This window comes from Murinocardiopsis flavida, from assembly GCF_003014485.1.
Taxonomy (GTDB): Bacteria; Actinomycetota; Actinomycetes; order Streptosporangiales; family Streptosporangiaceae; genus Murinocardiopsis; species Murinocardiopsis flavida.
Window position 1 is genome coordinate 111,585 of record NZ_PYGA01000014.1, and the last position, 57,671, is coordinate 169,255.

At 70.3% G+C, this 57,671-nt stretch carries 43 protein-coding genes and 1 pseudogene (1 of these 44 only partly in view); 23 read left to right on the top strand and 21 right to left on the bottom strand.

What is annotated here, in order from left to right; genetic code table 11:
* Positions 1-3,110, top strand: the 3' portion of a protein-coding gene (locus tag CLV63_RS19620) for a GH92 family glycosyl hydrolase (protein ID WP_106584612.1). The gene continues 298 nt to the left of window position 1, outside the view; 3,110 of the gene's 3,408 nt are visible here — the last part of the coding sequence; its start codon lies beyond the left edge, outside the window; it ends in the stop codon at positions 3,108-3,110.
* 86 nt (positions 3,111-3,196) lie between these two features.
* On the opposite strand, the gene CLV63_RS19625 is transcribed toward CLV63_RS19620, so the two are convergent.
* From CLV63_RS19625 to CLV63_RS19635, 3 genes are all read right to left on the bottom strand, one after another.
* A complete protein-coding gene (locus CLV63_RS19625) occupies positions 3,197-3,739 on the bottom strand; it encodes a phospholipase (protein ID WP_106584613.1) in 543 nt (180 codons plus the stop codon).
* A gap of 330 nt (positions 3,740-4,069) precedes the next feature.
* On the bottom strand, positions 4,070-4,678 hold the full coding sequence (locus tag CLV63_RS19630) for a hypothetical protein (protein WP_106584614.1): 609 nt from the start codon (positions 4,676-4,678) through the stop codon (positions 4,070-4,072).
* A 100-nt stretch (positions 4,679-4,778) separates the two neighbouring features.
* Positions 4,779-5,711: a hypothetical protein gene (locus CLV63_RS19635; protein WP_106584615.1), complete on the bottom strand. Its 933-nt coding sequence runs from the start codon at positions 5,709-5,711 to the stop codon at positions 4,779-4,781.
* Between the two features lie 366 nt (positions 5,712-6,077).
* Here CLV63_RS19635 and CLV63_RS19640 point away from each other — a divergent pair, with 366 nt between their 5' ends.
* The 4 genes from CLV63_RS19640 to CLV63_RS19655 all read left to right on the top strand — a co-directional run bounded on the left by CLV63_RS19640 (position 6,078) and on the right by CLV63_RS19655 (position 9,349).
* On the top strand, positions 6,078-6,503 hold the full coding sequence (locus tag CLV63_RS19640; RefSeq protein WP_106584616.1) for an OsmC family peroxiredoxin: 426 nt from the start codon (positions 6,078-6,080) through the stop codon (positions 6,501-6,503).
* Between the two features lie 84 nt (positions 6,504-6,587).
* Positions 6,588-7,409: a hypothetical protein gene (locus CLV63_RS19645; RefSeq protein ID WP_106584617.1), complete on the top strand. Its 822-nt coding sequence runs from the start codon at positions 6,588-6,590 to the stop codon at positions 7,407-7,409.
* A gap of 101 nt (positions 7,410-7,510) precedes the next feature.
* Entirely contained in the window at positions 7,511-8,260 is a 750-nt protein-coding gene (locus CLV63_RS19650; RefSeq protein ID WP_106584618.1) for an SDR family NAD(P)-dependent oxidoreductase, read from the top strand.
* Positions 8,261-8,524: 264 nt separating this feature from the next.
* Positions 8,525-9,349, top strand: coding sequence for a MetQ/NlpA family ABC transporter substrate-binding protein (locus tag CLV63_RS19655; RefSeq protein WP_106584619.1), 825 nt, complete (start codon positions 8,525-8,527; stop codon positions 9,347-9,349).
* A gap of 58 nt (positions 9,350-9,407) precedes the next feature.
* Here CLV63_RS19655 and fmdA read toward each other — a convergent pair whose 3' ends face one another.
* The 4 genes from fmdA to CLV63_RS19675 form a co-directional block, all read right to left on the bottom strand.
* Positions 9,408-10,655, bottom strand: coding sequence for a formamidase (fmdA, locus tag CLV63_RS19660; protein ID WP_106584620.1), 1,248 nt, complete (start codon positions 10,653-10,655; stop codon positions 9,408-9,410).
* Positions 10,656-10,736: 81 nt separating this feature from the next.
* The gene (locus tag CLV63_RS19665; RefSeq protein ID WP_106584621.1) at positions 10,737-11,369 is read right to left on the bottom strand and encodes an AmiS/UreI family transporter; all 633 of its coding nucleotides are present in this window, start codon (positions 11,367-11,369) and stop codon (positions 10,737-10,739) included.
* A gap of 8 nt (positions 11,370-11,377) precedes the next feature.
* Positions 11,378-11,656: a transcriptional regulator gene (locus tag CLV63_RS19670; RefSeq protein ID WP_106584622.1), complete on the bottom strand. Its 279-nt coding sequence runs from the start codon at positions 11,654-11,656 to the stop codon at positions 11,378-11,380.
* Positions 11,657-11,752: 96 nt separating this feature from the next.
* Complete coding sequence (locus CLV63_RS19675) at positions 11,753-12,838, bottom strand: substrate-binding domain-containing protein (protein ID WP_245928916.1); 1,086 nt, start codon at positions 12,836-12,838, stop codon at positions 11,753-11,755.
* 140 nt (positions 12,839-12,978) lie between these two features.
* On the opposite strand from CLV63_RS19675, the gene CLV63_RS19680 reads away from it, so the two are divergent.
* Together CLV63_RS19680 and CLV63_RS19685 are read left to right on the top strand one after the other, a co-directional pair.
* Entirely contained in the window at positions 12,979-13,443 is a 465-nt protein-coding gene (locus CLV63_RS19680) for a MarR family winged helix-turn-helix transcriptional regulator (protein WP_106584623.1), read from the top strand.
* 81 nt (positions 13,444-13,524) lie between these two features.
* Entirely contained in the window at positions 13,525-14,520 is a 996-nt protein-coding gene (locus tag CLV63_RS19685) for a glutathione S-transferase family protein (protein ID WP_106584624.1), read from the top strand.
* Positions 14,521-14,530: 10 nt separating this feature from the next.
* Here the strand turns inward: CLV63_RS19685 and CLV63_RS19690 are convergent, their stop codons facing one another.
* The gene (locus CLV63_RS19690; protein ID WP_106584625.1) at positions 14,531-15,586 is read right to left on the bottom strand and encodes an iron-siderophore ABC transporter substrate-binding protein; all 1,056 of its coding nucleotides are present in this window, start codon (positions 15,584-15,586) and stop codon (positions 14,531-14,533) included.
* 150 nt (positions 15,587-15,736) lie between these two features.
* Here CLV63_RS19690 and CLV63_RS19695 point away from each other — a divergent pair.
* Positions 15,737-16,042: pseudogene (locus tag CLV63_RS19695) on the top strand (nucleotide pyrophosphohydrolase); the annotation flags it as partial.
* Between the two features lie 6 nt (positions 16,043-16,048).
* On the opposite strand, the gene CLV63_RS34645 reads toward CLV63_RS19695, so the two are convergent.
* From CLV63_RS34645 to CLV63_RS19710, 3 genes are read right to left on the bottom strand one after another with little or no spacing between them, the layout of a single operon-like run.
* The gene (locus CLV63_RS34645; protein WP_106584626.1) at positions 16,049-17,497 is read right to left on the bottom strand and encodes a short-chain fatty acid transporter; all 1,449 of its coding nucleotides are present in this window, start codon (positions 17,495-17,497) and stop codon (positions 16,049-16,051) included.
* A 17-nt stretch (positions 17,498-17,514) separates the two neighbouring features.
* A complete protein-coding gene (locus tag CLV63_RS19705) occupies positions 17,515-18,441 on the bottom strand; it encodes an ornithine cyclodeaminase family protein (RefSeq protein WP_106584627.1) in 927 nt (308 codons plus the stop codon).
* Positions 18,442-18,492: 51 nt separating this feature from the next.
* Positions 18,493-21,897, bottom strand: a complete 3,405-nt coding sequence (locus tag CLV63_RS19710; RefSeq protein ID WP_106584628.1) for a molybdopterin-dependent oxidoreductase — start codon at positions 21,895-21,897, stop codon at positions 18,493-18,495.
* A gap of 156 nt (positions 21,898-22,053) precedes the next feature.
* Between CLV63_RS19710 and CLV63_RS19715 the strand changes: the two genes are divergently transcribed.
* From CLV63_RS19715 to CLV63_RS19725, 3 genes are all read left to right on the top strand, one after another.
* The gene (locus CLV63_RS19715; RefSeq protein WP_211301383.1) at positions 22,054-22,728 is read left to right on the top strand and encodes a GntR family transcriptional regulator; all 675 of its coding nucleotides are present in this window, start codon (positions 22,054-22,056) and stop codon (positions 22,726-22,728) included.
* 133 nt (positions 22,729-22,861) lie between these two features.
* Positions 22,862-24,430 carry a hypothetical protein gene (locus tag CLV63_RS19720; RefSeq protein ID WP_146165610.1) on the top strand — a complete coding sequence of 523 codons (1,569 nt, stop codon included), beginning with the start codon at positions 22,862-22,864 and terminating at the stop codon, positions 24,428-24,430.
* A 264-nt stretch (positions 24,431-24,694) separates the two neighbouring features.
* Positions 24,695-26,866 carry a tetratricopeptide repeat protein gene (locus CLV63_RS19725; RefSeq protein ID WP_106584630.1) on the top strand — a complete coding sequence of 724 codons (2,172 nt, stop codon included), beginning with the start codon at positions 24,695-24,697 and terminating at the stop codon, positions 26,864-26,866.
* A 173-nt stretch (positions 26,867-27,039) separates the two neighbouring features.
* On the opposite strand, the gene CLV63_RS19730 is transcribed toward CLV63_RS19725, so the two are convergent.
* Positions 27,040-27,381 (bottom strand): winged helix-turn-helix domain-containing protein, encoded by a 342-nt coding sequence (locus CLV63_RS19730; protein WP_106584631.1) that lies wholly within the window; start codon positions 27,379-27,381, stop codon positions 27,040-27,042.
* Complete coding sequence (locus CLV63_RS19735; protein WP_106584632.1) at positions 27,378-27,845, bottom strand: hypothetical protein; 468 nt, start codon at positions 27,843-27,845, stop codon at positions 27,378-27,380. Before CLV63_RS19735 ends, CLV63_RS19730 begins: the two co-directional genes overlap by 4 nt.
* Positions 27,846-28,060: 215 nt before the next feature.
* On the opposite strand from CLV63_RS19735, the gene CLV63_RS19740 reads away from it, so the two are divergent.
* Positions 28,061-28,501, top strand: coding sequence for a DUF3592 domain-containing protein (locus CLV63_RS19740; protein WP_106584633.1), 441 nt, complete (start codon positions 28,061-28,063; stop codon positions 28,499-28,501).
* 131 nt (positions 28,502-28,632) lie between these two features.
* Positions 28,633-29,046 (top strand): DUF3592 domain-containing protein, encoded by a 414-nt coding sequence (locus CLV63_RS19745; protein WP_106584634.1) that lies wholly within the window; start codon positions 28,633-28,635, stop codon positions 29,044-29,046.
* Here the strand turns inward: CLV63_RS19745 and CLV63_RS19750 are convergent.
* Positions 28,993-30,897, bottom strand: coding sequence for a hypothetical protein (locus CLV63_RS19750; RefSeq protein ID WP_106584635.1), 1,905 nt, complete (start codon positions 30,895-30,897; stop codon positions 28,993-28,995). The genes CLV63_RS19745 and CLV63_RS19750 overlap by 54 nt on opposite strands.
* A 732-nt stretch (positions 30,898-31,629) precedes the next feature.
* Here CLV63_RS19750 and CLV63_RS19755 point away from each other — a divergent pair.
* The 3 genes from CLV63_RS19755 (at position 31,630) to CLV63_RS19765 (ending at position 34,925) form a co-directional block, all read left to right on the top strand.
* Positions 31,630-33,006 carry a DUF2786 domain-containing protein gene (locus CLV63_RS19755; protein WP_106584636.1) on the top strand — a complete coding sequence of 459 codons (1,377 nt, stop codon included), beginning with the start codon at positions 31,630-31,632 and terminating at the stop codon, positions 33,004-33,006.
* A 151-nt stretch (positions 33,007-33,157) separates the two neighbouring features.
* Positions 33,158-33,724 (top strand): hypothetical protein, encoded by a 567-nt coding sequence (locus CLV63_RS19760; protein ID WP_146165611.1) that lies wholly within the window; start codon positions 33,158-33,160, stop codon positions 33,722-33,724.
* A 211-nt stretch (positions 33,725-33,935) separates the two neighbouring features.
* Positions 33,936-34,925: an LLM class flavin-dependent oxidoreductase gene (locus CLV63_RS19765; protein WP_106584638.1), complete on the top strand. Its 990-nt coding sequence runs from the start codon at positions 33,936-33,938 to the stop codon at positions 34,923-34,925.
* 373 nt (positions 34,926-35,298) lie between these two features.
* On the opposite strand, the gene CLV63_RS19770 is transcribed toward CLV63_RS19765, so the two are convergent.
* The 4 genes from CLV63_RS19770 to CLV63_RS19785 form a co-directional block, all read right to left on the bottom strand.
* The gene (locus tag CLV63_RS19770) at positions 35,299-35,787 is read right to left on the bottom strand and encodes a spore germination protein GerW family protein (RefSeq protein ID WP_146165612.1); all 489 of its coding nucleotides are present in this window, start codon (positions 35,785-35,787) and stop codon (positions 35,299-35,301) included.
* Positions 35,788-35,872: 85 nt separating this feature from the next.
* Positions 35,873-36,667, bottom strand: coding sequence for a hypothetical protein (locus CLV63_RS19775; protein ID WP_245928917.1), 795 nt, complete (start codon positions 36,665-36,667; stop codon positions 35,873-35,875).
* Positions 36,668-36,857: 190 nt separating this feature from the next.
* Positions 36,858-37,796: an HNH endonuclease gene (locus tag CLV63_RS19780; protein WP_106584684.1), complete on the bottom strand. Its 939-nt coding sequence runs from the start codon at positions 37,794-37,796 to the stop codon at positions 36,858-36,860.
* A gap of 143 nt (positions 37,797-37,939) precedes the next feature.
* Complete coding sequence (locus CLV63_RS19785) at positions 37,940-40,993, bottom strand: AAA domain-containing protein (RefSeq protein ID WP_211301384.1); 3,054 nt, start codon at positions 40,991-40,993, stop codon at positions 37,940-37,942.
* A gap of 223 nt (positions 40,994-41,216) precedes the next feature.
* Here CLV63_RS19785 and CLV63_RS19790 point away from each other — a divergent pair, with 223 nt between their 5' ends.
* From CLV63_RS19790 to CLV63_RS19800, 3 genes are all read left to right on the top strand, one after another.
* On the top strand, positions 41,217-42,464 hold the full coding sequence (locus CLV63_RS19790; RefSeq protein WP_146165613.1) for a serine/threonine-protein kinase: 1,248 nt from the start codon (positions 41,217-41,219) through the stop codon (positions 42,462-42,464).
* 114 nt (positions 42,465-42,578) lie between these two features.
* Positions 42,579-45,416, top strand: coding sequence for a helicase-related protein (locus CLV63_RS19795; protein WP_245928918.1), 2,838 nt, complete (start codon positions 42,579-42,581; stop codon positions 45,414-45,416).
* 71 nt (positions 45,417-45,487) lie between these two features.
* Complete coding sequence (locus CLV63_RS19800; protein ID WP_106584642.1) at positions 45,488-50,593, top strand: restriction endonuclease; 5,106 nt, start codon at positions 45,488-45,490, stop codon at positions 50,591-50,593.
* Between the two features lie 171 nt (positions 50,594-50,764).
* On the opposite strand, the gene CLV63_RS33665 is transcribed toward CLV63_RS19800, so the two are convergent.
* From CLV63_RS33665 to CLV63_RS19815, 3 genes are all read right to left on the bottom strand, one after another.
* Positions 50,765-51,724, bottom strand: coding sequence for an ATP-binding protein (locus CLV63_RS33665; RefSeq protein ID WP_170134277.1), 960 nt, complete (start codon positions 51,722-51,724; stop codon positions 50,765-50,767).
* Positions 51,725-52,448: 724 nt separating this feature from the next.
* Positions 52,449-53,264: an RNA polymerase sigma factor gene (locus CLV63_RS19810; RefSeq protein ID WP_170134278.1), complete on the bottom strand. Its 816-nt coding sequence runs from the start codon at positions 53,262-53,264 to the stop codon at positions 52,449-52,451.
* Positions 53,265-53,466: 202 nt separating this feature from the next.
* Positions 53,467-53,955: an ATP-binding protein gene (locus CLV63_RS19815; protein WP_245928919.1), complete on the bottom strand. Its 489-nt coding sequence runs from the start codon at positions 53,953-53,955 to the stop codon at positions 53,467-53,469.
* Between the two features lie 196 nt (positions 53,956-54,151).
* Here CLV63_RS19815 and CLV63_RS19820 point away from each other — a divergent pair, with 196 nt between their 5' ends.
* The 4 genes from CLV63_RS19820 (at position 54,152) to CLV63_RS19835 (ending at position 57,403) form a co-directional block, all read left to right on the top strand.
* Positions 54,152-55,006, top strand: coding sequence for a helix-turn-helix domain-containing protein (locus CLV63_RS19820; protein WP_106584646.1), 855 nt, complete (start codon positions 54,152-54,154; stop codon positions 55,004-55,006).
* Between the two features lie 5 nt (positions 55,007-55,011).
* The gene (locus CLV63_RS19825) at positions 55,012-55,251 is read left to right on the top strand and encodes a DUF397 domain-containing protein (protein WP_106584686.1); all 240 of its coding nucleotides are present in this window, start codon (positions 55,012-55,014) and stop codon (positions 55,249-55,251) included.
* A gap of 201 nt (positions 55,252-55,452) precedes the next feature.
* Entirely contained in the window at positions 55,453-56,817 is a 1,365-nt protein-coding gene (locus CLV63_RS19830; RefSeq protein WP_106584647.1) for an AAA family ATPase, read from the top strand.
* A complete protein-coding gene (locus tag CLV63_RS19835) occupies positions 56,762-57,403 on the top strand; it encodes an RloB family protein (RefSeq protein ID WP_245928920.1) in 642 nt (213 codons plus the stop codon). The genes CLV63_RS19830 and CLV63_RS19835 overlap by 56 nt, the downstream gene beginning before the upstream one ends.
* Positions 57,404-57,671: the final 268 nt, after the last annotated feature.

Consider the following 57,671-nt stretch of genomic DNA (forward strand, 5'->3'; position numbering starts at 1 on the left):
GCCACACGGGGGAGGGGCGCGGCTACTCCTACAACAAGGTGTTCGAGGTCGACATCGACGTCGAGGCGCGGACCCAGCTCTCCTACCTGGTGTTCCCCGAGTTCACCGATGAGGACCTCGGCTACCCGAGCACCCACGTCGCCGTCGACCTCGCCTTCGACGACGGCAGCTACCTCAGCGAGCTCAAGGCCGAGGACCAGCACGGGTTCGCGCTGACCCCGCAGGGCCAGGGCGCGTCCAAGGCGCTCTACGCCGACCAGTGGAACCACGTCAGCGCCGACATCGGCGCCGTCGCCGAGGGCAGGACGATCTCCCGCATCCTCGTCGCCTACGACAACCCCGACCACGCGGGCGCGTTCGGCGGCTGGATCGACGACCTCCGCGTCGGCGCGGCACCCCGGCGCGACCACGACCAGCTGACCGACTACGTGCAGACCACCCGGGGCACCAACTCCAACGGGGCGTTCTCGCGCGGCAACAACTTCCCCGCCACCGCCGTGCCGCACGGCTTCAACTTCTGGACGCCCACCACCGACGCCGGTGCGAACGGGTGGATCTACCAGTGGCATGAGAAGAACAACAGCGACAACCGGCCCGAGATCCAGGCGTTCTCCGCCGCCCACGCGCCCAGCCCGTGGATGGGCGACCGCAACACCTTCCAGGTGATGCCCTCCGGCGCCAAGGGTGCCCCCGACCCCGGGCGCAAGAAGCGCGCACTGCCGTTCTCCCACGACAACGAGACCGCCAAGGCGCACTACTACGGGGTGGACTTCGACAACGGGATGCGCGCCGAGATCACCCCCGCCGACCACTCCGCCGTCATGCGGTTCACCTTCGGCGCCGACCACGACGCCAACCTGGTGTTCGACAACATCACCGACGAAGGCAAGCTGAACCTCGACACCGAGTCGGGCGCGGTCACCGGCTACACCGACGTCGCGAGCGGGCTCTCCGAGGGCGCCACCCGGATGTACGTGTACGCGACCTTCGACCGCCCGGTGACCGGCGGCGGCCGCCTCGACGGCGACCCCGGCGGCGACGTCACCGGGTACCTCAAGTTCGAGCCCGGCCGCGACCGCGCCGTCACCATGCGCATCGCCACCTCGCTGATCAGCGTGGAGCAGGCGGAGCGCAACCTGGCGCTGGAGGTGCCCGAGAGCGGCGCGTTCGACCGGGTGCAGCGCCGCGCCCAGCAGCAGTGGGAGGACAAGCTCGGCGTCATCGAGGTCGAGGGCGCCTCGGAGGACCAGCTCGTCACCCTGTACTCGAACCTGTACCGGCTCTTCCTCTATCCCAACTCCGGCTACGAGAACACCGGCACCGGCAGGGAGCCGCGGTACCGGTACGCGAGCCCGGTGTCGGAGTCCGGCGAGCACGGCGAGACCGAGACCGGGGCGAAGGTCGTCGACGGGAAGGTGTTCGTCAACAACGGGTTCTGGGACACCTACCGCACCACCTGGCCGGCCTACGCGCTGTTCTCCCCCGAGCAGGCCGGGGCCATGGCCGACGGGTTCGTGGAGCAGTACCGCGACGGCGGGTGGATCTCCCGCTGGTCCTCGCCGGGCTACGCGAACCTGATGACCGGCACGAGCTCCGACATCGCGTTCGCCGACCTGCACTCCAAGGGCGTCAGCAACTTCGACATCGAGGCCGCCTACGACGCGGCGCTGCGCAACGCCACCGTCACCCCGCCGAACGAGAGCGTGGGCCGCAAGGGGATCGCGACCTCCATCTTCAAGGGCTACACCCCGTCCGAGACCAAGGAGGGGATGTCCTGGGCGCTGGAGGGCTACGTCAACGACCACGGCATCGCCGAGATGTCCAAGGCCCTCTACGAGGGCGCGGCAAAGGACGACCCGCGCCGCGAGGAGTACCGCGCCAACGCCGCCTACTTCGGCGAGCGCGCCCAGAACTACGTCCACATGTTCGACGACCGGGTCGGCTTCTTCCAGGGCCGCAAGGCCGACGGCGACTGGCGGTTGGGTGAGTCGGAGTACGACCCGCGGATCTGGGGGTACGACTACACCGAGACCAACGGGTGGAACATGGCGTTCACCGTCCCGCACGACGGCCGGGGCCTCGCGAACCTGTACGGCGGCCGCGCGGAGCTCGGCGGCAAGCTCGACGAGTTCTTCGCGACCCCCGAGACCGGGACGGAGGACGTCGCCGGCTCCTACGAGCGGGTCATCCACGAGATGCGCGAGGCCCGCGACGTCCGCATGGGCATGTACGGGCACTCCAACCAGCCCAGCCACCACATCCCGTACATGTACCTGTACGCCGGCCAACCCGAACGCACCCAGGAGACGGTCCGCGAGGCGATGTCGCGCCTCTACACCGGCAGCGAGATCGGGCAGGGCTACCCCGGCGACGAGGACAACGGCGAGATGTCGGCCTGGTGGCTGTTCAGCGCGCTGGGCTTCTACCCGCTGCAAATGGGGACCGGCTCCTACGCGGTCGGTTCGCCGCTGTTCACCAAGGCCACGGTGAACCTGGAGAACGGGCGGAAGCTCGTCGTCAACGCCCCCGACAACAGCGGCGCCAACGTCTACGTCCAAGGGTTGAAGGTCAACGGCAAGGACCACACCAAGACGCACGTCCCGCACGACGTCCTCGCCAAGGGCGCGACGCTGGACTTCGCCATGGGGCCGCGGCCGTCGTCGTGGGGCACCGGGGAGGACGCCGCGCCGCCCTCGCCCACCGAGGGCGACGCGGTACCGCGTCCCGTCCGCGACATCGCCACCGGCGGCAGCAGCGACGACGGCGACGTGGCCGCCCTGTTCGACGACACCACGGCGACCAGGACCGAGTTCGGCACGGGCACGCCCACCATCGCCTTCGAGACGCCGAAACCGGCCGAGGCCGTGCAGTACACGCTGACATCGGGGCCGCGCGGTGCGGCGCCGAGCGCGTGGCGGTTGGAGGGCGCCGCCGACGGCGGTGAGTGGCGGACGATCGACCGCCGCGAGGGCCAGTCGTTCGCATGGGACGACCAGACCCGCCCGTTCGTGATCGCCGAGCCGGGCGAGTACGCGCGGTACCGCCTGGTGGTCGAGGGCGGCGACGGCGACGTGGCGCTGTCGCAGCTGGAACTGCTCGCCCGCCCCTGAGGCGGACGGAGCTGGTAGCAGCGGGCGGGTGCGGGACCCCCGGTGACAGGGCTCCCGCACCCGCCCTCAACGCGGCGGTCCGGGTATCACCCGTTGCGCGCGATGTACTGCTGGGCCTTCTCCGGAGCGTCGGCCTTCTCCAGCGCCTCGGCGGTGCTGGCGCTGGACGCGCCGAACTGGCGGACGGCGTTGTAGTAGATGGTCGCGACGCCGCGGCAGGTGCCGTTATCGCCGCAGACGGAGTACATGTCGTCGCGGAAGTTGTCGTCGATGGTCAGCCGGGTCGCCTCGGTGAAGCGCGACTGCTTCTTGTAGTTGCGGTAGCCGAAGTCGTGCCGGTGGCAGCTCGACGTGAAGCTGTAGCCGATGGGCTCGTCGGGCGACCACGAGCAGGCGTCGGAGCTCCAGTCGAGCTGGTCGGCGTTGGGGGTGTCGGCGCGGATGGCGCTGAACTCGTCCAGGGAGACCGTGAAGAGGTACTCGTCGGTGATTCGCTGGAGTTCGTCGGGGGGTACGGCCGCGGCGGCGGTGCCTGCCGCGGTGATGGTGAACAGACATGCCGCGCCAGCAGTGAGCGCGGCCCTCAGGAAACGTCGAGCGGGGTGACGCAAACCGGGGTCCTTATCCATCGCAGGAGTATGACGTAAGAGTCATATGGGATAAGCGCACGGTAAGGAAAGAGGCACTGCGGGGCGTAGGGGTGACGGTTGTCTAACCGTCTGGTTAGCAACACCCGAACCAGTGGCAGGGCGCCGTTGATTCATGTGTGCGCTGGAGCGCCCGTGAGCCCGGCCAGAGACAGAGGCTGCCGCCGCGGGCCCCGCTGCGCGATTCTCCGCGCAGCGGGCGCAGTAGGGGAGTGCGGAGCATCCGGCGGATAGGCGGACAGAGGGTGGCTGCCGCCGGGTGCTTCGTATCCGCGACGGCAACCACACCCCCTTCGCCTCAGGGGCCGCCGGTCAGTCGCCGGACCGTTCGCCCCCCGTGGCCTTGGGGCGCTGGCGGACTTTGCGCGAGGCGGGCGGCTCCCCGGCACCGGTGTTCTCGGACGAGGACGCGGACGCGGCAGCGGGGCGCACTACCGGCTTCGCGACCGCCCCCGAGTGGATGCCCAGCGCCTCGTCCTCCACGTCCAGCATCTTGCGCAGCGGAGCAGGCATGGCCGGGGTGCGGTCGCCGCGGAAGTAGGCGCCGAGGACCTCTAGCGCGTGGTCGCCGAGGAGCCGCCGGGCGCGTTCGGCCTTGACCCCGCTGAGCTCCTCGACCTCGCGGAGGTGGCACTCGCGCAGCAGCCGCAGCAGGCTCTGCACCCGGTCGCGGATGGCGCGGTCGGAGATGCCGATCACGACGACCTCGGCCTCGGCGAGGGTCGCCACGCCCTCGGGCCCGGCGATCCCGCCGGGGACATCGCGGGCCGCGATGAACAGCGAGGTGAGCTGGCGTGCCGACTCGCGCGCGGCCTCGCGGTCGCGGTTGCGCCCCTTGCGGTACCCCTGGACCCAGGTGACGGTCGCGCTGCTCACCAGGCTGATGGCGCCGCCGGTCAGGACGAGGACTAATTCGTTCACGGCACATACTCCTGAGGGAGAGGGAGAGGGAGAGGGAGAGGGGGCGGAGACGTCGGCGTTTCCGCTCGGCTCGTGAGCATCGAGAAGTCCGGCCCCAATGTCAACCTCTGCCCCGGACGCCGGGAGTGCCCGGATCCTCAGCCCTGCCGGGATCCAGGCCCTGACCTCCCGGATGACCGGGGTAGGGGCCGGGGTGGTGCGGCGGGTAACCGGGATGCGGCGGAGGCGGCCCCCAGCCCTGCGAGCCGTCGGGCGGCGGCCCGGAGTACGGTCCGCTCGGGGCGGTACCCGCGGGCGGGTACTGCGGTGGCGGTGCCGGGGGAGGGGGAGGGTACGGCGAATAGGGCGGGTGGGGCTCCCCGGGCGGGTACTGCGGTTCCTGGGGCGGGTAGGCCGGGCCCTGCGGGTAGGGCTGCCCGGGCAGGTGCTGCGGTGGGTAGGTCGGGCCCGGTGGAGCGGGGTTGCGCGTGCCGAAGGCGGCCTCCAGCACGTGGTAGCCCAGCACCGCGACCAACGGGATGAGCGCCACCCAGAACCCGAATCGGGTCCCGCTCTCGATGGTGCCGCCCATCATGGCGCCGGAGTCGAGTTCGCCCTGCAACTCGGAGAGGACCACGGCCTCGTTGGCGGCGATGAGCGCGGTGGCGGCCGCGGCGGCGAGCAGGCCGCCCAGCGACCGCGCGAAGGGTGTGGGTAGTGCCGCGCCCAGCACGGCGGCGACCAGGGCGGATCCGACCCCGAGCATCATGAGGGGGTGCAGGCCGACCCCCTCGGTCATGGGGTCGCCGGAGGAGGGCGAGAACTCCGATGTCGGGAGGCTGCCGTCGGAGAAGGCCCCGGTGCCGCTGACCGAAGGGGCCCCGCTGACGGCCATGTCCCACCCGGACACCCCGACGTCGACCGTGCCCATGCTGCCCGAGCAGGACACGCCGACGAAGGGGAAGAACAGGCAGAGCAGGAAGAGGAGCACGCCGGACGGACCGATGAGGCGGCGCGGCCGCGCGGGACGCGGAAAGGCCTGGGGGATAGCCATGCGGCAAGCCTAATCCCGGGAACGCGGACGCGCGGGTCCTTTTCGTCCCCGATTCGGGGCACGGGGATCCTTGCACGGGGGTCCTTCGTGACCCTGGGACGTGGGCGCGGGCGCCTGCGCGCAGCAGGATCGCGGGCGCGGGGCCCTCGCGTCCGGCGGAACGCCGACTCGCGGCTTCTTCGCGTCCCAGGTACGCGGACGCGCGGCGCCTTCGCGTCCCGGGTACGCGGACGCGCCGCTTCTTCGCGCGGCCTGGCATGAATGGAACGGCGCCCAGGTGGAATGATCGTTGCCGCGGGCGGTGCCGGTCGTCCCGGTGTCGCCGCGGTACGTGTCCTCGACCATCCACCCCATCCGGGAGTTCTCATGCCGATCGTCTCCACCGCGCACACCCAGTGGGAAGGCTCGCTGACCGACGGCAAGGGCGTCGTCTCCTTCGACTCCTCGCAGCTCGCCGACCAGCCCGTCAACTGGAAGGCGCGCGCCGAGGCGCATGACGGGACCACCAGTCCCGAGGAGCTCATCGCCGCCGCGCACTCCTCGTGCTTCTCAATGGCGCTCAGCCACGCGCTCACCCAGGGCGGCACCCCGCCCACCCGCGTGCGCACCCAGGCCGAGGTGACCTTCCAGGCCGGCGAGGGCATCAAGGGCATCCACCTCACCGTGCAGGCCGAGGTCCCCGGTCTGTCCGCCGAGGCGTTCGCCGAGGCCGCCGAGGGCGCCAAGGCCGGCTGCCCGGTGAGTAAGGCGCTGACCGGGACCACCATCACCCTCGACGCGTCGCTGGGCTAGTCGGCAGGCGGGCGGCCCGCCGAGGCCGCCCGCACGCCGCCCCGCCGGTGCGGTGGGGCGGCAGGCCAGGGCATGATGTCGGCCATGTCCCGGTTCGAGCATCAGATCGCGGCCGACGCCGTGGCGCGAGAGACCTGTGCGGCCGAACTCGCGAAGGTCCTGGACGGGTTCGAGGCGCTGCGGTTCGGTGACGGGGGGATCGCCTACGGTGGGCTCCTCGACGGCCGCGCGGACGGCGGGGAGCTCCGCCTTCTCGCCGAGCCCCACGCCGCCGCGGGCGGGCGCTACCGGTACACCGACCCGGGCACCCCAGGCACCCCGGGCACCCCGGGCGAGCCGGTCGACAGCGCGGCGCCGGCCGCCCGGACGGCGGCGTTCGCCGCCGATTTCACGCTGGACTCCTGGGACCGTGCAGGCACGACGAGCGTCCGCTTTGCCGCGTCCGAGACCGCTGCGCCCGCGGACGGGGCCGAGGGGTCCGGCTCCGTGGTGCTGCGGCGCGGTGCGGGCCGCTGCACTGTCGAGGTGAGCGGTGAGTACCGCGGCGGGGGGCCGCGGTCGGCACTGCTCGCGGCGTCGGTGTCGGCCACGGCTGACGCCTGCCGGTGGTGGAGCCGCGCCGAGGGCGCCGCCGGAGCGCAGGGCGGGGACGCCCCGGTCGTCGTGCGGCTGCGGCACCGGTACGCCGTTGCGGTCGTCCGGGTGTCGCCCGCACCGGATCCCGCGCCGGGCCCCGCAGGGCCGCGGTGGCTCCTCACGGTGCGCACCGACGTCCGCGGACGCTCGTGGGCCCGGCCGGTCCTCGCGGTCGTACTCCTCCTCGGCCGGTCGCGGTTGCGCCGGCTGTACGCCCGTGCGCTGGACGAAATGGCGACGGCAGGCGCGCAGCAGCCGGCCGCGGAGTGACGCCGCGGGCCCGGTGGCTTCGCGGACACGCATCGTCTCCGGCCTCCGCGACCTGCGCCGATTGCGCGCCTAGGGTGGCGCTGAAGGGGGAGGGAGCGAGCATGGTGAACTACGAACTGGACGGAAAGGTCGCGGTCGTCACCGGCGCCGGGTCGGGCATCGGGGCCGAGTGCGCCCGGGTGTTGTCGGCGTCGGGGGCGCGGGTCATCGCGGCCGACATCAACGAGGCCGCGGCGTCGCAGGTCTCCGACGGGCTGGCGAGCGAATCGCAGTCGGTGCGGGTTGACACCGCCGACCCGGACTCGGTGGACGCGATGGTCGACGCGGCGGTCGCCCGCTACGGCGGGCTGCACATCATGGTCAACAACGCCGGGATCGGCGGCGAGTCGGCGACCATCGCCGACTACAGCACCGAGAGTTGGCGCATGGTCCTCAGCGTCAACCTCGACGGCGTCTTCTACGGCACCCGCGCGGCGGTGCGCGCGATGCGCGGCAACGGCGGCGGTTCGATCATCAACGTCGCGTCGATCCTCGGTTCGGTCGGCTTCGCGATGTCGAGCGCCTATGTCGCGGCCAAGCACGGCGTCGTGGGCCTGACTAAGAACGTCGCGCTGGAGCACTCCGCCGACGGCGTGCGCGCCAACGCGATCGGGCCGGGCTTCATCAAGACCCCGCTGCTGGACGACAACCTGAGCAGCGAGGCCATGGACGCCCTGGTCGGCCAGCACCCGATCGGCCGGCTGGGCCGGTCGGCCGAGGTCGCCGAACTGGTGGGCTGGCTGGGGAGCGACGCGTCGAGCTTCGCGACCGGTGCGTACTACCCGGTCGACGGCGGGTATCTGGCCCGGTAGGGCGCGCGGAGGGGGCCGGGCGGCGATCAGCCGCCCGGCCCCCTCCGCTGTTGGCGCGCCACGGGGGCGGGTGTCGGACCTGGGCGGACTCGGTGATGACGCAGGTCACGCCGGTGGCGGCTGTCCGCAAGGGAAAAGACAATTATGATCGGTCTAGTAGGAAATAGGGGGAGTCGACCCGATTCGCGGCCCTATGCCGCGCCCCGCTGTGGCCGATCCGCCCCCTCCTGCCTGCTCCGACACCGACTCGTAGGAAGCCGCACCATGCGCCGCCTCGCCACCGTTGCCACGGCCACCGCCTTCGTCCTGGGAGCCGCCGCCTGCGGTGCCCCCTCCGAACAGGCCGGGTCCGGCTCGGACACGCTGCGCGTCGGCGCGACCGCCGTCCCCGCCGGCGAGGTCCTCGCGTTCGTCCGCGACGAGCTGGCGGCCGACGCGGGCCTCGACCTCAAGATCGAGGAGTTCTCCGACTACAACGCGCCCAACGCCGCACTCGCGGAGGGCGACCTCGACGCCAACCTCTACCAGCACGAGCCGTTCCTGAAGGACTACAACGCCAACAGCGGCTCCGACCTGGTGGCCGTCGGCGACGTCTACCTCCCGCCGCTGGCCCTGTACTCGGAGCAGATCACCGCCGTCGACGAGCTCGCCGACGGCGCCTCGGTCGCCGTGCCCAACGACGCGACGAACGAGTACCGCGCCCTCCTGCTGCTCCAGGAGGCCGGCCTGGTCACGCTCGCCGACGACGTCGAGGAGAGCACGTTCTCCCTCTCCGACATCGAGGACAACCCCAAGAAGCTGGACTTCAAGGAGCTCGACGCCGCCCAGCTCCCCCGCTCGCTGGGCGACGTGGACGCCGCGATCGTGAACGCGAACTTCGCGCTCGACGCCGGGTTGAACGCCGACGACGCCATCCTGAAGGAGGAGTTCGAGGGCAGCCCGTACATCAACGTGCTGGCCACGACGGCGGACCAGCGGGACGACGAGCGCATCGCGACCCTCGCCGAACTGCTCACCTCGGACGAGGTGACCGAGTTCATCGAGAAGGAGTACAAGGGCACCGTCATCCCGGTCGCCGCGGCCTCCTGAGCGCCCCGGCGCCCCCGGCGCCCGCGGCGGCCCCGGAGGGCCGCCGCGGGCACCGTTCCTAGGACGTCACGCACACCTGGCCGCGGTCGGTCGGCACCGGGCCGCCGCGGCCCGGGCGGATGTCCTGGTCGAATATCTCGGTCGGCAGGTACAGCGAGCAGCACGCGTTGGGGATGTCCACGACGCCGCTGATCCGCCCCTCGATCGGCGCCGTTCCGAGGATCAGGTACGCCTGCTCGCCGGTGTAGCCCCACTTCTTCAGGTACTCGATCGCGTTCAGGCAGGCGTTGCGGTAGGCGAGGGTGGCGTCCATGTAGGCGTTGGTGTCGTCGCGGTGGTCGACGGAGATGCCGATGAACGACAGCCACTCCGAGTAGCGGGGTTCGGAGCGCCCGGGGATGAACACCGGGTTGTTGTGCACGCCGTAGGTCGCCATGCCGTTCTTGATGACCTCCACCCGCAGGTCCATGAAGCCGGCCATCTCGATCGCGCCGCAGAAGTTGATCTCGCCGTCGCCCTGGCTGAAGTGCAGGTCGCCCATTGACAGCATGGCTCCCGGCACGTGGACGGGGTAGAAGACCCGGGACCCGCGGGTGAAGTTCTTGATGTCGTGGTTGCCGCCGTTCTCGCGGGGCGGGACGGTGCGCGCCCCGTCGGCGGCGACCCGCGCCGCCGCGGCGGAGTCGGCGCGACCGGCGAGGGTCTGGTCGGCGAGCGGGGGCAGCGCCAGCGGCGGCACCCGGTCGGGGTCGGTGGCGATGAGGGCGCGCTCGCGGTCGTTCCAGCGCGCGAGCAGGCCGGGCGAGGGGGCGACGCCCATGAGCCCGGGGTGCGAGATCCCGGTGAACCGCACACCGGGGATGTGCCGGGACGTGGTCTCGCCGCCGTGGAAGTCCCAGATCGCCTTGTAGGCGTCGGGGTAGTAGTCGGTGAGGAACCCGCCCCCGTTGATCTTGGCGAAGATCCCGCTGTACCCCCACCCCTGCCCGCACGTCGGGCCGTTCTGCTGCGGGATTGGACCGAGGTCGAGCAGGTCGACCACGAGCAGGTCGCCGGGCTCCGCGCCCTCGACCGCGATCGGGCCGCTGAGCATGTGGCAGCGGTTGAGGTCGACGTCGCGGACGTCGTTCGCGGAGTCGTTGTCGCCGATCTGGCCGTCGGTCCACTCGCGGCACTCCACCCGGAACTCCTGGCCGGACCGGGCGGTCGCGGCGGCGGGGATGTCGGGGTGCCAGCGGTTGTGGCCGGGCACGCTCTGCTCTGCCATGGGCTTCGCGGGGTCGTGGCTGAAGAGGATCTCCGGCATGGCGGTGCGCCTTTCTCTCGGATTCATGTCGCTCGGGTGCACGCGGGAACGTCGTGGGGGTGCGGCTCGGCGCCGGCGTGGTCAGCCGCCGGGCGCCGATGCGGCCGGGGCGTGCCCGCGGCCGCCGAGGAGGGCGGGGAGCAGGAGGGCGGCGGCGCCGATCAGCGCCAGCGCCCCGGTGGTGATCGCCGCTGCGGGCGCCGCGGTGGGCGCCGGCCAGAGCCCGACGACCAGCAGCGCGCCGGGGACCGCGGCCGTGACGACGCCGGTCACGATCGCGAACCAGCCCGTGAGGCGGCTGAGGCGCGCCGTGTCCAAGCCCAGGACCAGGAAGAAGAGGAACCACAGCACGGCCCAGTACAGCCAGATCACGGCGAAGGGGCCGTCGCCGAGTGCGGCGCCGTTGTACACGGAGACCGCCACCGCGGTGACGGACACGAAGAGGGAGAACCAGCCGAGGCCGCGCTGGTCCCACGCCATGGCGGCGTTGATGCCGACCCACAGGTAGGTGAACCCGAACAGGTAGAGCGGCGCGGCCTCGAACACGGCCGCGGGGTCGTCGGCCCGGATGAGCAGGGCCGTGGGCACGACGACCTGGAGTCCGCCCACGAACAGGTTGAGCGGCGCGGCGCCCTTGGCGCTGACCACACCGAGCAGCAGGAGCCCGTTGAGGATCAGGACGGCGCCGACGTAGAAGAGTCCGACCGCGCTCATGGCGGCCGCTAGGGGCGCGGGAGGAGCGCGTGCCGGGGGTCCGCCGGGGCGGGCGCGGCCGCGCGGGCGGGCGGCACGGCGCCGACGACGTTCGGGTGGTCCGCCGTCGCCGCCGCGGTGTCGGCGGCGCGCGTCTGCCCGACGGACAGCCGGGAGATCAGCGGGGCGGTGTAGGCGCGGGCCGCGGGGCGTCCGCACGCGCAGTCGATCCGGTCCGGGGCCGAGCCCATGGCGGCGGCGGCCGTGGACTCATGGCGGTCGGGGCATCGGTACAGGTAGTTCACCATGGCATCTCCTTTCAAATAGCATTCCTTTTCAAATGAAAATGAATCAATTGAAAGTAAATGTCAAGGGGGGTGCCGCGGTCCGGCGGCGGTGCGCCGTCAGAGGCGGGCCAGGATGTCGAACGCGGTGCCGTCGGCCTTCGCCAGGTAGACGTGCTGGCGCGCGTGCCCGCTGTGGAAGCGCATCGGACCCCGGGGGCTGTCGTAGCCGACCCGCTCGCTCACCGCCATGAGCTCCGGGATGGTGCAGTCGCGGGCGCCGTCGGCGAGGGCGGCGAGGGCCATCATCCCCTCGAAGCACGACTCGGCCATGTTGTTCAGCACGGGCGCGTCGGGCCCGTGCATGCGCGTATAGGCGCCGGAGAGGTCCAGTGCCGACTCGGTCGCGAGGGAGCGGAAGTAGGCCGCCGCCACGTACAGCTCCCGCACGGCGTCCGGTCCGCTGCCGAGCAGCATGTTCTCCTCCATCAGCGGGGTGAGCCGCCGCACCCGGTCGTGCATGGCGCGCGCGGCGAACGCCCGGTTGAAGTGGACGGCGTCCTGGCCGACGAGCAGCATCAGCACGGTGTCGGCCCCGCTGCGCGCGACACGGGTGAGCACGCCGTCGAAGTCCTGGGTGCCCAGCCGGACGAACTCCTGCCCCACGACGTCGATGCCGAGGTCGCGGGCGTAGCCGACGACCGCCCGCGCCGTGCCCAGCGGCCAGATGTAGTCGTCGCCGACGATGTGGCAGGAGCGCATGGCGAGCTCGTCGCGCATCCAGCGCATGGCGGGCGCGATCTGGTCGGGCGGGGTCTCGCCGGAGCAGAACACGCCGTCGGCGTGCTCCCCGCCCTCGTACAGCGAGGTGTAGACGTAGGGGACGTGCCCGCCGACGGCGGGCACGAGGTGCTGGCGGACCCGGGAGATGTGCCAGCCCGTGACGGCCTCGATGCCGCCGGCGGCGACGAGCCCGGCGACCTCTGACGCGACCGCGCCGACCGGGCGCCCCGCGTCGATGACGACAGGTCGGACGCGGCGGCCGCGGATGCCGCCCGCGGCGTTGAGGAGGTCCACCGCGACGTCGACCACCGCCTCGCACGAGGGGCCGAAGATCCCCGCCGGGCCGCGCAGCGGGATGACCACGCCCACGGGGAAGTCGCCGTCGGCGCGCGGCCGGTCGTGGGTGGGGCATCGGCACGCCACGTGGGGCACCTCGTCATTCCGCGCTCGGCCCGCTCGGGGCCGGGTGCGCACGTGCTGGTCTCCCGCTGAATGGAATACTCTCGAATGGAAATATTCTTGGCAAGGCGCGGGTGTTCGGCGGGCAGGGCGGAAGGGGTGCGATGACCGCAGCGGAGGGCGGCGGCGAGCAGGGCGGGCCGACCGCGTGGCTCGACCCGCTCCAGCTCCGCCTGGTCGCCGCGCACGCCGACGACCAGGCCGCCGATGCGCTGCGCGGCCACGACCTCACCGTCGACCAGTGGCGCATGCTGCACTACCTCGTCGAGCGCGGCGAGAGCACCATGGCGCAGCTCAGCGGCGGTCTCGGGCTGAGCGCGCCCACCACCACCCGCGTCGCCGACGCCCTGGTGACCATGGCGCTCGCCTACCGCGGCGCCGACGCCGTCGACCGCCGCAGGGTGCTGCTGCGCCCCTCGCGCAGGGGCCGGGCCACCCACCGCGACCTCGCACCCGAGGTCCGCGCCGCCGAGTCCGCCGCGTTCTCGGGCCTCGCCCCCGCCGAGCGCGACACCCTGGCCGCACTGCTCAGCCGCGCCCTGGGCACGGCGCCCGACCCCGTCCGCTGAGCCGCCCCGGGGCACCGGGCCCCGGAATACGCCGTGCGGAGACCGTTGTTGCGCGACAGTGAGACCGGGAGGAGCCCGACCATGGCCGAGACCAAGGAGTTCAAGCGGTCACCCGCGCACTTCACTGACCGCATCACCGCCGACGCCCGCGACGGCTGGCCGGCCGAGCCGGGCCGGTACCGGCTGGTGGTCAGCAGGGCGTGCCCCTGGGCGAACCGCGCCGTCATCTCCCGGCGGCTGCTGGGCCTCGAGGACGCCGTGTCGCTGGCCATCACCGACCCCATCCAGGACGAGAAGAGCTGGCGGTTCACCCTCGACCCCGGCGGCCGCGACCCCGTTCTCGGCATCGCCTACCTGGGCGAGGCCTACGCCGCGCGCGAGCCCGACTACGACGGCGGCATCAGCGTGCCCGCGGTGGTCGACGCGCCCAGCGGGCGGCTCGTCACGAACGACTTCCTCCAGATCACCCTCGACCTCGCCACCGAGTGGGGGCCGCGGTACCGCGCCGGTGCGCCCGACCTCTACCCGGAGGACCGGCGCGACGAGATCGACGCGGTCAACGACGCGGTGTTCCGCGACATCAACAACGGCGTGTACCGGGCCGGGTTCGCCCACACGCAGGAGCGCTACGACGACGCCTACACGCGCCTCTTCGCCCGCCTCGACGAGCTCGAAGCGCGCCTGAGCACCCGCCGCTACCTGGTCGGCGACACCATCACCGAGGCCGACATCCGACTGTTCGCGACGCTGGTGCGGTTCGACGCGGTCTACCACGGCCACTTCAAGTGCAACCGGACCAAGCTCACCGAGATGCCCGCGCTGTGGGCGTACTCCCGCGACCTCTTCCAGACCCCCGGGTTCGGCGACACCATCGACTTCGACCACATCAAGCGGCACTACTACCAGGTGCACACCGGCATCAACCCGACGGCGATCGTCCCCAAGGGGCCCGACCTGTCGGTCTGGCGCACGCCGCACCACCGCGAGGACCTGGGCGGCCGCCCGTTCGGCGACGGCACGCCGCCGGGCCCGCCGCCCGAGGCCGAGCGGGTGCCCGCCCTGCCCGGCGCCGCCTGAGGCGCGCGCCTCAGGCGGCCTTGTCGGCCTTGTCGGCCTTGGTGTCGGGGTCGCCGTCGGCCAGTGCGGCGATGCGCGGCAGCATCGCGTCGAGGGCCACGGGCAGGCTCAACAGCGAGCCGAACGACAGCGCCCCGTTGACCTCGCTCATCTCGGGCATGGTGAGGACGCGGCCCTCCTTCGACGCGTCGAGCTCCTTGAAGACCGGTTTGCTCGTGATGCTCTCGTTCTCGGGGCCGTACACGCCGACGAGCAGCACGTCGGCCTCCAGCGCGTCGAGCCGTTCGGTGCTGACCTGGACCGGGGCGCGGTCCTTGCCCGTGAACAGCTTCTCCGCCTTCTCGGGCAGGTCGAAGCCGAGCTGGGTGAGGAAGCCGGGGGCGGGGCCTTCGGCGTAGGCCCACGCCTCGCCGGTGATGGAGCTGGCGAGGAGCGCGGTGGCGCCGCCGAACTCCGGGTGCTCGGCGCGCGCGTCGTCGAACAGCTTCTCGATGTCGCGCACGAGCGTGTCGGCCTTCTTGCGCACGTTCAGCGCCGTGCCGACGATGGCGGCGATGTCCTGCCACGGCGCGCCGAAGTCGGCGTGGCCGGGTGCCTGCGCGATGGTCGGCGCGATCTCCGAGAGGGTCTCGTACTCCTTCTTGGTGAGCCCGGAGTTGACGCCGAGGATGAGGTCGGTCTCCAGCGACGCGATCTGCTCGAAGTTCAGCTCCTCGACGGGCAGGACCTCGGGCAGCGGGTCGTCGCCGAGGGCCTCGCGCGCCCACGGCCACAGGGCGCCGGGGTGCTCGCCGAACCATTCGCGGACGCCGACGGGCGCGACGCCGAGCGCGAGGACGTAGTCCTGTTCGGTCAGCCCGACGGTCACCACCCGCGTCGGGGTGCCCGGCACCTCGGTCGAGCCGTACTTGTGCTTGATGGTGCGGGCCTTGCCGCCGCCACCGCTGTCGGTGGACCCGGCGCCGCCGCACCCGGCGGCGCCGAGCAGGGTCAGGCCCCCGGCCCCGATGAGGAAGCCCCGCCGGCCCGGCCGGGCGGTGCGCTGTCGCACAGCAGTGGTGTCCATGGTGGTCTCACACGTCGTTTCGTCAGCTCGCCGGTCGTGCACGGGTCCGTGCCGGCCGCGTCCAGCGCGGCGAAGATCAGGTTAGCGTAGCCTTGGCTAACTTGACGAGGGGGTGTCGTCGTCGGCGCTGTGACCTGGTACCCATGGTCCGTGAGCATCTCGACATTGCAGGACCTGCTGGCCGACTTCGCCGCCCGCCGCGACTGGGAGCAGTTCCACACGCCCAAGAACCTCGCGATGGCCCTCTCGGGGGAGGCCGGGGAACTCGCCGCCGAGTTCCAGTGGCTCACCCCCGAGCAGGCCGTCGCCGTGATGTCCGACCCCGCGAAAGCAGAGGCCGTGCGGTTGGAGATGGCCGACGTGTTCAGCTACCTGCTGCGCCTGGCCACCGTCCTCGACATCGACCTCGACCAGTCCGTCCGCGACAAGGTCGCCATCAACGAGACCCGGTTCCCCCCGAAGCTAGGGGACGACGGGCGGCGTGTAGCCGAGGGTGTAGGAGAACAGGGTGAGCAGGGTCAGCACGATCGGCGCCAGGAACAGCAGTTGCAGGAAGGTGAAGCCCACCAGGTGGCGGGCGCGCAGCGCGAGGATGCCCAGTAGCGGCAGCATCCAGAACGGGTTCACCAGGTTCGGCAGCGCCTCCGCCGCGTTGTAGACCTGCACCGTCCAGCCGAGGTGCTCCTGGAGCTCGTTCGCCGCGCGCATCACATAGGGCGCCTCGATGAGCCACTTGCCGCCGCCCGACGGGATGAAGAAGCCCAGCACCGCCGAGTACACCCCCACCACCAGGGAGAACGGCAGAACGGTCGACAGCGCCGTGAACGCCTGCGTGATGTAGTCGGCGACCGCGTGCCCGGCGGCGTTCGTCGGACGCGTCATGACCGCGGCGATCCCCGCGTAGATCGGGAACTGGATCAGCACCCCGCTGGTGGTCGGCACCGCCTTGCCCACCGCCGTGAGGAAGCTGCGCGGCCGCCAGTGCAGCAGCATCCCCAGCAGCAGGAAGATGAGGTTGTAGGTGTTCAGCCCCGAGATCGCCACGATCGGGTCCTCCGCGGCGAACACCTGCACCGCCCACCCCGCGCCGAGCGCCACCACCAGCACGGTCAGCAGCGGGCTGTACTCCAGCCACTCGCCGGGACGCGAACGGGGCGGCAGGGTCTCCTCGGCCGTGTGGACGTCGACGCCGAGGTCGGCGGCCGAGCGCGCCTGCGAGCCCCGCGGCGCCGACAGGTAGGCGACCGCGACCACGACGGGGATCATGATCGCGGCGAGCACCATCGACTGCCACAGGAAGATCGTGTCCCGGAACGGGATCACCCCGGTGATGGGCAGCAGGTTGTCGGGGATGCTGGCGGGGTTCGCCTGGAGCTGCGCGGCGGACGAGCTCAGGCCCAGCGCCCACACGCTGCCCATGCCCATGAACGCCGCGGCCCCCGCCGCCCGGTAGTCCAGGTTCAGCTCGCTGCGCCGCGCCATCTGCCGGGCGAGGAGGCCGCAGAAGATCAGGCTGAAGCCCCAGTTGAACAGCGAGCTGAGCGTGCTCACCGTGGCGATCAGCGCGACACCGCCCGGCCCGCTCGACGGCATCGCGGCGATCCGCGCGATGACCTTGCGCGCCGCAGGGGCCGTGGCGACCACGTACCCGCCGATCGCGACGAACGCCATCTGCATCGCGAAGGGGATGAGGTCCCAGAACCCGTCGCCGAACTCGCGGGTGACCGACGCGGGGGACGCGCCGATCGCCAGCGCCGCGACGGTCACGACGATGAGGGCGGCCAGGGCGAAGATGAACGCCTCGGGGAACCACCGCTCGGCGAAGTTCGACATCCGGACGGCGAGGCGCGAGAGCGCACCGGCGGCGTCGTCGTCCGATTCGCGGTTGCGCGGGTCGGTATCTGTAGACATCGGTTCTCCGTAGTTGGTCAGGTGCCCGAGTAGACGGTGACGGCGGCGATGAGATCGGCCAGGCCGGTGCCGACGGTCTTGAAGACGGTGATCTCGCCCTCGCCGCGGGCGCGGGGCTCCGCACGCGCGCACAGATCGGGCAGTGTCGCGGCGATGCCGTCTCCGCTCAGCGCGCCCGTCGCGAGGGCCTCGGCGACCTCGCCGGACTCGGTGCGGGCCACGTCGCCGTCGATGACCACCGTCGAGCGGCCGAGCAGGGACGACTCGACCTCGTGCATGTCCGGGCGGAAGCTGCCGATCAGGTCGAGGTGGGTGCCCGGCGCGATCCACGCGTCGCGGAGGACGGGCTCGCGCGCGAGGGTGGCGGTGGTGATGATGTCGGCGCGGCCCGCGGCCGCCTCGACGTCCGACACCGCGACCGCGTCCGCGCCCCGCTCGGTGAGCGCCGCCGCGAGCCTGACGGCGCCCGCGTGGTCGTGCGGGTCGGCGATCAGCGTGGTCTCGATGTCGCGCACCGCGGCGTAGGCGTCGTGGACGGCACTGCCGATGTGCCCGGTGCCGACGATGAGGTGGGTGCGGGAGTCCGCCCGGGACAGCAGCGAGGCGCCCAGGGCGGCGGTGCCGACCGTGCGCCGCCGGGTCAGCTCCCCGCCGTCGATCAGCGCGACGTGCCGGCCCGTCGCGCCGTCGGCGAGCACGTAGGCCGACGACAGCGCGGGCAGGCCCTGCTCGGTATTGCGCGGGAAGACGTCCACGAGCTTGACGCCGAGGTACTCGCTGTCCCACGCCGGCATGATCAGCAGGGTCGCCTCGCCGTCGGCGCCCATGGCGTGGTGGTGCCGGGGCGGCACCGAGGCGGGCCGGGTCAGCCCGGCGCGCAGCGCGGGGATGAGGACGTCGTAGCTCAGCCGCTGGCCCGTCTGGGCGGCGTCGAAGTACTGCACGGGTGGGTTCGTCTCCTTGGGGATCGCGGTGCGGGGGTGCCCGGACGGATGTCAGGCGTCGAGGACGATGTCGGACGCCGGGACGGCCTGGCAAGTGAGGCATTCGTCGTCGGCGTCGGGCGGCTCGGTGAGGTGCGCGACCGCGCCGGACAGGACGCGCACCGCGCAGCTCTCGCACTGGCCGACGCGGCAGCCGCTGGGCAGCCGCACCCCGTTGCGCTGGGCGAGGTCGAGCAGCGGGCCGTCGGAGGGACGCCAGGTCAGGGTGGTGCCCGAGGCGCGGAAGGCGACCTCGTGCCGGGCGTCCCCGGTGGGGGCGGGGCGCTGCGGCGGCGCGAACCGCTCGGCGAAGATCTCGAACCGCGGCACGCCGCGGGCGATCAGGCCGTCGGTGACCTCGCGGATCATGGCGCCGGGGCCGCACAAATAGAAGCGGGCCCGTTCGTCGATGTCGGCCTGCGCCACGGCGTCGGCGGACACCCGGCCGGCGCGGTCGTAGTCGCGGCCGACCCGGTCGCCGGGGCCGGGGCCGCTGAAGTGGCGGATCAGGCGCACCCGCGGGTTCTCCGCGGCGAGCCGGGCCGCCTCGGGCCCGAAGCAGACGTCGGCGCCGCCGCGGTCCCCCTTGTGCACGGTGATGCGCGCCCCGGCGCCGCCGTGCCGGGCCGCCTCGGCGAGCTGGCTGAGGAACGGGGTGAACCCCACGCCCGCGGCGATGACCACGACGGGGAACGGCGCGTCGGCGGGGATGGTGAACGTGCCCGACGGGGGAGTGACCGCCACGGTGTCGCCGACGTCGAGCGCGCTGTGCACGTGCGTCGACAGCGCGCCGCCCGGCAGCAGGCGCACGGCGATGGCGTGGTCGCCGCCGCCCGGCGCGCCGGTGAGCGAGTAGGAGCGGGCGACCTCGCCCGTGCCCTCGGCGCCGTCGACCGCCACCCCGATGTACTGGCCGGGCCGGTGCCCGGCCGCGGGCCCGCCGTCGGCGGGGCGCAGCCGCACCTCGACCACGTCCCGTCCCCGCCCGGTGATGGCGGTGACGGTGAACGGGCGCGGCCGGGGCCCCCGATGCCCGGCCGCGCCCGGGCGGACGTCGCACGCGACGCCGCGCATGTGCAGCGACCCGCTCACCGGGTCGGCGGGGGCGCCGTTGACGGCGGCGTTGAAGTTGGTGCCGCCGGCGACCGGGTCGGAGCCGGGCAGCCCGAGGTCGGGGGCAGCCTCCCACCAGCCGTACTCCGCCACCGCCACCCGCGGGTCCAGGTCCGGGTCGAGAACGGCGCGCATGCTGAACGCGCCGTCGGCGGTGGCGACCTCGACCATGTCGCCCTCTGCGAAGCCGCGCTGCCGCGCGAGCTCCGGCGCCACGTCGACCGTCGGCTCGGGGTGCTTGCGCCGCAGCGAGGAGACCGCGCGGTGCTGGCTGTGGCAGAAGTAGCCGTTCTTGGCGTTGGTCAGCAGGAACGGCAGCGGGCCCCGCCCCGAGGGCCCAGGGCCGGACGGTGCGGGCCCGGCTTCGGACGGGGCGGGCCCCGCGTCGGGGACCGGCGGCTGCCCGGCGGCGGCCAGCCGCGCGGAGTACAGCTCGACCCGGCGGCTGGGCGTCGCGAAGCCGGCGACCCCGCCGGCGCCGTCGGCCGCCGCGTACTTGCGGTGCTCGGCGCGCAGCGGGACCCGGATCCCCTCCGGGGTCCGGCGCAGCCGTTCCACCGTCAGGCCCGTCGGCGCGAGCACGTGGTCCCACGCCGCATCGATGTCGCCGCCGAAGAACGCGTCGCCCATGCCGAGGCGGCAGGCGAGGTCGAAGACGACCTCGGTGTCGGAGCGCGACTCGCCGAGCGGCTCGACCATCCGCTGCCGCAGCTGCACCAGCTCCTGGGCGCTCGCGCTGATCTCGAAGCCGGTCTTGAGCGCCTCGTGCTCCCAGGGGCTGTTCACGGGCAGCACGATGTCGGCCTGCTCGGCCGTGGGGTTGAGGAACAGGTCGCAGTGGACGTAGAAGTCCAGTGCGCCCAGCGCCGCCCGGCCCCGTTCCGGATCGGGCTGGGAGACGAGCAGGTTCGCGCCGAAGCCCATGAGGGCCCTGACCCGGTAGGGGGCGTGGTCGAGCATCGCGGTGTAGAGGTCGTGCGCGGTGACCCAGCCGGTGGCGGGCGGCCCCAGCGGGCGCTCCGCCAGTCCCAGCGTCTTGGCCCGCTGCGCGGGGTCCATCTGGTCCAGTGCGGTGACCGCGTTGACGGGCGCCTTCGGCAGGACCAGGTTGCCGCCCGGCGCGTCGTAGCAGCCCTTGAGCGCGTACAGGGTGGCGATCGCGCGCTCGGTCTGGGTGGCGTTGCCGTTCTGGCCCACCCCGGTCCAGGAGTGGTAGGCGACGCTGCGGGCCGCGGCGAACTCCTCGGCGAACGCCAGCAGCTCGTCCTCGGGGATCCACGTGTGGCGGGCGGTCCGCTCGATCGTCCACGGCGCGCACGCTTCGGCGTAGTGGTCGAACGCCGGGCGCACGCCGACGGCGGTGCCCTCGGCCGTGCGCACCGTGTACGCGCCCCGCAGGGCGAGGCCGTCGGGGTCCGCGGCGGGCGCGCGGGTGTCGTAGGAGCGGGTCTCCCCGCGTTCGCTGTCCCACGCGACGAAGGCGTCGGGGGCGCCGGGGTCGAGGTCGCGCGCCGTGAGCAGTGCGCCGTTGTCGTCGCGGACGAGGAGCGGGCCGTTCGTCCAGGACCGGACGAAGGCCGCGTCGTAATGTCCGCCCGCGATGAGGTGCCGCGCGGTACCGAGGGCGAGGGCGGCGTCCGATCCGGGGCGCACCCGCAGCCAGTGCTCGGCGTCGCGGGCGCTGGTCGAGCGGCGCGGGTCCACGACGGCGGTCCGCGCGCCCTTGTCCCGCCCGTTGCGCACCGCGACCGCCTGCGCCAGCCAGGTCTTGGCGGGGTTGTGGCCCCACAGGACGGCGAGGTCGGTGTTGGCGTAGTCGGCGGTGGGCAGCCCGCTGCCGAAGGTGAACGCGTGCGCGAAGTCCTTGTGCCAGTTGCAGATCTCGGTCGAATAGCAGGTGTTGGCGGCGCCGAACAGGCGGATGAAGCGCTCGACCCAGTCGATGGAGTCCGACATCGGCGTCCCGCTGGGGGAGGTGACGGCGAAGGCGATGGACTCCGCCCCGCTCTCCTCCTTGAACGCGGCGAACCGGGCGGCGATGGTCCCCATCGCCTCCTCCCAGCCGATCTCCTCCCAGCCGGGGTCGCCGGAGCCCTTGGGGCGGGTGCGGCGCAGCGGGCGTGTCAGCCGGCGGGTGCTGTGCGCGATCTCGGGTGCCGCGCGGCCCTTGGGGCACAGGGCGGTGCCCGTGGGGTGCTCGGGGTCGGGGGCGACGCCCGTCATCCGGCCGGACTCCACGGTGTACAGCGCGCCGCAGCGCGAGCGGCACAGTGTGCAGTATCCGCGTTTCGTCTCGGCTGGCACGTGCGGGCGCCCTTCCGTGCGGCGGATTCGGACTGTCGAACCGGCATTGTCACTGGTAGTGATGGGTAAGCGATTACCGTTTACCAATGCGGGCTAGTATGCGAAGCCCCGGACGAAGGTGTCAAGGGTCCGCATCGGACCGAGGAGGCGGCGCGCATGCAACGCTTGCAGTCGGTGAGCCTGCGCGAGCAGGCCCTGGTGGTCGTCCGGCAGGCCATCGTGTCCGGCGAGATCGGGCCCGGCGCCATCTACTCGGCCTCCGCGCTCGCCACCCGGCTGGGCGTCTCCAACAGCCCCGTCCGCGAAGCCATGCTCACCCTGGTCAACCAGGGCATCATGGAACCGGTGCGCAACCGCGGCTTCCGCATCGTGCCCATCAGCGAGCACGACCTCGACGAGATCGGCGAGATGCGCCGCCTGCTGGAGATCCCCGCCACGGTCGCGCTGGTCGACCGGGCCGGCGACCCCGACATCGAGGCGCACCGCCCCGTCGCCGAGGAGATCTGCGCGGCCGCCCGCTCCGGCGACGTCCCCACCTTCCTCGAAGCCGACCGCCGCTTCCACCTCGGCCTGCTCGCCCTCGGCGGCAACACCCGCCTGGTCGAGACCGTCGCCCGGCTGCGCGACCAGACCCGCCTCTACGGTGTCGGCACCCTCGCGGAGCAAGGCACCCTGCAAGACACCGCGCCCGAGCACTTCGACATCCTCGACGCCCTGCTCGCCCGCGACGGCGACGCCGTCCGCACCGTCATGACGCGCCACCTCGACCACATCCGCGGCGAATGGGCCGGCGAACCGCCCGCCGAACCGTCTTTTCCGAGCGCACGCTGACACACCGAGGAGCGCGCCGGAAACGGCCCGCGACCGCGGTGGGAAAAGCCGCTCCGGCCTTGTCAAGAACCGGGACCGGGAATGAGTCCATGGGCTCATTCCGACCCGGGATTCCGACTCATATCGTCACTCCATGTTCCACGACGGTACGCCGCGTATTCCCCCATTGAACAACTACGGCAAAGGCGGACCCGGGTACAGGCGAAAACCGCGCGGCTCCGAATCCGGGGCCGGGGTCATCGAATACGCCTCGGCAATCGTGCTGGCCGCGGCGCTCCTCGCGTGCGTGACCGTGATCGCCGTCCCGCAAACAAGCGACGCGGTCGACGGCGCGCTCTGCCGGCTCCTCCAACTCGCCGGCGTGAAGGACTGCGGCAAGAAGGAACCCCCCGACTTCCGCCCCGACTACTGCGTCCGCAACGCCGAGAGCAAGCACCTCGGCGGCACCGTTGAAATCGCCGTGGTCATCCTCGGCCAGGACTACAAACTCTCCAAGGAGACCCTGTCGGACGGCAGTATCGTCGCGACCTTCTCCCCGAAGAGCGAACTCGGCCTCATCACCGGCCTCGGCGGTGGGGTGCAGGCCGGTAAGAAGTCGGCCGGACAGATCCAGGCCAAGGTCGAGGCGATCGCGAAGGGGACCTATACCCCGGGGAAGTCCTATCTGTTCAAGAATGAGCAGGAATACCAGCAGTTCGAGGACCAACTGAACCGCACCCTCCTCGACGACACCGCCAAGGACCTCAGCCCCGGCTACCGCGCCGCGCGCTGGCTGGGCGAGAAGACCGGCGTTTACGAACCCCCGAAGATGAAGGACCCGGAGATCACGAACTACGAGCTCGGGGTCTCCGAGCAGATCGACGGCTCGATCGGCGCCTGGTTGGGCAAGTCGACGTCCCAGGGGAGGCACGCGAAGGACAGGGGCGTCGAACACGACAAGTGGAAGATGAACCTCGGGGCCGACGGGAGCGTCAAGGTCAACCCGAAGGCGGACCTGGCGTTCTGGAACAACGAGAAGGGGAACAAGCGGACCGCCACCACCTTCTCCTGGAGCGGAACCGGATCGCTCGGCGGCGCCCTCGGCCCGAAGAGCGTCGGCGGCGAGGTGGGCTGGCAGGGCAGCACCCGCGTCATGCGCAACGAGGACGGCTCGATCGACTACATCCGCTACACCACCAACGCGAGCAAGACCGGGGCCGACGGCACCGGTGGCGAGATCGGCAAGGGCGGCACCAAGGACAACCCCAGTAATCGCGGGCGAGGGGGTGCCAGGGACGTCAACGGCGAGAGCGTCACCCAGTCGGTCCAGATCGATTTCGACACCCCCGAGGAGAAGGAGGCCGGTGAGGCGCTGCTCCGAAACCGCGGCCTGCTGCCGCCGACCAGCACCATTCCGTCCCTCGTCAACCCGCTGATGGACGACAAGGACGGCGGCTGGATCAACGAGAAGCCGGCCGAGGACGCGCCCCCTTGGGAGCACGTGATGCACGAAAAGGGAAAGGTGTGGCAGTACAAGGAGGACACCCACGCCGACGAGTACGGCGTCGGTGCCAAGGCCAAGCTCGGACTCTCGCTGGGGGCCGACGTCTCCTGGGGGGCCGACGAGCGCTACACGCGCAACGCCCAGATCCTGGGACCCCCCAACGAGGACGGCACCCGGAGCTTCATCGACTACCCCGACTGCGTCTACAAGGGCGACTGAACCGGACGACGGCCGCGCAGCGGTGATCCGAACAGCGCAGGCGACGCGGCAGGGCCGCGCCCGCGGCGGCCGGTACCGCGCGGTACCGGCCGCCGGGCAGGAAAGGCGGTCGGGGCACGGCGGCCCCGCACCGGTCCCGCCGCCGTCGGCGCGGGGCGGGCACCCGCGGAACCCCGCTCTACGAAGAACTTTCCCGCGGCGCGCCGAAACCCGTAACGTAAGTCACCCGACGACGGGGTCTCGCGGTCCCCTCAGGAGTGGTGCATGGGCGACAACGAGATCCGCAACGAACTCCACGGTGTGCGCAACGCGGTGCAGGCGGGCGGCGACGTCCAAAGCGTCACGTTCCACCAGGAGGCGCCGCGGCCGCCCGTCCCATCGGAGGTGCCGGCGCCCGCGCCGCACTGGTACGACCGCGAATCCGAGCAGCAATGGCTGCACCAGAACACCTCCGCCCCGGTCGGCGGCGCCCCCGCCACCCCCATATGCCTGCTCGAAGGGGTGCGCGGCATCGGCAAGACCGCGCTCGCCCAGCGCTTCGCCGCCGCAGCGGGCGACAGGTTCGGCGACGGCCGGCTCTACGTCGACTACGGCAGCCTCGACCCCGACGGTCCCGGCGGCCCCAACGAGGCACTCGCGCACCTGCTCGCCTCGCTCGGGGTCCACAAGGAGGACATGCCGGCCCGCCTGCACGACCGGGCCGCCCTGTTCCGCACGAGCACGTCGAACCGGCGGCTGCTCGTGGTGATCGAAGGCGCCACCCAGGCCGCCCAGGTGCGGGAACTGGTCCCGCAAGGGCCCGGGAGCGCGGTGGTCGCCGTCGGCAGCAGGGAACGCCTGGGCGAACTCGCCCTCGCCCACGCCGAATGGCTGACCCTGCGGCCGCTGGGCACCGGCGACGCCGCGGACCTGCTGGCGGGGCACAGCGGCGGCCGCCTGGCGGGCACCGCACCCGAGGACATCGCCCGGCTGGTCGCGGCATGCGGCGGACTCCCGCTCGCCCTGATCCTGGTGGCGGGGCGGATCAAGGCCGAACCGGCGGTCGACCTTGCGGCGCTCACCACCGAACTCGGCGACGAGCAGCGGCGGCTGAAGGCCATCTCCTTCACCGAGGACTACACCCTCGCGTCGGTGTTCGACCTCGCCTACGCCGGACTGTCCCCGGCCGCCGCATCGCTGTACCGGGCGCTCGGCCGCTGGCCCGGACGCGGATTCGACACCGACCTCGCCGCGGCCGCCTGCCGCGCGGACGCGCCGACGGTCGCCCCGCTGCTCGACGAACTGCGCCGCGCCGAACTCCTCACCACCACCGGCGACATCCACCGCTTCGCACACGACCTCATCCGGCTGCACGCCGCGGCGCTCAGCGAGCAGCACGACAGCGAAGCGCTGCGTGCGTCGTCCCTGCGCGACTGCCTGGACTCCTACCAGGCGCTGCTCGCCCACGCCGACCTCGCGGCGATGGGCGCGCGACTGCGCACCATCCCGGCCGAGGAGTACGCGGCGCGCCGCCCCGACCCCTTCGGCGGCGACCGCGCCACGGCGCTGGGGCGGCTCCGCGCCGAACGCGCCACCCTGCTCGCCGTCGTCCGGGCCGCCGACGCACGCGGCCTCGACGCCTACACCTCCAGCCTCGCGGAACTCGGCGGCGCCCTCTACCTCAACCAGCGCTACCTCGCCGACTGGGCGGAGACCGGCACACGAGGCGCCGACGCCGCCGCGCGCCTCGGCGACACCGCGCGCGAAGCGCGGCTGCGCAGCCTGACGGCACGCCCGCTCACCGACCTCGGCCGCACCGAGGAGGCCCGCGCGATGGTCGAGCGGGCGGTGGGGCTCGTGCGCGACGGGTCCGACCTGCTGCTCGCGGCGTCGGTCCACGAGTTCCACGGCCGCTACCTCGACACCGTCGACCGGCGTGCGGCACTGGCGGCGTACGCGCGCAGTCTCGACCTCAACGAACGCTCCGGCGACCCCATGGCCGTCCGCGGCGCCGCGCTGAGCCGGTACTTCGCAGGACGCACCCTGCTGGGACTCGCCGCCGCCGAGCAGTCGGACGGTGAGGACGGGGACGGCGCTCCCGCGACCTTCGAGGACGCGGTCACCGAGCTGGCGGCGGCCGCCGCCGCGTTCGACACCCTGCCCGAGCCCGACCCGCGCATGGCGGCGCGGGCACGCGGCAGCCTCGGCGACGCCTACGCCGCGGCCGGGCGCCTCACCGACGCCGTCGCCGCCTTCACCGCCGCGGTCGGTGTGCTGCGGAAGCTGGACCAGCCCTACTACGAGGCCGAGAACCTGGCGAGCCTCGGCGCCGTCTACGCCCGCATCGGCGCGCCCGAACAGGCCCGTCAGCACGCGACCCGCGCTCGTGACCTGTTCACCGAGCTGGCCAGCCCGCGCGCCGCCGAGGCGGCACGGTTGATCGAGGACCTCGGCTAGGAGGGCCGCGGGTGAGCCTGCTTGGTGCCCTGGGCCAGGAGGGTCATAGCCGGGCTGTTCACGTCGGCCGTTGAAAGCCGCCACCCGGCTGCCGGTACCGGCAGCCGGGTGGACAGTGGAGGGTGTCGGCGTTCGGATGTGGCGGCGGGCGCCGTCCCGGGTTTCGACGGCACTCAGGGTGTGTCGAGGGCGCTGCGCAGCCCGGAGAGCCAGTCGAGGTGGCCGCGGATCGCGGTCCGGCCGACCCGGGTCAGCCGGAACCAGGTCCGTGGTCGGCGGCCCACCGAGCCTTTGCGCACCTCGACGTATCCGGCGTCCTCAAGAGCGCGGCTGTGTTTGGAGATCGCGGAGTCGCTCACACCCAGCATGTCGCGGGCCGTGGCGAAGTCGACCCACTCCGCTCCTTGCAGCAGGGCACATAGTGCCAGGCGGGGGCCGGTCTCGAAGATCGGGTCGCGCCCCGTGCCGTCGTCCGGTTGGGGCGTCAGGTCCTGGTCGGGCTCGTGACCGGTCACAGCCTGACCCGGCCGGCTTCGATGTCTCGGCGCATCGCCGAACGGGTCATGAACTGGGTGACGAAAATGGCGGCCGCCACGACCGGGAGCACCAGGAGCGCGGCCTCGCGCTGTCCGTACTCGACCAGCGCGAAGATGCCGGCGAGGCCGGCCAGTGTGACCGCGAGGCTCACCAGCCGGATCGGCCGGGCGCCGGGGTAGGCGCTGATCCGCTTGGGGAGGTAGACCCCGGAGCGGCGGCGCCGAGCCCAGGAGTAGGCAGCCGAGGCGATACCGATCGCCGCGATCCCCCACGGCACGTACGAGCCGCCGACAGGGCTAAGCCAGGTCGACCAGATCGGGAGGCCGGCCAGGAACACCAGGACGGCACCGTAGAGCACCCAGTAGGTGACGGGGAACGGGGCGTGGGACGCGAGTCGGCTGCGTGCGTCGGCGACTTGGTCGAGCTCAGGCTTGCCAGTCATCAGTGGATCTCCCATTCGCATCTACTTTCCGTATGGAAAGCGTACTCGAATCAGGAAGTAATTGCCAAGCGCGATCCGATCTTGGTGCGCGGAGGGCGGCGCCGCACGATGAGACCGACCGCCCCTGCCGGATCCCGACCTCGTGACGGCCGACCCTCAGAAGACGTCAACGACGAGCCGTTAGGGTGTGGAACCACCCTGGGCATGGAGTCGTCATGAGTTTTGGTGCTGTCACCGCGCTGCTGGTCGGCATTGCGATGCTGATCTTCCCGGCATGGCTGGCCTGGAATTTGATCCGCCGCCAGCGGCGTCTGGCCACCTGGCCGCGGGCACAGGCGACCATCCGCCACGTATGGAAGACCACGCGTCAGTCCTCGGCCACCGGCACGAGCACCACCGAAAAGACCATGCATGCCCGCTACGAGTTCCGCGACAACCCCGGCCGCTACCACACCGGCGAGGTCGAGCACCTGGCGAAGCCGAAGGTCGGCGACGTGCTCGAGGTGATGTACGACCCCACCGACCCGAAGCTCAACGACACCGTCTCCGGCGGCTCCGTGGTCGGCCGAATCATCAACTACGGCGCGATCTTCATCCTGCTCGGCGGGATGGGGATCTTCTTCATCGTCGCCTCCCTCGACCTCGTACACATGTGACCCTTGCTGGACAGGCACTCGCCTCTCTGAGATCACGTCCGCACGCGGTGGGCCGCCGGGAGGCTTAGGGTGTCCGGCAGCATCAGCACGATGCGCAGCCGGCTGGGGCGACCCTTGCGACCGGGAGAGGTATGGACACCGACGACGCGTGGTTCTTCATCGGGCTCGGCATCGTCCTGCTGCCCTACTTCCCGTGCATCGTCATCATGCTGCTGCGCGCCCGTAGGCGACACCGCGACTGGACCCGCGCCGAGGGGACCGTCACATCGGTGAAGACACGGCGACAGAACAACGGCGAGACGGATACCACCGTCCGCTACCGCTTCGTCGACGCGTCGGGACAGCAACGCAGTGGCACCGAAACACCCTGGTTCCGAGCGCCTCGCCGCAAGAGCCGGATCGCGGTCATATACGACCCCGGCAACCCCGAACGCAGCGAAGCCGCGTCAATGACCTGGCTGTACGTCCTGCTGCCCGTCACGGCGGTGCTCCTAGCCCTCGGGCTGTGGTCCATCGCGGCGGGCTATCTGGGGCTGACCGGCTGACCGGGATCGACCCTGCAAACGCGGGACGTCGATCCGTACAGTCCGGTGGCCGGGTGTGCCCGACACCCGCACCCGGTGATCGCCGGAGATCGGGAGGCGGTGCCTGAGGAGGGTGTAGACCACCGCTGTCAGTACCGGGGCCGCGGTGCCCGGCGACCGCACGTGGACGCGCGTGCCGTCGCGCAGCAGGCACCGGCAGTCGCCGTCGGTGCCGATGGCGGCTATCAGCGCGCCGGGGTGCAGTTCCAGGAGCGCGCGAAGCCCACGCTCGGCGTCCGGGCCCCAGGCGCCGCCGTCGTCCGTCGCGGCGGGGGCGCTTTGGGCGTCCGCTGCGGAGGAGGCGCCTTCCGCCGTGGAGGGAGCGCCTTCGCCTTCCGTCACGGGAAAGGCTCGTTCGTCCCCCGCTGCGCAAGGGGCTCCTTCGTCGCCCGCCGCAGCGGAGGGCCTTTCGTCGTCCGGCTGAGAGGAGGTCCCTCCGGTGTGCTCCGTCGCCCGGTGGATCACCGAGGCGTTCTCGACGTAGCGCTGGTCGGGCTCGGTGTCGGCGGCGAACAGGTGGCGGAGGCCGGCCGCCTCCTCATCGAACGGGCGCACCGACGCCGGGTAGCGGGCGACGTGCACGACACCGCCGGCGCCGAGCCGCGAGCGCATCTCGAACGCCAGGGGCGGCCGGTGGTGGTCGGGCGCCGGCGGGTCCAGGGCACGGATCCGCGCGCAGTGGTCCGGTGCGCTCAGGTCGAGCAGTCCGTAACACAGCTCGGCGAAGCGCCGGGCCGACTCGCCCACGTGGGCGAACGCGCGGTCGGCGACCTCGGAGTAGCGTCCCGGGGCGTGCTCCGCGATGACCCCGTCGACCTGCGGGTGCAGGTCGGTGCCGGGGTCGAGCCGCGGGGCCTGTGCGCCGAGGCGGGCGACCGCCGTTCCGGGCACGGCCTCCGCCCCGAAGGCGGCGAGGAGCAGCGGCCGGTCCAGCGCGGCCGCGTATACGGCCATGGAGCTGTGGTCCCCGACAACGCAGTCGGCCGCGACCAGCGCGGACCCCCACCCCGCCGAGGGCGGGAGGAGCAGCAGCCCGGCGTCCATTGCGGCGGCCAGCCAGTGCCGCACCTGCCATGGGCCGTACCGCGACCAGACGTTGGGGTGCAGCACCGCGGCCACCCGGTATCCGTCAACGGGGAGGTCGGCGAGCAGCTGAGCGGGGAGCCGCGGGTGGACGCCGATCGCCGACTGCTCGCCCCACGTCGACGCCAGCACGACGAGGCGCTGCCCGGGCGGTACCCCGAGAGCGGAGCGGTAGCGTTCGCGGAGCCGCATCCCGGCCCGCATCCGGTCATAGGCGAGGTCGCCGATGACCGCGGTGTTCTCCGCCAGGCGGCCGTGCTCGGCGGCGGCGAGCTGGGTGCGCTGGTCGGGGTGCGATAGGGCGAGGTGGATGCCGTCCGCCTCCCGCGACTCCGGCCGCACCACCCCGGAGAGGCGGCGCTCGCCGCTGCGCGAATCAGGGACGTACTTCTGGAAGCCGACGCCGTGCGGCAGCACCACGACGGGCGCGGCGAACGGGGTGAGGTCCACGTTCTCGCTGGCCGTGATCACCAAGGCGTACTTGCTCGCGATGGCGTCGTCCCAGGTGACGAGGGGGATTCCGAGGCGGTCGAGCAGCTCGGCCACGCCCTGGTGGAACGCCGACGACTCATCGAAGCAGAACCGGAACTCCAGGCGGAAGTCTCCGCGTAGGACGTCCAGCGCCTCAATGGCGCGGACGGTGGAGGTGAACGTCCGGGCGAGGACCAGGACGGGGAACTGGCCGACAAAGGTCGACCAGCGGCGCTCGGACCCATCCGGACGGCTCATCCCGGCTCCCGGCTCCCGGCTCCCGGCTCCCGGCTCCCGGCTCCCGGCTCCCGGCTCCCGGCTCCCGGCTCCCGGCTCCCGGCTCCCGGCTGGCTGATGGTACCCGCTCGCCCGCGCGGTGTCCGGGAAACCGGAACATTCGTGAGGTGCATGGGTGCGGGCGGTCCTTAGGGGCGTTACGGCCGTCGGGGTGCGATGCGCGGCCATTTTAGTGCCGACCGGGTGGGACGGCGGGACGGCGGGGCGGTGGGGCGGTGGGGCGGTGGGGCGACAGTGGGGTCGCGGATCGTCCTTGTCCACAGGCCGCCGTTTCGGGTGTGCGGACGCGCGCCGTCCGGATTACCGTAGGGCCGATCGAAGGTCGCGGACGTTCAACCCCAGGTGGTCAGGTCTCCGCCGGCCAGAAGAATGCGGGTCCCCATCCGCCCGAGCGCAGAGGTGCGGCGGCGGTCCGGTCGCGCGGCAGCGGCCGTCGCAGCGCACCCGCATGGCGAGCATCGCGAACCGGGGCAGTGCGGACCGCAACCCGGCGAGCACCGAGTACGGCGCCACGGCCGATCGCGAGAGCGCCTATCGCGTTCCCCGCCCATGTACGGGCGCTCACGGGACGGGATGCGGTCACCCGGGCCGGTCGTCGAGAACGCGGAGTCGGCGCCGCGAGCACAGCGACATCCGCGATCACCGCGATCACCGCGACCACACTTACGCAGTCGTCGAAGGGTTCATCGGACCATGGGCAAGGCGAACCGCGAGAACCGGCGGGCAAAGGCCAAACAGGAGCACGAGAAGCAGCGCCGCCGCGCAGCACGGGAAGGCCGCGGTCCGGTGCACAGCGGTGGCGGTCACGACCCCCGGGCCACCTACGTTGAGCTGCTCACCGAGCACATCGTCGCGGCGGTCCAGGCCCGTATCCTCGGCGAGCGCCAGGCGTACGGCCGCCACCTGGGCCGGCTCACCGACGCCGCGGCCGACCTCGAATTCCGCGACCTCCTCGATGAGCTCCTGTTCCACCAGGCAGAGGTGCTCGTCAAGCGGCTGTGGGCGTTCGGCTGGCAGCCCGGCGAACTCGTCCGGCAGGTCCGGCGAGCCGAGGGCGTCCGCCAGTCCCGTATCGCCGCCGACGCCATCGCGGCCGAACTCCGCGGCTACTCGAAGGCCACCATTCCCGAGAGCTGGGATCCCCAGCTCGCCGCGATCGACGCACGGGTCTGGTGGCGCGGCGGAGCGGGCCACGGGAGCGAATGGCGCGACCGCGAGAACGCCACCGCGGAGCAGTACGTCGAGTCCGTGCTGGAGACCGTGGCGGCTCTCGGCGCGCTGCCCGCGGTGCCGCTCCTCGACCAGGTGCCGGGGGAGGCGCGGCGCGGATCCCTGTCGGCGCACCGCGCCGGCGGGAACCGGGCCGACCCGCGGATGCTCGACAAGGTGCGGGCGCTGCTGGCCAAGGCCGAGGCCACCGATTTCCCGAAGGAGGCCGAGGCCCTGAGCGCCCGCGCCCAGGAACTCATGGCGCGGAACAGCATCGACTACGCGCTCCTGGCCGCGAACAATGGGCGCCGCGATGCCACCATCACCCGCCGCATCCCCGTCGACGGCCCATACGAGTCCCCGAAGGCCGTCCTCCTCGAAGAAGTGGCTACGGCGAACCGCTGCCGGAGCATCCTGCACGGACGCTGGGGCCTCGCCTCAGTGATCGGCTTCGCGAGTGACATCGACGCCGTCGAAATGCTGTTCACCTCCTTGCTCGTGCAGGCGACCTCGGCGATGACGGCCGAGGGCGGCAGGCGCCGCGCCGATGGAACCTCGCGTACCCGGTCCTTCCGCCAGACCTTCCTGATCGCGTTCGCCCAGCGCATCGGCGAACGCCTGGCCGAGTCCACGGCGGCGGCCGAAGAGCAGGCCGCGGCGGAGCTGAGCGGCGCCGACCTCCTCCCGGTCCTGGCCGCGCGCGATCGCGCGGTCGACGACGCGTTCGCGGAGTCCTTCCCCGAAGCGACGTTCGCCTCCGCGGGGCGGACGGTCGACGGCGAAGGCTGGAGCTCCGGAACGGCCGCGGCCGACCGCGCCGAACTGCACGCCCGCAGGAGAGTAGGGGAGGCCCATGGCTGACCCGGCCCGGTCGGCAATCGCCGCGGACCACTGAAAGCAGCGGGCCGCCACCGGGAGCCGTCGGGCTATGCCGTTGGCGACGGGACACCAGGGCGGTCGCCTCCGCGAAGGCCCGAGGGCTACCGCTGCGCTCGGTGGGTACAACGTCGAAGTGCCCAGACCAGTCCGCGTATGGCCGATCACCCGGTCCTCCCCGCCGCCCCGATCCGCGCGTTCGTTCAACGGCATCGGGACCATGTTCAAGGGGTTCACCCGGCTCGACCGCGACCGGCGCCGCTTCGCCACCCTGTGGTTCTGCGTCATTGGTCTCCCAGTGCTGCCGCTCGACCGCTACTACCTCGGTGCGGGCCTGCATCGACTCCCCACGACCATGGAGCAGGCCCGGACGGGTATCTCCCGGTACGAGGTCGCCGGCACCGCGCGCCTGCACGCGGGGGAGATCCTGCGCACCTACCTGGGCGGGTGGCTGCCCCCGGCCGCTGTGGTCCTGGGGCTGCTCGCCCTGCTCTCCCGCGCCGACGACCTCCCGCTGTGGCTGACCATCGGCGCGGTGGCCGTGGTCCCCTTGGCCTCGATCATCGGGGGCCTCATGGTCCTGGACTACTACGGCGCGCACTGGGCGCCGCTGCGCGAGGTCCACTGGGTCCAGGAGCCGCGCCCGGGGCAGGCGCCCGCCGACGGGTTCGGCGGGCCCGACGACGAGTACTTCTTCCGCTGATACGGGACCCGCGCCTGTCGGGAATCGGGACCGGGGACCGGGGACCGCACCTTGCGCACCCGGCCGTCGCGGGTTCGGCATCGTCGCCCCTGCGAACGGGTCCCGAAATAACAAGACTGGTCGCGGGGTTGAGGTTTAGGGCGGCCGCGAGGCCGTCGCCAATCGCGGCCGGCGACATCCGGTCGTTTACCGTGACGAAAGGCCGTGTCCCGTGCCGCTTCCCATCTCGATCCTCGACCTCGCGCACATCAACGAAGGCATGACCGCGAGAGACAGTTTCGACGCCAGCGTCGCCATGGCCCGCCTCGCCGACGAGTCCGGCTACCGGCGCATCTGGTACGCCGAGCACCACAACATGGCCACCATCGCGTCGTCGGCGACGAGCGTCCTCATCGCGCACATCGCGGCCCACACGCAGCGCATCCGGCTGGGATCGGGCGGCATCATGCTGCCCAACCACGCCCCGTTGACCATCGCCGAGCAGTTCGGCACCCTCGAAACACTGCACCCCGGCCGGATCGACCTCGGGCTCGGCCGCGCGCCGGGAAGCGACCAGAACACGATGCGCGCCCTGCGCCGCGACCCGACCTCGGCCGACAGCTTCCCGCAGGACGTCCTCGAACTCCAGGGCTACCTGACCGGCGAGACCCGCATCCCCGGCGTCAACGCGACCCCGGGACAGGGCACCAACGTCCCGCTGTACATCCTCGGCTCGTCCCTGTTCGGCGCCAAGCTCGCGGCGGCCCTGGGCCTCCCGTACTCCTTCGCGTCCCACTTCGCGCCCAACGCGCTGGAGGACGCCGTCGCCGCCTACCGGCGCGAATTCACGCCCTCCGAGCAGCTGAAGGAGCCCTACGTCATCGCGGGCGTGAACGTCGCGGCCGCGGCAACCAGCGACGAGGCGAAAGAGCAGTCCCACCTCGCGAAGCGCCGCATGGCCGCCCAACTCCTCGGCCGCGGCCGCACCCTCACCCCGGAGGAGGCCGACGCGGCGCTGGAGTCGCCCGCGGGGCGGCAGGTCCTCCAGATGGCGAAGTACTCCGCCATCGGCGACCCGACCGAGGTCGGCGAGTACCTCCACTGGTTCGCCGAGCACGCCAACGCCGACGAGCTCATCATCGCCCCGCAGGCCGGAACGGTCGACGCCCGCCTCCAGGCCCTCACCCTGACCGCCAAGGCCATGGACCTCACCGCAGCCTGAGCCGGCGCGCCACCAGAGCGACCGCACCACCCACCCGGCCACCCACCCCGCCACCGCAGAACACGTCGACGGCATCGCGTGCCGCCCTTGTTCAGCGCGGTGCGGCGGTCCGGGCTGAGTGAGCGGCCTGGGCGAGGCGGGCGGTCTGCACGGTCGGGGCGCGGGTTGTTGCCGGAGCCGCAGGCGGCCGGTCATGAGAGTCCTGTCCGACCGGCCGCCCGGTATCCGCCACCCATTGGCCATGGCCCGTCAGCCGGTACCTGCCCCGGTCACTCGGGGTCCGTGACGGGGTGATCCGCGACCGAGGCCCGTGACCGCGGCCCGCGACCGAGGCCCGTGACGGGTCACCCGTGACCGGTGGCCCGTCACCCGGTCACTTGTAGGAGCGGGATTTCCCCGGCCATTTCAGGCGGGACTTGAGGGTGGGCTCCGGCGTCTTCGTGATGCTCTTGAAAACGATGCGGGCGATGCGCGAAGCGGTCCATCCGGCGATGAGAGCCAGCGGTACCGCCAGGGCGAAAGCGCTGGTCCGGCGGATCGGTACGAAGACCGCAGTCCCGTCCTTGATCTCGATGAACCCGATCGGTACGGCCCCGACGGCGCCGCCGCCCCCGCCGCCGTCGGACTCCTTGCCCTTCTCCTTCTTGACCTCGTTGCCGACACCTATGCCGATACTGAGCGCGATCTTGGCCACAGGGATCACCGTCACCCCCGAGGCGGTGACGGGCTCCCCGTACACCGCTGCCGCCGTGGCCCGCCCGCCCAGCCGCGCGACCATCTGGTCGATGAGCTCCATGCCCGGCCCCGGGACCCGCGCCCGCACCTGACGATCGACATCCTCGGGAATATCCGTCTGCGTCATGACCTCGTCCTTTCACAGCGAACCCTCAAGCTATCCCCGCGCGGAGCCCAGTAGGCCGTCCGCCGCGAGACGCTCGGGTGCCCGTTCAGGACGTTCGCAGGTTCTTCGGGATGATGCCCGTACGCAGGGCCGTCAGCACGTCCTCAAGGTCGCCCTCATGCCCCTTGTGCCCCGTGCGGCCGCGCAGCTCCTTGTGGATCGCCCGGACCACGGGGCCGCTCACCAACACGTCGGCCAACGGCGCCGCCGCCAGCGCGCCCCGCCACCGGCGCAGGTGCTCCAGCCGCCCGTTGCGGACCGCGTCCTTGCCTAGGTGGAACAGCGCATCGATGGCGACGGGCAACGCCTCCTCGTCCAAGAGGTCGATGTCGATGATCAGCTCGGTCGCCGTGCCGTCGTCGAGAGGCGCGTGGTAGACCCGCCAATTCCGGCCATTCGTCAGGACCAACCACTCCACGTCCTCGGCGGCGGCATTCGCACGCACCTGCCGAAGACTCCGGATATCGAGCCTCTGCCCGCACCTCTTCACCTCGACAAAGGCGAACAGCTTCCCATTGATCCGGATTCCGAAATCAACAGACTCGCCCTTGGTCTGATATTCGGTCGTCAGATCCTTGTACTTGTCGTAATTGAGGCCGTGGCAGAGGAAGTCGGTGACCAGCAGCCGCGTATCCCCTTCATTGGCGTCCCGCTCGACAAGAGCGGTAAGCGGCTTGATGATTCGCCGGAGCGCTTCCACAAGCCTGCTCCGACCCTCCATCTCCCACTGCGGAGCGAAACTGTCGGACAGCGAGAACTCCGCAGTCCGCGCAAGAACATGGGTCGCGTCCGGATCCTCGGATTCCGCGAACCCCACCCTGTGAAAACCCGGCTCGCCCATACACCCTCTCGCCCCAGACCACCCTGATCCCAAAACGATAGACCTCCCCCAGACCCCCCGCAAAGCCGCACCCCTCACCTCCGGACGCTTGCACCTCGCCCGCCACGATCGGACCCGACCGGCGCACAGCGACCATCGGCGACGCCTGCGAAGGGGGGTCGTGATGGACTTCTGGTCGACACCAGGCCAGCTAGGGTCGGAACACGTGTGCTCTGTGCCAGTCGAGGAAGTCATGGCCGGGTCGGTCCACTCGCCGTTCCGGAAGACCGATCGGTTTGCCGTTCAATTCCTCGAATTCCGCCGATTCACCGAACTCTGTGCTGAGACGGCCACTCACCACCACCCGGTAGTCCGCGTCGATTCCCAGATATCCCCGATCGAACAAGGTGTGGACGTCGGATCGGAACAGGATTCCATTGTCCAGCCGATGTTCACCCTCAGAGGTGACGGGACGGATATGCGCCGCCTGGAGTGTGGGACGTACACGGCTGCCGGTGACCGCACAACGTCCGTCGTAGGCGTCGAGTACGACCCCTTTGAATGCGGATTGGCCCAGGCGGCGGGGCCGCGGGGCCGGCTCGCCGAACATCCGTCCCGGACGGTGCCAGGTACGCGTGTCGGCTTCGACATTGACATTGCCGCCGGCGCCGAAGAGCACGTCCGCAAACCGGAGAAAGAACTCCGTGTGCGGGCCGGGCTCAAGGTCGTAGCCCTTCCCCTGGACGATGCTCGGCGCGAACTCCGGAGGCGGGCCGAAGTGGGTGCCCTGGGGGAGGAACCTCGGGCTGTGGAGCAGGACGCACCCGATGACGGGGTCATCCTCGGCGATGGGATCACCGCGATAGCCACCGATGCGCTCCCTCATCGCGTCGAGGCTGGGCTGCCCGTTCCCTTCGGCGTAGATCTCCCAGGCCTCAGAGACCCTGAGCCGCGCGAATCCGGCGTAGACCGCTCCGCCGATGAGCTGGTTGTGCGGGTGATGGGACTTGAAATAGAAGGGCTCGCCGGGTCTGAGCACGCGGAAGGCGGTCTTCGCCGAGGGGCGCCAGAAGTTGATCTCGTCCAGTTCGGGGCGTGCGGCGAGAAACTCGTACCAAGAACTGTCGGTCACTCCGACATAGGCCTTCATATCGGTGATTATGCAAGGCGCGGGCTCCCACCGCATTCGGCTGAGGTCAGCGCCATCACCGCCCCCGGAGGGCCTGGCCCGCCTGGAAGCGGCGTCTCGGCGGCTGTACGACGGACACGGGCACCCGTGCCGGGCTTGCGCATCTACAACCAGCGCTCCACTTGGTCTCGCGGTGTGTTCTCGTCGACGTGCCACAGCCGCTTTTCCTTGTCCCAACGGGCCCGGACCTGGGTCTTCGCGAGTTCCTTGTCGTCGTAAGGGACGTTGAGGTAAAGGCGGCCACCGACGATGTCGCCGACCGCGACGCCGTTCGCCTCCGCCGCGCCGGACGTCTCGCGACGGTGTTGGGATGCAGGGTGGTGCCGAGGTCGGGCGGGCCGTTCCATCCGGGCCCTTTCGACGATGTGGCGCACGCGCGCGCAGGAATCCGGGTCGGTGATCCGCATCATGAGGTCGGTGGGTCCGGTGTTGGCCATCAGGTTCAGTGATCCGTGCCAGAGCACCTCGCCGTCGATGATCAGGACCTTCTCGTGCATGCGCTCACGAGTGGCGACCTTGCACCCGGCGCCTTCGATCTTCTGCACCTGGTGCGCCGCGCGGGTGCCCTTCTCATGCGCCTGGGTGTGCACGGTCACGGCGAGGCCCTGAGCCGCGCGGGGCGCCAGGCGCCTGAGCCATAGGTCGACCGGGTTCGGGTCGAGGAAGGGGCAGTAGACGTCGATGCTCGTACGCGCATACGCGATATCCCACTCCACCGCGCGCCGTACCTCGTCCGCGGGGAAGAACGCCGGACGGGCCAGTTCCTCCGCACTCAGGCCGGAGAGGTCCGCGGCACTGCGGAACGGGACGAGGTCGTCGACGGAGAGGGCCTGCGCGTACTGCTCCAGGTGGTCGAGCATGCGCAGCGTCTCGCAGCCTGCTGCGAGGCTGCCCCGGAGGTAGGCCACGTCGGCGACGACCACGAGGTGGTCTTGGGCGCGGCTGAGGGCCACGTTGAGCAGTCGGCACGTGTTCGACGACAGGCCGGCGCCTTCGTAGAAGTAACCGGGCTTCTGCCCCGCTCCGGCGACGGTGTCGATGACGACAAGGGGGCGCTGGCTCCCCTGGAAACGGTGGACGGTGTCGACGAGGCCCTCGTAGTCGGTGCCGAAGCGGTACTTCAGGCTGCGTTTCAGCGCGGTGACCTGGTCGCGGTACGGGGCGATGACGGCCATGCGGTCCGTTGGGCGCTCGCCGCCGCCCAGGTCCGTGGCTTTGCGTGCGGGGAGGACCGTGTCGTACTGCAACCCGCGGATGAGTTCGTGGATCACCGCTTCGTGCACGTGGTTCGACTTGTGGGCGCCATTCCTGTTCTTGGTGGCGCCCATCCGTCGCGCCCCGGTGTCGACCAGGATCAGCGGGCTGTCGATCAGCGGAGAAATGGGGAGCCTGCTGCCGCCGGGCCGCCCGGTGACCAGCGGCGCGTCGGGGTAGGCGACCTCGTTGACCACCGCGCAGATCGTCGAATCCATGCGGTACTGGGTGTCGAGCCGCACAAGCCGCGGGTCGCCTTCGAGTGCCCGTCCGTCGCGGATCAGCCCGGCGGCGTGGAACGCGTCCCGATCCATCCATTGTCGCGAGTGGGCCTGCTGTTCGGGCGAGGCCGACCGGGACCCCGACCCCTTCGTGACCGCCGGAAGCTGGCGGAAGTCGCCCGCGACGATCACCCTGCGGCCGGCGAGCCCGGCGGCGCACCAGGCCGAAGGGAGGTCCACCATCGCGGCCTCGTCGATGACGACGACGTCGACCGCGTCGATCAGGCTCCGGGTCTGAACGGCCTTGGACACGGTCGCGCCCATGACACGGCAGTTCTTGCGTACGGATTCGGCGACCTTGCGGCGTTCCTCGTCGAGGTGCCGGATCTGCTCCTCCAGGTCCTCGGACTGCGAGCGCAACCGTTCGACCGGTGCCACGCCGCGGAGCCGGTGGGACAGTTCGTCGAATCGCTGCTTCGCGGCCGCGATCGACGCAGTGAGGCGTCGGGCCCGTCCTGCCGCGTCCGACTGCTGTCCCTGGTAGTACGCTGCGGCGGCCCTGTGTCGGCCCGCGTCCGCACGCAGTTGGTCGAGCCGGGCCGCCGTCCGCTTCGCGAACAGCCCGGAGGGCGGTCCGGTCTCGCTGATCTGCTGTTCGACCGCCCATCCCTCTGCGGCGGCGTTCCTCGCCCACTGCTCGGACTGGGCGGATTCCGCTTCCGCACGCTGCTGGTCCGCGCTCAGGGTGCGCAGCCCGTCGGACGCCGCGGCCGCTTCCTCATGTAGTGCCAAGCCCTCCTTGACGGTGTCCAGTTGCCGCCTGACCTGCTCGGCGTCCGCGGTGAAACGGGCTTCCAACCGCCCGATGACGACGGCGGTACTGATCATCGACCCGTACTGCTCGGACAGCGCGGGGAGCGCGATGGTGCCCGCTCGCTGGACGAGGCCCGTGTCGAAGTCCTCCTCGCCTTCCACGAGTTCGCAGACGCGCTGGAGCGCCTGGTCGACGGCGACGTTGGTGGGGGCGAGGAAGAGGGTCCGGAGCCCTTGGTGCAGGGTGCCCTCGACGATCCGGCTGACGACCTCGGTCTTTCCGGTGCCGGGCGGTCCCCAGATGAAGGCGGTGTCGCTGGAGAGGGCCTGTTCGACGGCCCGGCGCTGCTGCGGGTTCAACGGGAGGCGGTCGTAGTCGGCGATGAGGTCCTGCGAGCGGGCGTGCCGCTGGATCGCGGGGGTGCCGGCACCGAGGATGCGTCCCGCCGTGGTCAGGTTCACGGGGCTCTCGTCGGTTCCGGCGAGACCCATGCGGTCGAGCAGGGCCCGGAGGGCGGCCGTGTCGTCCTCACGCAGCTGCGCGTTGCCCGGTTTCGCACCGAGGTCGGCGCCGGTACTCACGTGGACCGTGCCGTCGGGAAACCGGGAGACCTCGGCCGCTTCCCATGCGGCGTTCGACCTGGACGGCCGGATCAGCACATCGTTCGGTTGGAAGGAGTCCTTCCACGATCGGCAGGCGAAGATGTACTCGTGCGTGTCGCCGCCGGTCTCACCGGTGGTGACGCGGCGTCCGCTGTGCAGCGCGACCTTCTCTCCGCTGCCTGCGTCGCTCAGCGACGCCTTGATCTCTGCTTCTACGGCTCGGATGAAGTGGGGGACAGGATGGGGGAGACCCTGTGACTGTGGCAAAAGTCGCTTCCAGATGCAGAAGGGATTCGACCGGCCATTCTATTGCCGATGGGAAGCTCACATGCTGTTGGTGATCATCCGATTGCAGAGTGCTTCGCATGCGTGCGTTCGGTGATTTTTATGTGGTATGAGCTGTTTGACGGTGCTCATTGCGGGTCTCGCATAATGGACCGCGTGCGCGCTGTGGTCGGCGCCGAACCACGGCAAGCAAGGCTTGGAGATCATGACCCCTCTTGAGGACACCGACCCCGCCTCCATTGGACCGTTCACGTTGCGCGCCCGGCTCGGTGCCGGGGGCATGGGGCAGGTCTACTTCGGCGAGTCGCCGGCCGGGCAGCTCGTGGCGCTCAAGGTCATCGGGGCCGACCTCGGCGATGACGACGCGCGCAAGCGCTTCGCGCACGAAGTCGAGTCGATGCAGAAGGTGTACGGACCGAACGTCGCCGGGCTGATCGACGCCGACCCGCACGCCGATGTCCCGTGGCTCGCCATGGCCTACGTCGCGGGGCGCTCGCTGCACCAGCAGGTCGCGCACCGCGGGGTCCTCCCCGTCGAGCTGGTCGCGAGCCTGGGCGCGCTGCTGGTCGAGGGGATGCGCGTCATCCACAAGGTCGGCCTGCTGCACCGCGACCTCAAGCCCGCCAACGTCATGCTCGCCGCGGACGGCCCGAAGATCATCGACTTCGGACTGGCGACGCTGGCCCGGCACAAGGTCCGGCTCACGAATACGGGGGCCCTGGTGGGGACGCCCATCTGCATGGCGCCCGAGCAGCTCGCCGAGAGCGACGAGTTGGGCACTCCGATGGACGTCTACGCGCTCGGCGTGTGCCTCCTCTTCGCCGCCGCGGCGAAGTTCCCTTACGACGCCGACACCCAGATGGCGCTGCTCTACAAGATCGGCCAGGCCGATGTGCCGCCGGACCTCGGCGGCGCGCCACTCGGACTCCGCCCGCTGCTGGCCGCGATGCTGGCGCACGACCCGGCCGACCGCCCCACCCTGGACCGTGTCGCCGAGGAACTCCTCCGGATCGTGGCGGACGCGGGGCTGAGCGCGAACCAGGCGCGGGTTCGACTGGTGACCCTGACCTCCAAGGGTGTCGTGGAGCCCGACCAGAGCTTCCCGCCCGCACCGGTCGCACCGGAGGAGGCCGCCGAGCCCGGCTCGGCGGACGGGCAGGCGTCGGAGTCCGCGGACACCCCCGAACCCGGTTGGCCGGGTCAGGCCACGCTTCCCTTGGACGAGCTGAGCGACCCGCAGGCCACTCTGCCGTTCTCCGGCGGCCAGGGCGGCAGCGCCGGTGGCGAACCGCCCCCGACCTTCGTCGAACCCACCGCCCCGCTCACAGCGCCGACCACTCCGGACGAGCGGCCCCGGGCACGTCAGCCGAAGCGCCGCGCGCAGTCGGCCGCCGGGGCGCGGCGGGTCGCCGAGCGGTTGCGCGCCGCCTACGCGCGCGACGCCTCACTCTGACCGCTTCCCGTGATGGGCCCGTCCCTCGCTGCTGTTTCCCGGGCGGGCCCGCTGTTGGGAGTGCCACAATGCGCTGAAGCGCGTTTTGTCGTGTTTTTCGCGGAGGAGGAGCCGGTGGCGGAGCAGGAGCACGGGCGGTTGGCCCCCGGGGCGCAGATCGAGGTGCGCGGCGAGGAGTGGCTGGTCCGCAGCGTGACCGCCACGGCGGAGGACGGCGACAAGGTCCGCGCGACCGGTGTGTCGGAGTTCGTCCACGGCCACGAGGCGACGTTCTTCACCGCGATCGACCGGGTCGTCCCGCTGCTGCCGGAGCACACCGAACTGGTGGCCGACGGCAGCCCGCGGTTCCGCCGCAGTCGGCTCTTCCTCGAAGCGGTCCTGCGCAAGACCCCGCTCCCGCAGTCGGAGCGCCGCCTCGCGCTGCCGGACGGTTTCCTCCTCGAAGACCTCCCCTACCAGCACCGGCCGGCCGAGCTGGCGCTCAAGGGCCTGCGCCCACGGGTGCTGATCGCCGACGTGGTGGGCCTGGGCAAGACCCCCGAGATCGGGCAGACCCTGGCCGAGCTGATCCGCCGGGGCCGGGGCGAGCGCATCCTGGTGGTCACGCCGCAGCACATCCTGGAGCAGTTCCAGCACGAGCTGTGGACCCGCTTCGCCATCCCGCTGATCCGGCTCGACTCCGTCGGTATCCAGCGCATCCAGCAGCGCATCCCCGCGGGCCGCAACCCTTTCACCTACTACAAGCGCGTGATCATCTCTGTCGACACCCTCAAGAGCGCGGGCCAGTACCGCCACCACCTGGAGAACATCCACTGGGACGCGGTGGTGATCGACGAGAGCCACAATCTGATCAACCGCGGCAGCGCACGCAACCAGCTCGCCCGGGTCCTCAGCCCCCGCACCGACGCCCTCCTGCTGGCGAGCGCCACCCCCCACAACGGTGACAAGAAGTCGTTCGCGGAACTCGTGGGGCTGCTCGACCCGGCCGCCATCGCCGACCCGCAGGACTACTCGACCGCGGACATCGAGCACCTCTACATCCGCCGCACCAAGGTCAGCCCCGAGGTGCGCGACCAGATCGGCAGGAAGTGGGCGCCGCGCGGCCCGTCGCTGCCGGTGCGCTGCACCGCGACCGATGCCGAGGAGCGGGTCTTCGCCGAGCTGGCCGGGACCTGGCTCGCCGGCCCCGACCGCGGTACCCCCGTGGTCGGAAAGGAGCGCAGGCTCTTCCCTTACACGCTGCTGAAGTCGTTCCTGTCCTCGCACCGGGCGCTCGCCGAGACCGCCACCAACCGGCTCAAGAACATCGCCTCGAAGCCCGAGCCCGGGTTGGAGCCGGAGCGCGCGGCGCTGGAGCGGCTGCGCGACCTCGCCGCAGGCATGACCGACGCCGATTCCGCGAAGCTCGACGCGCTCGTCGCGGAGTTGCAGGCCATCGGCGTCGGTCCTCGCAGCGACACCCGGGTCGTGGTGTTCTCCGAGCGGGTGGCCACCCTGAACTGGCTGAAGGAGACCGTTCCGGCCCGGCTCGGCTTCACGGACACGCAGGCCGAAGGCGCCGCGCTGGTCATGGACGGCAGCGTCTCCGACACCGAGCAGCAGCGCATCGTCGAGCGGTTCTCGCTCGCCGACGACCCCGCCCGCCTGCTGTTCACCGGCGACCTCGCGTCCGAAGGGGTGAACCTGCACCGGCAGTGCCACCACCTCGTCCACTACGACATCCCGTGGAGCCTGATCCGGATCGAGCAGCGCAACGGGCGCATCGACCGCTACGGGCAGCGGCACAGCCCCGAGTTCCGCGCGATGATCCTCACCTCGGCGGCGGAGGACGCCAAGGACGACACCACCGTCGCCGAGAAGCTGCTCGCCCGCGAGGACGAGGTGCACCGCCGCACCGGCACGGCCGAGACCGTCACCGGTACCTTCGACGGAAAGGTGGAGGAGGAGCGCCTCACGTTCGCTCTGCTCACCGGCGACACCATCGACGAGGCGATCAAGACCGTCGCGGCGCGCTCCGACGACCAGCTCACCGCCATGATGGGGATGGTGGGCGCGGCCGCGGTCGGCGCCGAGGCCCCGCACGAGTACGCGCCGGTGCCCACCCTCTTCGGCGGCACCCGGGCCTTCGCCGACGACGCGGTCGCCGAGCTCTACCCCGACGCGGAGACCAGGATCGGGCTGCGCCGCGAGGACACCGACCACGGCACACTGGTGGCGTTCGAGCCGCCCCGCGACCTGCTCCAGCGGCTTTCGGCGCTGCCGCCGTCCTACCTCAAGGAGCAGGCGGTCGCGCAGAAGCTCCGGCTGACCTTCGACAAGCCGCTCGCGCAGAGGAGTCTCGACAAGGCCCGCGACTCCGGGACGACGCTGTGGCCGCACATTTCCTACGTGAGCGACATCCACCCGTTCGTGGAGTGGCTGGTCGACAAGCTCCTCGTGCGCTTCGGCAAGCAGCAGGCCCCGGTGCTCACGGCCCCGGTCGCCGAGCCCGTCTTCCTGGTGCAGGGCATGTACTCCAACGCGGGCGGCCGTCCGACCGTGGTCGCCTGGATGGCGGTCACCGGGTTGGAGGACGGTGCGCCGCGCGTCCGCCACGACATGGTCGAGGTACTCGGCGAAGCCGGTGTCGGCCCGTCCTTGAGCAACGACGGCCGCGAACCCGGTCTCGCGCCGCTGCAAGCCCTGGTGCCCGCCGCCGTCGCGGCCGCCCGCGGCCACCTGGAGGAGCAGCGCCAGGTCTGGGACGACGAGGTGGCCGCCCCGTTGGAGGCGCACCTCAAGCGCCTGCGGGTCTGGGAGCAGACCGCGCTGGACCTCACCGGCACCACCGCGGCCCGCAAGGAGAAGGTGAGCGCGACAGCCGCCGAGCAGCAGCGGCTGGTGGCGTCGTTGCAGACGACCGGCGCGCCGCTGCTGCGGGTCCTCGCCGTCCTCGCCCCGCAGGACCGCTGACACCCCGCCTGAACCCGCATCCCCCGGCGGACCGGCCCGAGCCCCGGCCGCCCACCCTGGAAGGCCCGACCGTGAGCTTTGAATCCCTCGTCAACCGCGGCGACTACTTCTCCCCGCACTACCTCGCCGAGGTCATGCCGCGCGACCTCAAGGCGCAGAAGAAGGAGCGTGACAAGGCCCGCGCCGAGGGCAGGCCCGTACCGGACCCGCGCGCCGGCCTGACCGCGTTCCGGCAGCGCTTCTTCGCCGCCCGGCCCCAGCTCGCCGAGGGCGCCGCCAAGTACAACGCCGACGACGGCGTCGGCCCCGACACCGAGCGCGAGACGTGGGTACGCGCGCTGCGGTTGCACCACCGGCACCTGCTGGCCGCGCTGGGCTTCACGGCGTTCGACGAGGACGCTGAGCCGCCGGTCGACCCCGTCGAGCTGACCGTGGCCCAGGCCGGGGCCGAGCACGCGGTGCCGGTCGCGTTCGCCGAGACGGCGGGCGGAGCGGGGGTCGTTGCGGTCGAGTGCGGGTGGGCGTCGACCGTGGACGAGGCGTTCGACACGCTGGACGCGGGCCGCCTGCTCGACCGCGTCCACCTCGACAGCGCCAAGGACGTCAAGGACGGCGCCTCTCTCGCCACATTCCTGTTCGGTGCGGAGGATCCGCCGCGCTACGTCCTGCTGCTCGCGGGCGGCGTCGTCGTCCTGGCCGATCGGACGCTGTGGGGTGAGGGGCGCTACCTCGCGGTGAGCCTGAACACCGCGTTCGACCGCAACGACACCGCCCCCGGCGGGGAGATGGAGCTCGTCGCCGCCCTGTTCGGCGCGGCCTCGCTGCGCCCGCCCGCGGAAGGCGGCGCCGCGCCGCTGGCCGACCTGGTGGCGAAGTCCAACCAGCACGCCGTGGGCGTCTCCGACACGCTGCGCGACGGCCTGCGCCGCAGCGTGGAGGTCATCGCCAACGAGGTCCTGGACCGGATGCGCGCGCAGGGCGTGCGTCCCGAGGACATCGACCGCCCCGACGAACTGGGCCGCGACCTCGCCCGGGAGTCGCTGCGCTACCTGTACCGGGTCCTGTTCCTGCTCTACGCCGAGGCCCGCCCGGATCTCGGCATCCTGCCCGCCGACGCCCCCGAGTACGCCGAGGGCTACGGCCTCGCGGGGCTCGGCGACCTGGTGGACCTCGCCGGCCCGAACCTGCTAGGCGACCGGTCGCGGGAGAGCCTGTACCTGTACGAGTCGCTGGACCTGCTGTTCCGCATGGTCAACGAGGGGCACCGGCCGCGCGGCGGCGCGGCCGTCGCCGAGGACGCCAGTGAGGACGAAGGGCTGCGCTTCGAACCGCTGGAGTCGGAGCTGTTCCGCCCGAGCAGCATCCGCCTCATCGGCGCGGCGGTGCCCAACCCCAGCTACGAGCGCAACGCCGCCGAGGGCGTCGAGCAGCCGCGCACCATCGACACCCGGCTGCGCAACGTCGCCCTGCACCGGGTGCTGCGCAACCTCATGCTCGCCAAGGGGAGCAAGCGGGGCGAGCGCGGCGGGTTCATCTCCTACGCCCAGCTCGGCATCAACCAGCTGGGGGCGGTGTACGAGGGGCTGATGTCCTACACCGGGTTCATCGCCGCAGAGGAGCTGTACGAGGTCGCCAAGGGCCGCGACCCCAAGGACGGGTCGTGGATGGTGCCCGCGTCCAAGGCGGGGGAGTACGAGCGGTACCTCGTCCAGCACACCGACGAGGAGACCGGCGCCAGGACCGCGCGCCGCTACCCGGCGGGGACCTTCGTCTACCGCCTGGCAGGGCGCGACCGGCAGACCAGCGCCTCCTACTACACACCGGAGTCGCTGACCAAGGTCACCGTCGAGCAGGCGCTGCGCTACCGGCTGTACGACAAGGGCAAGCCGGAGGAGGGCGTGCCGGAGGTCCCCGCTGCGGACCTGTTGAGGTGGAAGATCTGCGAGCCGGCGCTCGGGTCGGGGGCGTTCCTCAACGAGGCCATCAACCAGGTGGCGGCCGAGTACCTGCGCCGCCGCCAGGGGGAGCTGGGGACGGTCATCCCGCCCGACGAGTTCCCCACGGAGTTGCAGAAGGCCAAGGCCTACATTGCCCTGCACAACAGCTTCGGCGTCGACCTCAACAGCACGGCCGCCGAGTTGGCCGAGGTGTCGTTGTGGCTGAACGTGATGCACCCGGGATTGCAGGCACCGTGGTTCGGGCTGCACCTGCGCCGCGGAAACTCGCTGATCGGCGCGAAGCGCAGCGTCTACGCGGGCGCCGAGTTGGCGAAGGGGCGGTGGTTGAAGACCAAGGACACCCTGGTACCGACGGATCTCCCGTTCCGTGACGGCGCATTGCCCGAGGGCGCCGTCCACCACTTCCTGCTCCCCGCCCAGGGGTGGGCGGCCGTGGCGGGGGAGAAGGAGGCCAAGGAACTCGCCCCGGTGCAGAACGCGGCGCTGAAGAACTGGCGCAAGGACATCCAGAAACCCCCGGCGGCCAAGCGCAAGCAGGGGCAGAAGCTCACCCAGGTGCAGCGCCTCCAGGGGGTGGCCCGCCGGGCGGAGTACCTGTGGACCCTGGTCCAGAAGCGCCTGGAGCTCACCGAGGCGGCGACCGGGCGGCGCGTGGACGTATGGGGAGCGGACGACCTCGCGGCCCCGCCCGAGGGAATGACGCAGCAGCAGCGCGAACAACTGCTGGAGGAGTTCCGCGCGCCGGGAACCCCGTACTGGCGGCTGAAGCTGGTGATGGACGCCTGGTGCGCGCTGTGGTTCTGGCCGCTTGACAAGGTCGACCTGCTCAATGGGAAGGCAGCCGCATATCAAGAACCGGACAAGACGAAAGCGGCGGTAGTCGCCCAGCAGAAGGGCCGCCGCCGTCGAGTCATCGCATTGAAGGAGCTCGATGACTGGATCGACTTCACCGAGGCGACCCTCGGAGCCGGCGACCTGGCAGCGGAAACGCTGGCCCCGCAGTTCACCGACCTCGACGCTCTTGCCGAGCACGAAGACCAGCTCACCGTCTGGATGCTCATGGACAGCTATTCACGGCTGGAAGAGCGGTTCCCCTGGCTGACGGTCGTGCAGGAGATCGCGAATCAGCAGGGCTTCTTCCACTGGGAGGTGGAGTTCGCCCAGGTCTTCGGGAGTGAGGCGGGAGGCTTCGACCTCCAGGTGGGGAACCCACCGTGGGTCCGGCCGGACTGGGACGAGTCGGCGCACCTGGCGGAGTTCGAACCGTGGTTCCAGCTCACGGAGAAGGCCGCGAATTCGGAGAAGGTGGAGCGGCGGGAACAGGTGCTCGGTGCTCCCGGGGCGTTGGAGTACGTGACCCACGAGCGAGCAAGTACGGCGGCCACGCGCGATTTTCTGTCGTCACCACAGATGTATCCCCCATTGGGTGGTACACAGCCAGACTTGTATCGGGCCTTCATGTGTACAACCTGGTCGGGAATGTCCACCGCAGGTGCTGTTGGTCTGGTACACCCCGACACCCATTTCAGTGGAGTCCGAGAATCCGAGCTACGCGCTCAATCCTATTCTCACCTGAGAATGCACGCAGACTTCCACAATGGTGGAAACCGATTTTTCCCGCCACCGGTTGGACACCCAAGTCATTTCGGGGTGCATGTCTATGGGGTCTCCAAAGAGATCGAGTTTGACCATCTTTCTTGGCTCTGGTCTACGGAAGCGTTGAGGAACTCCTTCGATAATGACGGCACCGGGACCACTCCTGGTGTTAAGTTCCAGGGGCATTGGGACGAGCGTCCGCACAGGGCTCGGATTATTCGTGTTGACCGGGAGACGCTTGCTCTCTGGCAGAAGGTGACAGGCGAGGATGACCGCCCAGTCGAGCATGCCAGGCTTCTCTCGCCTGTGAGTACTGACGAGGCGGAGGCGCTCGAAGCGTTGGCGCAGGCCCCTGCTCGCCTTGAACGGTTGCAGCCGCAAATTTCCGGAGGGTTCCACGAACTTGGTGCGAAGAAGGACGGGTTGATCGATTACGGCTGGCACTCTTCGAGTGACTGGTCCGAGGTCGTATTGCGTGGGCCGCATATCGGACTGGCAACACCGTTCTACAAGAGTCCGACAGAAGAGGGGAAGACATCGCGCGCAACGGACTTGAACGCTCTCGCCGATGGCGGGGTGCCGGACAGTGAGTACCTGCGACAGGTGGACTGGCGTTCCTATGAGGACGCGCAGGACCGCTGGCTCGACCATCGAACCTGGACTGAATTGTGCGCCGATCCCGAGCAGCGCGACGAGGCGCGAAGGATACATGCAGAACGCGCGGGGGTCCTCCAGGGCGAGGTGACGGACGAGCAGATCGAGAAGGTACTCGCCGAGCGTGCTCGCCGTCCCTACAGCACCTTCTACCGCCTCGCATGGCGACGAATGATCGCTCCAAACACCGAGCGGGCACTCTACGCGGCTCTCATCCCACCAGGGCCGGTACACATCCATCTTGTCCACAGTCTGGCGCTGCCGAGCCATCGAGAAACCGTGCTGACGGCAGGATTCTGGAGTGCCCTGCCGCTCGACTACTACCTGCGCGCGGTCGGCCGAAGTGACCTCCAAGTCGCCGATGCGAAGATCATGCCCGCCGGGCTCCCTGATCACCCGCTCGCCTCCGCGCTGCTGCTGCGCACGCTGCGGCTTAACGCACTGACCAACGCATACGCCCCGCTCTGGGCTGAGCTGTTCGAGAGCGAATGGCGGTTCGAGGAGTGGGCCATCGGCTGGCCCGGTCTTCCGCCCCTGAGCGTCGTTGGTCCCGAGTGGGAACGCTCCACACCCCTGCGCACCGACCGGGCGCGCCGGGCCGCCCTGGTCGAGATCGACGCCCTCGTCTCCGTCTGGCTCGGCATCAGTGCCGACGCGCTCGAAGCCATGTACCGCGCCCGCTTCCCCGTCCTTGAGGGCTACGAGTCCGAGACCTGGTTCGACGCGGACGGCCACAAGATCGCCAAGAGCCACAACGCGTTCGGTGAGAAGCAGTTCGCCACAGGCCAGGCCAAGGAGGTCTGGGCCCAGCTCTCCTCCCATCCCGACTTCTACGACCCGGACAGCCCCCAGGCCAATGTCCCGGAGGGCTTCACCGGCCCCATGTACAAGGCCGACCGCATCCGCGAGATGCGCGAGGCCCACCACGTCTTCTCCGAACGACTGGAGCGGGCGAATCCCAGTGCCTAGGAGTAGTGGTCGGAAGCTCCGATCGGAGGTCTCGCAGCTTCGGCCGGGTCATCGTCCTGATCGTCGGCTCGGTCACGACAGTGACGTTCTAGCTCAATGGTGAGCTAGAAGAAGCGATGTCTAGCTCACCATTGAGCTAGAAGTGAGTTAGAAGATGAGGTACACACAGGTTCAGCGACTGTGCGGTCGGGGCGCCAACCGATATCGCGTCCACCGGCCTTCGCCGTGGCGCGTAACCTTGCCTTCCTTGATCAGTCGCGTGAGTAGGGTGCGTGCCTGCCACGGGTTGAGCTGGCACAGTTGGGCGACGTCGGAACTCGACACTTCATCGTTGGCCTGGAGAAGTTGGAGGACCATCTGCTCTTGTCGGATGGGCTCGAACCCCTTCAGCCGTACGTAGCCGGCGCTGTCCCCGAGTTGGCGGTACACGGTGCCTGAGAGGTGGTAGACGCGGTTCTGAGTGGCGCCGCGTGCCTCGATCCATCCGCGCTCGGTCATGCGCCGAAGGACCCGTTTGGCCTGATCTTCGGACATCTGGATGAGTCCGGCCGCCTCTGACGTGCTGACCTCCCTCTCGCGCGTCAGTTCGTTGAGAAGTTGCAGATCGGGAAGCTTCAGTGATTGGTCGGCGCGATCCTGTTCTAGGACGAACCGTGTCACGGCAAGGTTCGCGGGTTCGCCGGGAAGCACGGCGACCACGGCGGTTTCGGTGGTTCGGCCATATTCGGGAGCCGACCGGCCGAACCGCAGTTGCTGCTCGAACATGCGGTTGATTCCTCGACCGGTCCGTTCCACGAGCCTTGCGCGTTTGAACGCATCGGCGAGCACCGGGTTCCGTGGGTGCGGGGGCGTCACGAGGATGTTGTCCAGGCGGACGCCTTCAGGAAAGCCGCCTGGACTGCTGATCTCCAAGTCCTCGTCGTGCCACTGCACATGGACCGCGCCTCGTCGTGAGTAGTCGCGGTGGATGAAAGTGTTGGCCAGGGCTTCCCGGAAGGCGATCTCCGAATACTCGGGGAGGGCGACACGTTGCAGGCCGAAGTCCATCTCCTCTTCGGTATTGCGGAACTGGAACTGGCGGAGGAAGTCCTCGGCGAGCCTGAGCAGCGGCCAGCGGAAGAAGTCGTTCATGCGTACCGCGCTGCCGGTCAATACCTGGAACGCGGCCTCATGGTTGGGAACGAGTCTGCGAAGCGAATCCGCTTGGGTGCCGAGAGCGTCCTTGGCCCGCGGTAAACCTGGGCAAGGCTGGGGGTGTGGCCTCGGCTTCATGCCGGGGGTGGGTGCCGAGAGCGTCCTTGGCCCGCAGCAAACCTGGGCAAGGCTGCCGGGAAGCCTGCGCAGCAGCGACGGCCGAAGCAGACCCTGGGTTTCGACGCCCGGGCCCCGCCACGCACTGATCGCGCGGAGGCGGAACCGTGGTGCTGGCGCGGGCGGGGCTCCCCGGGCATGGTTGCGGTGGATTCCGTGCGGTGCCAGGCCCGGCAGTCGTCGTTCAAGGTGCGATTCGGCCGTCGCTGCTGCGCAGGCACCCCGGCAGCCTGGGCACCGGCTCCTTGGGTCAAGGACGCTCTCGCCCCCGGACCTCAGTATTCCCGGACGCTCTCGCCCCCGGACCTCAGTATTCCCGGACGCGCTCGTCCTCGGACGTCGGGGCTCGTGGACGCGCTCGTCATCGGACGTCAGCGCCCGCGGACGCGCTCGCTCGCGGATGCCTGCGCCCGGTCCGCGCAGTGCCGCGTCGCGGCAGCGCACCGTCATTTCGGGGTTGCAGAGCCCGCCGTCGGTTGGGTCATCGGAGTCGTGAAATGACCTCGTTCCTATTGAGGCGGCGGCATCGCGCGACCTGTGCATTTCACAGGTGGGGCCGGATTCGTTCGCGTACTGCGTTGAGGCTTAGGCCGACGCTTTTGCCTATGGCGGTGAAGGTCTCCCCGGCGCGGTAGCGGTCGGCGAGTTCGGGGCCGCTTACGCCGATGTCGCGGGCCACGCGCCCCACGACGGGGACGGTGCCGCGGCGCGCACGCAGGCGTTCGCGCTGCCGGACGGCGATGACCGTGACGTTCTTGGTGCGCGGTTTCTTGCCCCGCACGTCGTTGCCCCATGGGCGGGACGGCGTCTCGCCCTCGTGCCACAGGGCGAAGAACGCCTTGCGGGCGCGCGAGATCAGCGCGTAGTAACTGCCCTTGGTGACGCCGAGGGACTCGGCGGCGTCGGCGTAGCTCTCATGATCCGCAAGAGCGAGGAGCACGCGGCGGTGCTGTTCGGGCAGCACCGCCCAGATCTGGGCGAGGGCGGTGCGGTCCACGATCCGGGCTTCCGGGCCGGGGACCGGGTTCGCCGACAGTGCCCAAAATCGCTCGAACCCGGCGAGGGTGCGGCTCTCGTACCCCCACGCGCGGCCCCGGAAGGAGTTGTACCGCTGTACATGGTCGGTGATCGCGCTCCACCCGGCGGTGACCAGCTCGCCGCGGGAGGGCGGGGCCGAGCAGGAGTAGAGGTGTTCGGCGATCGCCGACCACGCCACTTCCGCCCGTGTGCCCCAGTCCAGTCCACCCGGCCACCGGATGGTGGATGCGGCGAGGCGCGCGATGTCATCGATGTCGGCGCGGCTGAACCCGTGCCGGAGGGGCTCGTGGTGGGCGTCGTGGGCACGGTCGGTCGCGGGCATGGCGGTGAACGCTCCGTTGGAGTGCGGTCGGGCATAGGAATGCCCGGGACGTGTTCGATGGAGGGCACGGGGATTCGGCGGAAGCGCCTGGGACCGTGCCGGGGGAGGGGCGAGCGGGGGACGGCTTACGCGCGGTACGCGGCGTGGAGGCTCGCCCTTCCGATGCCGGGCGGTGGGTTCGGTGCCCGAACGGAGGAGCTGGTCAGGCGGAGAGCGCCGCGAAGGGTCTGTAGAGGGGCGACTCGAAGGCGGCCCAGACCGCGTGGCCGCCTTCATCGGTGCGGGAGCAGCCCCACAGGTCGCAGACGTCCGCGACGAGTCGGAGCCCGCGGTGGCCGATGGCGAGGGGAGCGGGGTCGGCGAGCCTGGGCACACGCGGGCGGCCGGTCGCAGGATCGGTCAGCGGCCCGTCGTCGGTCACCGTGAGGACGACGAACCCGGTGCGCAGGGCGGAGATGCTGACGGCGACCGTGCCGCCTTGCCCGCTGCGGGTGTGCCGGCAGGCGTTGCCGAACAGTTCGGAGATGACGAGTTCGGCGTCGTCCACGACGTGGGCGAACGCGTGAAGGGCCGTTCGAGTGCGGTGACGCAGGCCAGGGCACTGCGTGGGATCGCCGGGACAGCGCCAGAACTCGGAGACGGCGACGAGTCGGCCCGTGCCGACGCCGCTCATCACGTGGGCCTCGCGCAAGGGTGCCCACGCCTAGGTAGTTGGCGTACAGCCAGCCGGGCGGTCGAATCGGCGGCAAAGTAGACCATGCCTTACTCCTTGAGGGCTGTCGTGACCATCGAACACACTCAATGATGCAGTGGAATCCACCATCTATCAAGTAGAATCGTGGAATCCACACGGTGAATCTTGGCGTTGCTGCCCTAGACTCGCTTTCATGCCAGCTCCCCACAGCCCCAGCGTTCGCCGTCGTCGGCTCTCAAGTGAGCTGCGTCGACTCCGGGGTGCTAAGGCTCTGACCTTGGTGGAAGCAGCGAAAAGGGTCGGCTTGGGCAAGTCCAATCTGAGCAAGATCGAGTCAGCCGAGTCCAAGACTGTCCCAGCCGCGACGCTGGACAAGCTGTTGAACCTCTACGGCGTAACAGACGGTGACGTCCGCGAGAGTATGCATGAGTTGGCTCGACTCGCCGGAGAGAGGGGCTGGTGGGCCAAGTACAGCGGTATGCTTCCGACTAACTTGGCCGACTTCGAGGTAGAGGCGTCTGAGTTTCGAACCTTTGAGGCTCAGGTAATTCCTGGTCTGCTGCAAGTGGCGGATTATTCTGAAGCTGTCATCAACGCTGACAAGACTCGAGATGCTGAAGAGATCGCTAAACGAGTGGCGGCTCGCCTAAAGCGTCAGGAAATCCTTAATAGGGTAGATCCGCCCACGTACTCAGCGGTTCTCGATGAGGCGGCACTGCGCAGGATGGTCGGATCGGCACACGTCATGCGTGCTCAACTAAGACATCTGACCCACATGTCTGCACGTCATAACGTTCATATCCACGTGCTTCCGTTCTCAGCCGGAGCGCATCAGGCGACTGAAGGAAGTTTCGTTATCATGGATTTCGCCGATCCGCGAGATTCGAGCATTGCCTACGTAGAGACATCTTCGTCAAGTCTCTATATGGAAGAAGAGCGTGAACTTGAACAGTTTAACGCCGCGTTTCGAGCAGTAAGAGCGGTGGCTCTTGATGAAGAACAATCATTGTCAAGTATCGAGGACATCATTAAGTCGTTGGAAGAGTGAGTCGGTTGGCTGACGAGCGAGCATGGCGTAAGAGCAGCTACAGCGGAGTGAACGGCAACTGCGTAGAGGTGTCGCTAGCGTCGTGGCGCACTAGCTCCTACAGTGGCACTAACGCGAACTGCGTCGAGGTCTCCGACCTCCCCGGATCCTCCGCCGTCCGCGACTCCCGCCATCCGCAGGACGCCGTGCTCCCCTTCCCCTCCACCGAGTGGGCGGCGTTCGTCGCCGGTCTCGTCCGGACGTAGATCAGACACGACACACCAAGCCGCCGACTCATGGCGCGTGAGGGAATCGGACTCGGGCATCCACGCATCCGTGAGCCATGAGGCTGTATTTTACTTGCTGTTTAGTGCCCGATTGTGACGAAAACCTTCCTGGATGGCGTCCAAACTGCATACGATGGCCCCGGTCGGCGTCATGGTGACGCGTAGTAAGGAGGCTGGGGCATGCTGCTGAGGTTCCGAGTTGCGAACCACCGGTCGATACGTGAAGAACAGGAACTGTCCCTGGTCGCCGTCCCCAGGCAGGGTGAAGCCAAGCCAAAGGCGTCCGAGATCCCGCGGACTGTGCGGGTGGCCGGCATCTACGGGGCGAATGCCTCAGGAAAGTCCAATGTCCTCGATGCCCTGCGCTGGATGCAGTGGGCGCTTCGGGGCTCCTTCACGAGTTGGTCGCCCGACGGCGGCGTGCCGAGGACATGTTTCACCCTGGACGAGGAGTCCAGGAAAGCCCCGTCCTTCTACGAGGCCGACCTGGTCGACCGCGGAGTCCGGTATTCCTACGGGTTCGAGGTCACCGACCAGGAGGTGATGGGCGAATGGCTTTTCGCCTTCCCCAAAGGACGCCCGCAGCGGATGTTCGAGCGGAGCAAACATGAGCAGGAGGAGGACTACAGGTTCGGTCGGTCGCTGACGGGGGAGCTTCAGCAGATCCGCCGGCTGACCCGGCCCAACGCGCTCTTCCTGTCCACAGCGGCGTCGAACAACCACAAGCGCCTATCCCGTCTGTACCGCGCCATGACCCAGCACCTCAAGGCGGCGACGCAGAACTCCGTGGAGGAACAGTCCCGCACGAGGTTCACAACCTCGCTCCTGGCTGAGGAGGAGACCGCCGACCAGGTCAATCGCCTAGTCCGGATCGCTGACCTCGGTATCAGCAGAGTCCGTATGGAGAAGAAGCCGGTCGATGAGGAACTCCTGGCCCGATTGACTCGCTCCTTCGAACCCGAAGGGTTTCCCAAGGAGTTCTTTCAAACCATGCGGGACGATCTCAGCACGACACTCATATTCACGCACGCGTGTGCCGGACAGCCGGGTGAACTGTCGATCGACGAAGAGAGCGACGGCACCCGATCGTGGATTTCTCTTGTCGGCCCGCTCATTCAAGTGCTGCGTCAAGGCGATGTGTTCCTCGTCGATGAGATCGACTCCAGCCTGCACCCGATGATCTCCTCCACCATGATCAAGATGTTCAAGGACCCTGACATCAACCCACGGGGTGCCCAACTGATCTTCGCCTCCCACGACACCACGCTTCTCGGTACCATGCTCGAAAACAAGCTGCTGGATCGGGACGAAGTTTGGTTCACGGAGAAAGACGCCCACGGTGCGACCTCACTGTTCTCGCTGGCCGAGTTCCGTCCTCGGGGTACCGAGAACGCCGAGCGCGGCTACCTGCAAGGCCGCTACGGCGCAGTTCCCTTTGTGGATTTCTCCGAGATCCGCTCGCTTTTTCGAGCGATTCACGGTGTCGCCGATGAATCGGCCGAAACGGTTGAAGAAGAGCCTGCGCCGGTCATCGCTGGTCCGTGAGTCGAAAGAGCGGATCCTCGTGGTCTGCGAGGGGGAGGTCACCGAGGTCCAGTACCTGAACGGCCTCAAACAGCTGTTCAGCGCCCTGCCCGTCGATGTGGTGCCGGTCGGTAAGGGCGGGACCCCCGAACAGGTGGTCGACCTCGCCTTAGCGAAGCAAGCCGAAGCGGAGGATCGGGCCGAGCGGGCCAACGACGGAAACCTCAACTTCGACCAGACGTGGTGCCTGGTCGACGTCGATGAGCACGTGCGCATCCCCGAAGCCCTTGCCCGCGCGCGGAGAGCGGGGGTCAAGGCCGTTGTCTCCAATCCGTGCTTTGAACTGTGGCTGCTCTACCACTACCAGGATCTACAAAGCACATTGCACCGTGCCGTGCTGTGCGAGAAGCTTCGGAACTACATCAGGGGATACGACAAGCACCTTCCCTTGGATTTCCCCTACGACCGCCACGACCTGGCGAAGAAGCGCGCCTTGCGTGCCGCCGCCGACCACACCGCGACCTGCTCCCGCGGCAATAACCCCTCGACCAACGCGTGGCTGCTGGTCGAGGCGATCCAGCGGGCCGGCAAGACGAAGGAGCGGTGAGCACGGGTGGAGCCGCATCCGCACAGCGGAGTGAGCACACCAGGCCGGACCACTGACGTCTGCCCGTGGCGTCCGGTCAACATAAGGCAGCCAATACGGACACGCTGACTGTGCAATAAGCGTCGTCAATTATTCACTCATGCCGATGGATACCAACGGCCACCAGTGGACAATCCCGCTGTGTGGCGCCCGAATCGATAATTCGGATCCGATGGTTTGTCCTGGTCGTCGCGGTTGCGGTACTTGGTGTTCGTACACCGCCCGTTCA

Excerpts from the sequence above, each read along its gene's own strand:
- CLV63_RS19750 (WP_106584635.1), bottom strand. The coding sequence starts at position 30,897 with ATGAGCCGTCCGGATGGGTCCGAGCGCCGCTGGTCGACCTTTGTCGGC.
- CLV63_RS19680 (WP_106584623.1), top strand. The coding sequence starts at position 12,979 with ATGACCGCAGCGGAGGGCGGCGGCGAGCAGGGCGGGCCGACCGCGTGG.
- CLV63_RS19625 (WP_106584613.1), bottom strand. The coding sequence starts at position 3,739 with ATGGATAAGGACCCCGGTTTGCGTCACCCCGCTCGACGTTTCCTGAGG.
- CLV63_RS19725 (WP_106584630.1), top strand. The coding sequence starts at position 24,695 with ATGGGCGACAACGAGATCCGCAACGAACTCCACGGTGTGCGCAACGCG.
- CLV63_RS19830 (WP_106584647.1), top strand. The coding sequence starts at position 55,453 with ATGCTGCTGAGGTTCCGAGTTGCGAACCACCGGTCGATACGTGAAGAA.
- CLV63_RS19720 (WP_146165610.1), top strand. The coding sequence starts at position 22,862 with ATGTTCCACGACGGTACGCCGCGTATTCCCCCATTGAACAACTACGGC.
- CLV63_RS19835 (WP_245928920.1), top strand. The coding sequence starts at position 56,762 with ATGAATCGGCCGAAACGGTTGAAGAAGAGCCTGCGCCGGTCATCGCTG.
- CLV63_RS19685 (WP_106584624.1), top strand. The coding sequence starts at position 13,525 with ATGGCCGAGACCAAGGAGTTCAAGCGGTCACCCGCGCACTTCACTGAC.
- CLV63_RS19640 (WP_106584616.1), top strand. The coding sequence starts at position 6,078 with ATGCCGATCGTCTCCACCGCGCACACCCAGTGGGAAGGCTCGCTGACC.
- CLV63_RS19670 (WP_106584622.1), bottom strand. The coding sequence starts at position 11,656 with ATGGTGAACTACCTGTACCGATGCCCCGACCGCCATGAGTCCACGGCC.
- CLV63_RS19635 (WP_106584615.1), bottom strand. The coding sequence starts at position 5,711 with ATGGCTATCCCCCAGGCCTTTCCGCGTCCCGCGCGGCCGCGCCGCCTC.
- CLV63_RS19650 (WP_106584618.1), top strand. The coding sequence starts at position 7,511 with ATGGTGAACTACGAACTGGACGGAAAGGTCGCGGTCGTCACCGGCGCC.
- CLV63_RS19715 (WP_211301383.1), top strand. The coding sequence starts at position 22,054 with ATGCAACGCTTGCAGTCGGTGAGCCTGCGCGAGCAGGCCCTGGTGGTC.
- CLV63_RS19655 (WP_106584619.1), top strand. The coding sequence starts at position 8,525 with ATGCGCCGCCTCGCCACCGTTGCCACGGCCACCGCCTTCGTCCTGGGA.
- CLV63_RS19735 (WP_106584632.1), bottom strand. The coding sequence starts at position 27,845 with ATGACTGGCAAGCCTGAGCTCGACCAAGTCGCCGACGCACGCAGCCGA.
- CLV63_RS19740 (WP_106584633.1), top strand. The coding sequence starts at position 28,061 with ATGAGTTTTGGTGCTGTCACCGCGCTGCTGGTCGGCATTGCGATGCTG.
- CLV63_RS19665 (WP_106584621.1), bottom strand. The coding sequence starts at position 11,369 with ATGAGCGCGGTCGGACTCTTCTACGTCGGCGCCGTCCTGATCCTCAAC.
- CLV63_RS34645 (WP_106584626.1), bottom strand. The coding sequence starts at position 17,497 with ATGTCTACAGATACCGACCCGCGCAACCGCGAATCGGACGACGACGCC.
- CLV63_RS19755 (WP_106584636.1), top strand. The coding sequence starts at position 31,630 with ATGGGCAAGGCGAACCGCGAGAACCGGCGGGCAAAGGCCAAACAGGAG.
- CLV63_RS19770 (WP_146165612.1), bottom strand. The coding sequence starts at position 35,787 with ATGACGCAGACGGATATTCCCGAGGATGTCGATCGTCAGGTGCGGGCG.
- fmdA (WP_106584620.1), bottom strand. The coding sequence starts at position 10,655 with ATGCCGGAGATCCTCTTCAGCCACGACCCCGCGAAGCCCATGGCAGAG.
- CLV63_RS19790 (WP_146165613.1), top strand. The coding sequence starts at position 41,217 with ATGACCCCTCTTGAGGACACCGACCCCGCCTCCATTGGACCGTTCACG.
- CLV63_RS19745 (WP_106584634.1), top strand. The coding sequence starts at position 28,633 with ATGGACACCGACGACGCGTGGTTCTTCATCGGGCTCGGCATCGTCCTG.
- CLV63_RS19810 (WP_170134278.1), bottom strand. The coding sequence starts at position 53,264 with ATGCCCGCGACCGACCGTGCCCACGACGCCCACCACGAGCCCCTCCGG.
- CLV63_RS19690 (WP_106584625.1), bottom strand. The coding sequence starts at position 15,586 with ATGGACACCACTGCTGTGCGACAGCGCACCGCCCGGCCGGGCCGGCGG.
- CLV63_RS19820 (WP_106584646.1), top strand. The coding sequence starts at position 54,152 with ATGCCAGCTCCCCACAGCCCCAGCGTTCGCCGTCGTCGGCTCTCAAGT.
- CLV63_RS33665 (WP_170134277.1), bottom strand. The coding sequence starts at position 51,724 with ATGAACGACTTCTTCCGCTGGCCGCTGCTCAGGCTCGCCGAGGACTTC.
- CLV63_RS19780 (WP_106584684.1), bottom strand. The coding sequence starts at position 37,796 with ATGAAGGCCTATGTCGGAGTGACCGACAGTTCTTGGTACGAGTTTCTC.
- CLV63_RS19775 (WP_245928917.1), bottom strand. The coding sequence starts at position 36,667 with ATGGGCGAGCCGGGTTTTCACAGGGTGGGGTTCGCGGAATCCGAGGAT.
- CLV63_RS19645 (WP_106584617.1), top strand. The coding sequence starts at position 6,588 with ATGTCCCGGTTCGAGCATCAGATCGCGGCCGACGCCGTGGCGCGAGAG.